The 57,671-nt window shown below is 31.8% G+C and carries 55 protein-coding genes and 3 pseudogenes (2 of these 58 cut by a window edge); 6 read left to right on the top strand and 52 right to left on the bottom strand.

Annotation, left to right across the window (positions count from 1 at the left end; genetic code table 11):
• From KPL44_RS08755 to KPL44_RS08730, 6 genes and pseudogenes are all read right to left on the bottom strand, one after another.
• Positions 1-449, bottom strand: partial view of an iron-containing alcohol dehydrogenase gene (locus KPL44_RS08755; protein WP_216248806.1) — the start only. The gene continues 739 nt to the left of window position 1, outside the view; only the first 449 of its 1,188 coding nucleotides appear in the window; the start codon lies at positions 447-449; its stop codon lies beyond the left edge, outside the window.
• Between the two features lie 51 nt (positions 450-500).
• Positions 501-1,232 (bottom strand): cyclophilin-like fold protein, encoded by a 732-nt coding sequence (locus tag KPL44_RS08750; RefSeq protein WP_216248805.1) that lies wholly within the window; start codon positions 1,230-1,232, stop codon positions 501-503.
• A gap of 309 nt (positions 1,233-1,541) precedes the next feature.
• A complete protein-coding gene (locus tag KPL44_RS08745) occupies positions 1,542-1,961 on the bottom strand; it encodes a MerR family transcriptional regulator (protein WP_216248803.1) in 420 nt (139 codons plus the stop codon).
• Positions 1,962-2,385: 424 nt separating this feature from the next.
• On the bottom strand, positions 2,386-2,769 hold the full coding sequence (locus KPL44_RS08740; RefSeq protein WP_216248801.1) for a cyclophilin-like fold protein: 384 nt from the start codon (positions 2,767-2,769) through the stop codon (positions 2,386-2,388).
• A 113-nt stretch (positions 2,770-2,882) separates the two neighbouring features.
• Positions 2,883-2,984 (bottom strand): annotated as a pseudogene (locus KPL44_RS25235) (sugar O-acetyltransferase); the annotation flags it as partial.
• A 363-nt stretch (positions 2,985-3,347) separates the two neighbouring features.
• On the bottom strand, positions 3,348-3,767 hold the full coding sequence (locus KPL44_RS08730; protein WP_216248798.1) for a MerR family transcriptional regulator: 420 nt from the start codon (positions 3,765-3,767) through the stop codon (positions 3,348-3,350).
• A 333-nt stretch (positions 3,768-4,100) separates the two neighbouring features.
• On the opposite strand from KPL44_RS08730, the gene KPL44_RS08725 reads away from it, so the two are divergent.
• The gene (locus KPL44_RS08725) at positions 4,101-5,141 is read left to right on the top strand and encodes a DUF362 domain-containing protein (protein WP_216248796.1); all 1,041 of its coding nucleotides are present in this window, start codon (positions 4,101-4,103) and stop codon (positions 5,139-5,141) included.
• The gene (locus KPL44_RS08720) at positions 5,134-6,027 is read left to right on the top strand and encodes a permease (protein ID WP_216248794.1); all 894 of its coding nucleotides are present in this window, start codon (positions 5,134-5,136) and stop codon (positions 6,025-6,027) included. The genes KPL44_RS08725 and KPL44_RS08720 overlap by 8 nt, the downstream gene beginning before the upstream one ends.
• Positions 6,028-6,695: 668 nt before the next feature.
• Here KPL44_RS08720 and KPL44_RS08715 read toward each other — a convergent pair.
• From KPL44_RS08715 to KPL44_RS08680, 8 genes and pseudogenes are all read right to left on the bottom strand, one after another.
• A complete protein-coding gene (locus KPL44_RS08715) occupies positions 6,696-7,820 on the bottom strand; it encodes an aldo/keto reductase (RefSeq protein ID WP_216248791.1) in 1,125 nt (374 codons plus the stop codon).
• A gap of 81 nt (positions 7,821-7,901) precedes the next feature.
• On the bottom strand, positions 7,902-8,648 hold the full coding sequence (larB, locus tag KPL44_RS08710) for a nickel pincer cofactor biosynthesis protein LarB (protein WP_216248789.1): 747 nt from the start codon (positions 8,646-8,648) through the stop codon (positions 7,902-7,904).
• A gap of 30 nt (positions 8,649-8,678) precedes the next feature.
• On the bottom strand, positions 8,679-9,503 hold the full coding sequence (gene larE / locus KPL44_RS08705) for an ATP-dependent sacrificial sulfur transferase LarE (RefSeq protein ID WP_216248787.1): 825 nt from the start codon (positions 9,501-9,503) through the stop codon (positions 8,679-8,681).
• A 44-nt stretch (positions 9,504-9,547) separates the two neighbouring features.
• A pseudogene (gene larC, locus KPL44_RS08700) lies at positions 9,548-10,402 on the bottom strand (nickel pincer cofactor biosynthesis protein LarC); the annotation flags it as partial.
• Between the two features lie 58 nt (positions 10,403-10,460).
• Positions 10,461-11,186: an energy-coupling factor ABC transporter ATP-binding protein gene (locus KPL44_RS08695; RefSeq protein ID WP_216248785.1), complete on the bottom strand. Its 726-nt coding sequence runs from the start codon at positions 11,184-11,186 to the stop codon at positions 10,461-10,463.
• 34 nt (positions 11,187-11,220) lie between these two features.
• Complete coding sequence (locus KPL44_RS08690) at positions 11,221-12,009, bottom strand: energy-coupling factor transporter transmembrane component T family protein (protein ID WP_216248784.1); 789 nt, start codon at positions 12,007-12,009, stop codon at positions 11,221-11,223.
• Complete coding sequence (gene cbiM / locus KPL44_RS08685; RefSeq protein WP_216127687.1) at positions 12,010-12,990, bottom strand: cobalt transporter CbiM; 981 nt, start codon at positions 12,988-12,990, stop codon at positions 12,010-12,012. It abuts the gene before it with no gap.
• A 384-nt stretch (positions 12,991-13,374) separates the two neighbouring features.
• Positions 13,375-14,466, bottom strand: coding sequence for an aldo/keto reductase (locus KPL44_RS08680; protein ID WP_216248782.1), 1,092 nt, complete (start codon positions 14,464-14,466; stop codon positions 13,375-13,377).
• A gap of 287 nt (positions 14,467-14,753) precedes the next feature.
• Between KPL44_RS08680 and KPL44_RS08675 the strand changes: the two genes are divergently transcribed.
• Complete coding sequence (locus tag KPL44_RS08675; RefSeq protein WP_216248780.1) at positions 14,754-16,124, top strand: APC family permease; 1,371 nt, start codon at positions 14,754-14,756, stop codon at positions 16,122-16,124.
• A gap of 56 nt (positions 16,125-16,180) precedes the next feature.
• Here KPL44_RS08675 and KPL44_RS08670 read toward each other — a convergent pair whose 3' ends face one another.
• The 9 genes from KPL44_RS08670 to thiS form a co-directional block, all read right to left on the bottom strand.
• Entirely contained in the window at positions 16,181-17,212 is a 1,032-nt protein-coding gene (locus KPL44_RS08670; protein WP_216248778.1) for an AI-2E family transporter, read from the bottom strand.
• 64 nt (positions 17,213-17,276) lie between these two features.
• Positions 17,277-18,692 carry an ATP-binding protein gene (locus KPL44_RS08665; protein ID WP_216248776.1) on the bottom strand — a complete coding sequence of 472 codons (1,416 nt, stop codon included), beginning with the start codon at positions 18,690-18,692 and terminating at the stop codon, positions 17,277-17,279.
• Positions 18,689-19,375 carry a response regulator transcription factor gene (locus KPL44_RS08660; protein WP_216248774.1) on the bottom strand — a complete coding sequence of 229 codons (687 nt, stop codon included), beginning with the start codon at positions 19,373-19,375 and terminating at the stop codon, positions 18,689-18,691. The genes KPL44_RS08665 and KPL44_RS08660 overlap by 4 nt, the downstream gene beginning before the upstream one ends.
• 324 nt (positions 19,376-19,699) lie before the next feature.
• Positions 19,700-20,569: a DUF1002 domain-containing protein gene (locus KPL44_RS08655; RefSeq protein ID WP_216248773.1), complete on the bottom strand. Its 870-nt coding sequence runs from the start codon at positions 20,567-20,569 to the stop codon at positions 19,700-19,702.
• 63 nt (positions 20,570-20,632) lie between these two features.
• Positions 20,633-21,232 (bottom strand): thiamine phosphate synthase, encoded by a 600-nt coding sequence (locus tag KPL44_RS08650; RefSeq protein ID WP_216248772.1) that lies wholly within the window; start codon positions 21,230-21,232, stop codon positions 20,633-20,635.
• Positions 21,225-22,382 carry a 2-iminoacetate synthase ThiH gene (gene thiH / locus KPL44_RS08645; RefSeq protein WP_216248771.1) on the bottom strand — a complete coding sequence of 386 codons (1,158 nt, stop codon included), beginning with the start codon at positions 22,380-22,382 and terminating at the stop codon, positions 21,225-21,227. Before thiH ends, KPL44_RS08650 begins: the two co-directional genes overlap by 8 nt.
• A 13-nt stretch (positions 22,383-22,395) precedes the next feature.
• A complete protein-coding gene (locus KPL44_RS08640) occupies positions 22,396-23,172 on the bottom strand; it encodes a thiazole synthase (protein WP_216248770.1) in 777 nt (258 codons plus the stop codon).
• A 33-nt stretch (positions 23,173-23,205) separates the two neighbouring features.
• Complete coding sequence (thiF, locus tag KPL44_RS08635; RefSeq protein WP_216248769.1) at positions 23,206-24,015, bottom strand: sulfur carrier protein ThiS adenylyltransferase ThiF; 810 nt, start codon at positions 24,013-24,015, stop codon at positions 23,206-23,208.
• 1 nt (position 24,016) lies between these two features.
• On the bottom strand, positions 24,017-24,214 hold the full coding sequence (gene thiS / locus KPL44_RS08630; RefSeq protein ID WP_216102883.1) for a sulfur carrier protein ThiS: 198 nt from the start codon (positions 24,212-24,214) through the stop codon (positions 24,017-24,019).
• A 321-nt stretch (positions 24,215-24,535) separates the two neighbouring features.
• Between thiS and bioB the strand changes: the two genes are divergently transcribed.
• Entirely contained in the window at positions 24,536-25,492 is a 957-nt protein-coding gene (bioB, locus tag KPL44_RS08625; protein ID WP_216248768.1) for a biotin synthase BioB, read from the top strand.
• A 15-nt stretch (positions 25,493-25,507) separates the two neighbouring features.
• Positions 25,508-26,059 carry a biotin transporter BioY gene (locus KPL44_RS08620; RefSeq protein ID WP_216248766.1) on the top strand — a complete coding sequence of 184 codons (552 nt, stop codon included), beginning with the start codon at positions 25,508-25,510 and terminating at the stop codon, positions 26,057-26,059.
• Between the two features lie 18 nt (positions 26,060-26,077).
• On the opposite strand, the gene KPL44_RS08615 is transcribed toward KPL44_RS08620, so the two are convergent.
• From KPL44_RS08615 to KPL44_RS08510, 22 genes and pseudogenes are all read right to left on the bottom strand, one after another.
• Positions 26,078-26,905, bottom strand: coding sequence for a discoidin domain-containing protein (locus KPL44_RS08615; protein WP_216248763.1), 828 nt, complete (start codon positions 26,903-26,905; stop codon positions 26,078-26,080).
• A gap of 11 nt (positions 26,906-26,916) precedes the next feature.
• Complete coding sequence (locus KPL44_RS08610; protein ID WP_253201679.1) at positions 26,917-28,749, bottom strand: DUF2264 domain-containing protein; 1,833 nt, start codon at positions 28,747-28,749, stop codon at positions 26,917-26,919.
• 49 nt (positions 28,750-28,798) lie between these two features.
• A complete protein-coding gene (locus KPL44_RS08605) occupies positions 28,799-29,929 on the bottom strand; it encodes a glycoside hydrolase family 88 protein (protein ID WP_216248761.1) in 1,131 nt (376 codons plus the stop codon).
• 63 nt (positions 29,930-29,992) lie between these two features.
• Entirely contained in the window at positions 29,993-30,664 is a 672-nt protein-coding gene (locus KPL44_RS08600; RefSeq protein WP_216248759.1) for a DUF624 domain-containing protein, read from the bottom strand.
• An 86-nt stretch (positions 30,665-30,750) separates the two neighbouring features.
• Positions 30,751-31,599, bottom strand: coding sequence for a carbohydrate ABC transporter permease (locus KPL44_RS08595; protein WP_216249021.1), 849 nt, complete (start codon positions 31,597-31,599; stop codon positions 30,751-30,753).
• 47 nt (positions 31,600-31,646) lie between these two features.
• Positions 31,647-32,573, bottom strand: coding sequence for a carbohydrate ABC transporter permease (locus tag KPL44_RS08590; protein ID WP_216127266.1), 927 nt, complete (start codon positions 32,571-32,573; stop codon positions 31,647-31,649).
• A gap of 101 nt (positions 32,574-32,674) precedes the next feature.
• A complete protein-coding gene (locus KPL44_RS08585; protein ID WP_216248756.1) occupies positions 32,675-33,961 on the bottom strand; it encodes an ABC transporter substrate-binding protein in 1,287 nt (428 codons plus the stop codon).
• Positions 33,962-34,074: 113 nt separating this feature from the next.
• Entirely contained in the window at positions 34,075-35,778 is a 1,704-nt protein-coding gene (locus KPL44_RS08580) for a heparinase II/III family protein (RefSeq protein ID WP_216248755.1), read from the bottom strand.
• 9 nt (positions 35,779-35,787) lie between these two features.
• The gene (locus tag KPL44_RS08575; RefSeq protein ID WP_216248753.1) at positions 35,788-36,267 is read right to left on the bottom strand and encodes a hypothetical protein; all 480 of its coding nucleotides are present in this window, start codon (positions 36,265-36,267) and stop codon (positions 35,788-35,790) included.
• A gap of 106 nt (positions 36,268-36,373) precedes the next feature.
• The gene (locus KPL44_RS08570) at positions 36,374-37,420 is read right to left on the bottom strand and encodes a LacI family DNA-binding transcriptional regulator (protein WP_216248751.1); all 1,047 of its coding nucleotides are present in this window, start codon (positions 37,418-37,420) and stop codon (positions 36,374-36,376) included.
• Positions 37,421-37,595: 175 nt separating this feature from the next.
• Positions 37,596-37,745: pseudogene (locus tag KPL44_RS26185) on the bottom strand (DapH/DapD/GlmU-related protein); the annotation flags it as partial.
• A 419-nt stretch (positions 37,746-38,164) separates the two neighbouring features.
• Positions 38,165-38,317 carry a hypothetical protein gene (locus tag KPL44_RS08560; RefSeq protein ID WP_216248749.1) on the bottom strand — a complete coding sequence of 51 codons (153 nt, stop codon included), beginning with the start codon at positions 38,315-38,317 and terminating at the stop codon, positions 38,165-38,167.
• A gap of 182 nt (positions 38,318-38,499) precedes the next feature.
• Positions 38,500-38,856 carry a DMT family transporter gene (locus tag KPL44_RS08555; RefSeq protein ID WP_253201678.1) on the bottom strand — a complete coding sequence of 119 codons (357 nt, stop codon included), beginning with the start codon at positions 38,854-38,856 and terminating at the stop codon, positions 38,500-38,502.
• Positions 38,822-39,289 (bottom strand): DMT family transporter, encoded by a 468-nt coding sequence (locus KPL44_RS08550; RefSeq protein WP_216248745.1) that lies wholly within the window; start codon positions 39,287-39,289, stop codon positions 38,822-38,824. The genes KPL44_RS08555 and KPL44_RS08550 overlap by 35 nt, the downstream gene beginning before the upstream one ends.
• Before the next feature lie 117 nt (positions 39,290-39,406).
• Positions 39,407-40,738: a methyl-accepting chemotaxis protein gene (locus KPL44_RS08545; protein ID WP_216248743.1), complete on the bottom strand. Its 1,332-nt coding sequence runs from the start codon at positions 40,736-40,738 to the stop codon at positions 39,407-39,409.
• Positions 40,739-40,833: 95 nt separating this feature from the next.
• Complete coding sequence (locus KPL44_RS08540; protein WP_216248741.1) at positions 40,834-41,418, bottom strand: TetR/AcrR family transcriptional regulator; 585 nt, start codon at positions 41,416-41,418, stop codon at positions 40,834-40,836.
• Between the two features lie 266 nt (positions 41,419-41,684).
• Positions 41,685-43,901, bottom strand: coding sequence for an S-layer homology domain-containing protein (locus tag KPL44_RS08535; RefSeq protein ID WP_216248739.1), 2,217 nt, complete (start codon positions 43,899-43,901; stop codon positions 41,685-41,687).
• Between the two features lie 99 nt (positions 43,902-44,000).
• Complete coding sequence (locus KPL44_RS08530; protein WP_216248737.1) at positions 44,001-45,242, bottom strand: efflux RND transporter periplasmic adaptor subunit; 1,242 nt, start codon at positions 45,240-45,242, stop codon at positions 44,001-44,003.
• Entirely contained in the window at positions 45,239-48,349 is a 3,111-nt protein-coding gene (locus KPL44_RS08525; RefSeq protein WP_216248735.1) for an efflux RND transporter permease subunit, read from the bottom strand. The genes KPL44_RS08530 and KPL44_RS08525 overlap by 4 nt, the downstream gene beginning before the upstream one ends.
• A 258-nt stretch (positions 48,350-48,607) precedes the next feature.
• Complete coding sequence (locus KPL44_RS08520; RefSeq protein WP_331702486.1) at positions 48,608-48,877, bottom strand: transposase; 270 nt, start codon at positions 48,875-48,877, stop codon at positions 48,608-48,610.
• Positions 48,878-48,883: 6 nt separating this feature from the next.
• Positions 48,884-49,105 (bottom strand): hypothetical protein, encoded by a 222-nt coding sequence (locus KPL44_RS08515; protein WP_216248731.1) that lies wholly within the window; start codon positions 49,103-49,105, stop codon positions 48,884-48,886.
• A 128-nt stretch (positions 49,106-49,233) separates the two neighbouring features.
• The gene (locus tag KPL44_RS08510; RefSeq protein WP_216248730.1) at positions 49,234-49,389 is read right to left on the bottom strand and encodes a TetR family transcriptional regulator; all 156 of its coding nucleotides are present in this window, start codon (positions 49,387-49,389) and stop codon (positions 49,234-49,236) included.
• A 342-nt stretch (positions 49,390-49,731) separates the two neighbouring features.
• Here KPL44_RS08510 and trhA point away from each other — a divergent pair, with 342 nt between their 5' ends.
• Entirely contained in the window at positions 49,732-50,379 is a 648-nt protein-coding gene (trhA, locus tag KPL44_RS08505; protein ID WP_253201677.1) for a PAQR family membrane homeostasis protein TrhA, read from the top strand.
• Positions 50,380-50,626: 247 nt separating this feature from the next.
• Here trhA and KPL44_RS08500 read toward each other — a convergent pair whose 3' ends face one another.
• The 7 genes from KPL44_RS08500 to kdpA all read right to left on the bottom strand — a co-directional run.
• Entirely contained in the window at positions 50,627-50,788 is a 162-nt protein-coding gene (locus tag KPL44_RS08500; RefSeq protein WP_216248728.1) for a hypothetical protein, read from the bottom strand.
• A 255-nt stretch (positions 50,789-51,043) separates the two neighbouring features.
• Positions 51,044-51,556 carry a hypothetical protein gene (locus tag KPL44_RS08495; RefSeq protein WP_216248726.1) on the bottom strand — a complete coding sequence of 171 codons (513 nt, stop codon included), beginning with the start codon at positions 51,554-51,556 and terminating at the stop codon, positions 51,044-51,046.
• 83 nt (positions 51,557-51,639) lie between these two features.
• Positions 51,640-53,484 (bottom strand): ATP-binding protein, encoded by a 1,845-nt coding sequence (locus tag KPL44_RS25225; protein WP_216248724.1) that lies wholly within the window; start codon positions 53,482-53,484, stop codon positions 51,640-51,642.
• Positions 53,485-53,505: 21 nt separating this feature from the next.
• Positions 53,506-54,594, bottom strand: a complete 1,089-nt coding sequence (locus KPL44_RS08485; protein WP_216248722.1) for a universal stress protein — start codon at positions 54,592-54,594, stop codon at positions 53,506-53,508.
• A gap of 196 nt (positions 54,595-54,790) precedes the next feature.
• A complete protein-coding gene (gene kdpC, locus KPL44_RS08480) occupies positions 54,791-55,429 on the bottom strand; it encodes a potassium-transporting ATPase subunit KdpC (RefSeq protein ID WP_216248720.1) in 639 nt (212 codons plus the stop codon).
• 29 nt (positions 55,430-55,458) lie between these two features.
• On the bottom strand, positions 55,459-57,513 hold the full coding sequence (gene kdpB / locus KPL44_RS08475) for a potassium-transporting ATPase subunit KdpB (protein WP_216249015.1): 2,055 nt from the start codon (positions 57,511-57,513) through the stop codon (positions 55,459-55,461).
• 16 nt (positions 57,514-57,529) lie between these two features.
• On the bottom strand, positions 57,530-57,671 hold the 3' portion of the coding sequence (gene kdpA / locus KPL44_RS08470) for a potassium-transporting ATPase subunit KdpA (protein ID WP_216248718.1). 1,538 nt of this gene lie beyond the right edge of the window; only the last 142 of its 1,680 coding nucleotides appear in the window; the start codon falls outside the window, past its right edge; the stop codon is at positions 57,530-57,532.

Genomic DNA, 57,671 nt, shown 5'->3' with positions numbered 1-57,671 from the left:
CCTGCGGTTGTAGTAATACAGATTACCCCAAGCGGATCATTTTCAATCGCTTTGCCTTTTCCAGTACCACCGGAAATATAATCCCATATATCTCCATCATTTGTTGCCATTGCCGCTATTACTTTCGAGGCATCGATAACACTGCCACCACCAAGAGCAACAATAAAATCACATCCATTATCTCTTGCTGTTTTTGCTCCTGCTATAACCGTGGACTTCAACGGATTTGTCTGTACTTTATCAAAGACAACACTTTCAACACCTGCTATTGTAAGTTCATCAATAGTTCGTTTAAGGGAACCATTTTCTTTAGTTGATTTTCCGTTTGAAATAACTACCATTGCCTTTTTGCCAGGTAGTTTCTGCTCATGCAATTCGTTAAGCCTTCCACATCCGAAAATAAATCTTGTTGGTACATACATATTAAAGTTAATTTTTAATTCCTCCATTTATTTAAAATATTATTTATATCAAACTCCGATCATTGAGTTCGATATAACTTAGCGTGCTAAATCAATCTGCACATCTATAGAACTTCCTAATCCTTTTATTACAGATAAATCACAATCAACCTTTCCCATGTTTACCTGCTCGCCATAGATTTTAGACTTTTTTTCATCTTCAAAGAGGATCGTAAAATAGTTTACATCCCGTTCAAAGTTAATATCGCCGTTCATCCAGCCGTTATGGACATCCTTTTCATCATATTTCAGAGGATCTTTCATTACACCAGAATAGTCATGGGAGAAGCGGTTTATATGCACCGTATATGGCAGACGGGACAACAGTTCCTTTGAAGATGTGGAATTATTTAAAGTGGCCGGAATTACTATATCTCCAACCGTCATCGTAATAGCTGTACCATTCTTAATCGTACGGGTAGCCATATTAGAACCTTTCGTAAGAACTTGCGCGGAGTCATTCGAATCTTTACTCGATGTATCTTGAACATTTCTACCTTCTATGGTAGAGGAAGCCTTTTCAACCGAGGAACTTCCTGCAGAGCATTTTTCATTCCTGTTAGCTTGATTTCCGCTGCATGCAGTCAAAGAAACCATCATTAATTTACTCGATATATCCTGAACATTGCTACCTTCTATGGTAGAGGAAGCCTTTTCAACCAAGTAACCTCCTGCAGAGCTTTTTTCATTCCTGTTATCTTGATTTCCGATACATGCAGTCAAAGAAATCACCATTAAAATTGTCAGTGCAAGTGTCAATAACTTTTTCATAAAGAAACCTCCGGTAATGTTTTTGATTTGGATATGACCGTATTAATGCAGCCAATAGTGTTAAATGTTATTGGAGAGTTAAAGTCTATGTAAGGCTTGACACTCTGGATCGTTTAGTGTAATCCATTCCGTTTAAAACAATTATTTATTTGTGTTTATATCAGCATATCACTTAAAGTTAACTTTAAGTCAAGTCTTTTTCATAAAAAAACGAAGCAATTTTTGCTTCGTAGAATGTGATTATTGGAATATAGACAAAATTAATGGAGGCATGGTCAATATGACCGCCTCCATTATTAGAACTATCGGTTAAGATGTTACTTCTTCGGTATCCTGCTGATTCGCTTTGGCATGTATCTTTTCTGTACCTGCCTCAAGAGCCGTCTTATAGTACCAACATTTATACTCTATGACTTCAAGTGTTTTCTGCAACGATGCCATCTGTTCATCTATAATTCTTTTTCTATCAATAAACATTTCATATCGTTCACGCAATGTGGCATCTCTCTGTTCGCACCAGTCTATGAATACTTTAATATCTTTAATGGACATTCCCGTATTTTTTAGACATTCAATAATTTCCAGTGATCCTAGATCAATATCTGAAAAAGAGCGTATACTGGATTTTGAACGTTCCAAATTAGGAAACAGACCTTCCCTATCGTAGTATCTTAAAGTTGAAGCTGATAGATTGAATTTTTTTGAAACCTCTCCAATGGAATATTTCATGTTTGGCACACTCCTTTTTACAATAACCTAAAATTAACTTTTATATACTTTATCTTGCCGTACATGACATTTCCGCAACTTCAGATTTTATAATAAAACAATGATGTGCAATTATGGACTTTTAAATTTATCTCAAACAGAAAACCACTAATCAAGAACTTATTCTCCTTAATCGGTGGTCTATCTACTCATTATAATTTATTTCAGTTTATTGTATTCATCATTCGTTACCTATTCACAACATTCATTGCTTATATTATTTGCTATTTCAGCTTTTTTAGAACACATGTTTTCTTGTTTTTTATTCAGGTATTTATTGAAAAACTCCGTGAGTTTATCGAACGGAATGAGATCTTTACGATCATAAAGATCACCATGCCCGGCATTTGGAACAAGATACGTTTGCTACACCAATTTATTCTCCTTACGTTTTTTCATGTTTCACCAAATCAAAAGTAAACTTAATATTACCATCACCAACAACTTGTACAAAGCTGACCGCATCCTCAATATATCCGAGACGGGTATAGTTATAAGAGCTTGAGAAGGTTTCATAGAACACGACTAGATAGCCATCGCCGTAAAGCATGATATCTCCGGCATGAATTTTCCCCAGTTGCTCAGAAGCTGTAGGAAGCGTATTCGATAAATAATAGTATTTTTCATTGCCGTTTAGTTCGCTCATATCAACTGTGAGCGGAAATTGTTTAACTAACGCCTGCGTCGTTTGATTATCATAAAACTTTGCCGAAAATACCTTGTTCCCAACCGTAATAATCAAACATAGCATCGAAATTGCTTTTTTCATGTTCAATATCCTTTCTGTGTAAACTAAAATAATAGCATTTTGCTACGATACACAATACATTGCCACAAATCAATCATCGCCATATAATCTACAATAAGATGAAAACAACAGAATTACTCCTGACTGGTTTCAATTTTCTTAATAATTTTCGCAGGAACACCACCTACAATACCATTTGCAGGTACATCCTTGGTCACAACTGCACCAGCGGCAATGTGACACAGCACCGTCGCCAATTGTAATGCTTCCTGAGAGGCGTCTATCATTACCTGGTGTAATTCCGAACCACCCTAAACCGCTTCACCTCGATTCAAGTGTGCTAATAAATCATTAATATCCATATATTTAAAATATTATTTATATTAAACTTCGATTATTGAGTTCGATATAATTATACAACTTAAAGTTAACTTTAAGTCAATGTTTCTTTTTAAAATTTTTTTTGCAGTATCCTTTATTTGATTATTAATTTCGTCAGATGTGGTAGTTTCAATTTTCATCTTAAAGAGAATCGTAAAATAGTTTGCATGCAATCAAAGAAACCATCATTTGACCGCCTCCATCATTAGAAACATCGGTTAAGATATTACTTCTTCGGTATCTTGCTTGTTTGATTTGGCATGTATCTTTTCTGTACCTGCCTCAAGAGCCGTCTTATAGTACCAGCATTTATAATCTATGACTTCAAGTGTTTTATTCAATGATGCTATCTGTTCATCCATAATTGTTTTTCTCTCAATAAACATCTCATAGCGTTCACGCAGTGTTGCATCTCCCTCTCCACACCAGTCTATGAATACCTTAATATCTTTAATAGGCATTCCCGTATTTTTTAAACATTCAATAATTTTTAGTGATCCGAGATCAATATCTGAAAAAGAGCGGATACCGGATTCTGAACGTTCCAAATTAGGAAACAGACCTTCCTTATCGTAGTATCTCAAAGTTGAAGATGATAAATTGAATTTTTTTGCAACCTTTCCAATAGAATATTCCATGTTTGGCACACTCCTTTTTACGATAACTTAAAGTTAACTTTAAGTTATTTTATTAAAAAATAGCATATTAAAAGTACCATGTCAAGTTAATCTTGGCTCTCAACAAACATTTTTACGTTGAATTCAGATGCTTGCGATGCCTGAAACCTAATACACCTGCTATGCAACAGGCTTATGATATTGGCAAATCTGTTATATAAAATTTTTACGAAAGAATGCGTGTCATGAATAGAATATAGTGCTTGACCTCATGTTGACTTAATGGCTTATAGTTAATACACTGGTAACCATTAAAGTATAACAAGCATGTTTTTTGAAGGGAGACAAATAACAATGAAAAGAAAAAATTTGACTATTTTGCTTAGCATAGCTATGATAGCTGTCGTATTAGTTGGTTGTGGTAAAACAGCAACACCAGTATCAACAACTAAAACACCCACAATCAGTGATGGAGGCAAGGCGACTCATCCTAGTGGTAATGTTGCAGAAAATGGAACTTCTACTAAAAATGCTTCTGCTGTATATATGACAAAAGTTATCAGTACTGCGAGCTTAATGAAAATTTATAAATCACTTGGTTGGAAACCACAAGGTAAGGTAGGTGTAAAACTTTCTACAGGCGAAGCTGGTGGCAATTATTATTTGCATCCGGAATTAATCGGAGATTTGGTACATGCTGTGGATGGCACTATTATTGAGTGTAACACGGCCTATGGCGGTTCTCGTTCTGCGACAGCAGCCCATCGACAAACTATTGAAGATCATGGTTTCAATACAATCGCAAATGTAGATATTATGGATGAAGAAGGCACTAAAGAATTAGCCCCAGTTCCTGGTAGTGTTCATTTGAAAAAAGACACTGTGGGTTCGCATCTGCAAAATTATGATTCTATCTTAGTATTATCTCACTTTAAAGGTCATGCTATGGCTGGATTAGGTGGTGCTTTAAAAAATATCTCTATAGGCATTGCATCTAGAAGTGGTAAAATGTATATTCATTCTGGTGGTGGCACTGATAAGAGTTTCGCGCCTGGTAACCAAAATGATTTCTTAGAATCTATGGCGGAAGCCGCCGGTGCAGTTATACAAGATAAAAAAGGCAGAATGGTGTATATCAGTGTTATGAACAATTTATCTGTAGATTGTGACTGCGATTCTAATCCAGCTAAACCAACAATGGGAGATATCGGTATTTTAGCATCTTATGATCCGGTTGCATTAGATCGTGCTTGCGTAGATTTAGTCTATGCTGATCCGCATGGAAAAGACTTAGTTAAACGTATGGAATCTCGTAATGGTACCTTGATTTTAGACCATGCGGTAGAATTAGGTATGGGTTCTCAAACGTATCAATTGAAAAATATCGATGAATAGTATTATACATCGCGAAGCTGTTTATTTATGGTACTATTTTACCATTCAGTTTGAACAGATTTTTAGATATTGGGTGATTGGTATTGTGTTAGGTTCTATCATTTCAGTATTTGGAAAAGATAAAATTCATACATTGTTTGCATCTATAGCAAATAGAAAACTAGGTATTTTAGGTGTGATTCCAGCTAGTTTATTAGGAATTGCGTCTCCATTGTGTATGTATGGCACCATTCCCATAGCAGCATCTTTCTCACAAAAGGGTATGCGAGATGATTGGCTTGCAGCGTTTATTATGAGCTCTATTCTTTTGAATCCTCAGTTGATTCTTTACACTTTGGCATTGGGTGGAAAGATATTAGTGATTAGGATTGCATCTTGTGTATTGTGTGGAATAATTGCAGGAATATTGGTACACTTTTTTTTAAAAGAAGAAAAATTCTTCAATTTTGATGGATTTGGTTCGCTATCCAACCACGATACTGCCTCCAATATCTTTATACGTATTTTAAGAAATATAGGACGTAACATAAAGGCAACAGGCGGATATTTTCTTTTGGGTATTGTTTTGTCTATATTGTTTGCTCGGTATGTACCGTCAGATACGTTTGCAAATTTGTTTGGAAACCATCACGGCTTCGGTGTACTTATGGCAGCAACTGTTGGGATTCCTTTATATGTATGCGGTGGTGGTACTATACCACTTTTAATGGAATGGTTGGATTCAGGCATGAGTCCTGGTGCAGCAGCAACCTTTATGATTACAGGTCCTGCCACAAAAATTACAAATCTTGGTGCGTTGAAAACAGTTCTTGGTTGTCGACATTTCTTGATTTACATTTTATTCATTATGGTGTTTGCATTTGCAATCGGTGTATTGATTGTTTGATTTACAATACTACTAAGATTGTTGGATAAAAAGTTAATATTTTGAATAGAAGAATCCGATGTGGTCATAGTTATGTGCCTGAATCTGATTTATTTTATTTCAGAAAACTGCTTGACTTATAGTTAACTTTAAGTGATAGGATATATACAACAAATATATACAAGCAAAAAAATAATGCGTCACATCTATGAATAATTTACATTAACATGAATTAATAATAGATATCGCAATAACAATATATTATAAATCTAACATAACTTTGGAAGGGGAAATGCCTATAATGTTGGGATTAATTAATATCATATCGATTATTATAGTAATAGTTCTTGTAATTACCAGTAGAAAATGCCTTGAAATAGTTAGAGTAGGTACTATATCTAAAAATTATATTATAAAGAAATTCATTTGTACATATTAATTTCTTCGCTTTTATTAATTACTGGTGTAATTCTAAGCGGTGTAACCTTTTTTCGAATATTAACAGTATTTAATTGTTCATATTTATCTGGCTATATTGAAATTTTTTTCTAAGTAATAAATCATTTGTGAAATAAATAGTTAGATCGTAAATCATTGATATAAATGATAAAATAAACCCAGTAGATCAGAATTAGCTTCCATCTACTGGGTTTTAAATTTAAAATTGTTTTAAATTACTTTTTGTCATTTTATTCAAACATGCCTTTAACATCTTCTAAGTAATCTGTGATTGGCAGATGCTGTGGACAGATCTTTTCGCATTTTTTACACTTAATGCAGTCAGAAGCTTTTCCATTACGTTCTGTAAGGCTTGTGTAATAAATACTCTGAGATTTAAATCCTCCCTTTGTATCCTGTTTTTCAGCATTATATAATGCAAAATAATCAGGAATTGCAATCTTCTTTGGGCATCCATCTACACAGTAGCGACATGCCGTACAAGGAATGGAAATGGATTCATTAACGATATCAACAACCCGGTTTACAACTTCATGCTCTTTCTCATCCAATGGTTTGAAATCCTGCATATATTCGGTATTATCTAAAAGCTGATCCATGCTTGACATTCCACTTAATACAATCATGACATTGTCAAGGCTCGCTGCAAAACGGATAGCCCAGGAAGAAATGGACATACCTGAATGGTATCCTTTCATAATTTCTGCTGCTGCGTCAGGCACATTTGCTAGAGTCCCACCTTTCACTGGTTCCATTACGATTACAGGCTTACCATGTAACTTTGCTACTTCATAACATTTCTTTGACTGGATACCCTGATTTTCCCAATCGAGGTAATTCAACTGAATCTGAACAAAATCTACTTCCGGATGATTTGTCAATATTCTATCTAAATGTTCTGCAGAATCATGCATAGAAAAACCGATATTTTTAATCTTTCCTTCTTCTTTTTTCTTCTGAATAAATTCAAACGCATGGACTTTTTGTGCAAGATCATAGGACTGTCCTGCAATATTATGTAACAGATAGTAGTCAAAATATTCTACGCCACACTTTGTAAGCTGCTCATTAAATAAACGCTCCAAATCATCTTCTGTTTTTACCATGAACATTGGCATCTTAGTAGCAACTGTGAAGGAATCTCTAGGATATCTCTTAACCAAAACTTCCTGCAATACATTCTCACTGATAAATGAATGATACAGATATGCTGTATCAAAATAGGTAAATCCTCTTTCCATAAAGATATCTACCATCTTTTTTAACTGCTCATAATCAACACTTTTCTGATCTTCCGGGCTTATAAGTGGCAATCTCATAAATCCAAATCCTAATTTTTTTACACTGTTTTCCATTTTTACAACCTCCAAATATTTTTATTATATATTCTTGTCCTCTTCTTCAAATAAGCGAATGCAATATTAGTCATATTTAACTCATAGCTTATTAATTATACTAGCAGTATATGCTGCACCAAATCCATTATCTATATTTACTACACTAACTCCACTGGCGCAACTATTTAACATTGATAGTAAAGCTGCAATACCTCCAAAGCTAGCTCCATATCCAACACTAGTTGGAACTGCTATTACAGGTTTATCTACAAGTCCTCCCACAACGCTAGCTAAAGCTCCTTCCATTCCAGCAATCACTATAACGACTTTAGCTCCGCGAATAACATCTAATCTTGAGAAAAGCCTATGTATACCTGCAACACCTACATCTATTATTTTAATAGTTTTATTGCCTAATATTCTAGCAGTTTCAAACGCTTCTTCTACAACAGGTAAATCAGAAGTACCTGCTGCAACAATCGCTATATAACTCTCTGTAAGGGTTTCTCTTTTTCTATTAATAGTTATTGTTCGTCCAAGTTTATTATATTCGGCGTCGATGCATATTTCTTTTACTGCATTATACATTTCTTCGTTAGCTCTAGTTCCTAATATATTATTATCTTTTGTAAGCATATATTTAACAATATCTCTAACTTGATCTACTGTTTTTCCTTCACAATATATTACTTCCGGATAACCAACTCTAATTTCTCTTTGATTATCTATTTTAGCAAAACCTAAATCTTTAAAAGGTAAATCTTCTAATTTTTCAAGAGCTTCTTCTACATTTATTTTATTATCTTTAACACTTTCCAATAAAACTTTTATTTCTTCTTTATTCACTAGCTTTATCCTCCCAATATTATTTACTTTTTATTTATTTTGCTCATATGAATTTTTAATTATAGTTTCATTAAAGCTCCCTACTCTATATCCTTGCAAGTCTAATGTTACATATTTAAATCCACATTCTTTTATCTTTTGAGAAATAGTGTCTAAAAGTTTTTCGTCAAATAATTTGCTTCTGTCATTTTTACTTACTTCAACTCTTGCTAAATCTCCATGACATCTTACTCTAACCGCTCTAAACCCTATGCTCATCATATATTTTTCTGCATTTTCGATCTTCTCAAAATCTTCTACTTTCAATTCATTTCCATAAGGTATTCGTGTTAAAAGACAAGCGTATGCTGGCTTATCCCAAGTATTAAGCCCTAATTCTTTGGAAAAAGCTCTTATTTCTGCTTTAGTTATTTTACATTCTAAAAGTGGGCTTTTTATTTCTAATTCCTTTAATGCTTTAAGACCTGGTCTATAATCACTTATATCATCAAAGTTAGTTCCATCTATTACACAGTTATAATCTTGCTCCTTCGCAATAGCTAATATCATACCAAACACTGCAGTTTTACAATGGTAACACCTATCTTCTGGATTAAATTTAATTGAATCAATAATTGGAGCTTCAATAATCTCATGCTGAACTCCTAATTTTTTAGCTAATTCCTTTGCTTCTGCTATTTCCCACTTTGGAATATATGGAGACATAATTGTTACTGCTTTTGCATTATCCCCAAGAGCTTCTTTAACTACTCTAAGTAAAAAAGTACTATCTACTCCTCCTGAAAATGCTAAAACTACTTTTCCTAAACCTTTAATATATTTTATTAATTCATTATACTTTTCATTTTTAATCATTTATATTTCCGCCTCTCTCCATAATACATGATTTTATTTTATATCTGCTCTCCTACTTTTTCACAACTTTCTTTCTCACCCAAATATACTCTTAAAACATTTGGAATCTCTAAATCTCTATGACCTATTCCATATGCTATCTTCTTAATTGAAAAATCAACATTTCGAGTAAATTCTTCAACGTTTGCTGCCAGTATTGCCGCCCCAGTTGGAGTTGTAGTTTCAAATTGTACTATTCCAGAATTTACAGGAATATTCTTTAAGATTTCTACTGTTGCAGGAGCTGGTACTGGCATAAGCCCATGAGCACATTTAACAAACCCTCCTCCAACTTGAACTGGAGATGCAATAATTTTATCAACATTTAAATAGTCTAAACAAATAGCTGCTCCTACGATATCTACAATTGAATCAATAGCTCCTACCTCATGAAAATGTACTTCATATAATGGTTTTCCATGGACCTTTGCTTCTGCCTCTGCAACCTTCATAAACATATCTATACTAAGTTTTTTAACCTTATCACTTAAATCATTTGAATTTATTATTTCTTCTATACCTTTCAAGTTTCTATGATTATGTTCATGACTATGGTTATTTTCATCATGATGATGCTCTTCATCGCCATTATGATGATTGTGTTCATGGTTATGCCCATGTAAATCTTTATCTGAAATATGTATCTCATCATCTAATTTACCTTTTAATATGACATCTACCCTAGTTCCTATTATGCCAAGCTTCTCAGATTTTTCAATTTTTATTTCATATTCAGTATTTAAATTTAATTTTAAAAGTTCTTTTATTAAATATTCTTTAGGAACTCCTAAATCTATTAGTGCCGCTAAATTCATATCGCCACTTATTCCACAAAAACAATCGTAATATAAAATTTCCATGTTTATCACCCCTTTTAACTGTTTGAATTTTAGATGTTATCTTATCCAATGTTTAAAATTATATAATGTTATATTTTCTTAAGAAATCTGAATCATTTATAATTTTTTCATATTTATCGTCTCTTATTATTTTGTGATCTTCTGAAAATACTATAGCTCTATCAAAAACGCCTTCTATATATTCAAAATCATGTGTTGCACAAATTATAGTTTTGCCGCATTTATTTAGATCAATTAGTAATTCTTTTAAAAACCTTTTTCCTTTTGGATCTATCCCATTCATTGGTTCATCTAAAGTTATTACGTCTGGATTCATAGCTAAAACACTAGCAATTGCAACCCTCTTCTTTTCTCCTCCGCTTAAATTATACGGATGCTCATCTTTTAACTTATCTATATTAAGTAGATTAAGGCAATCTCTTACTCTTTTATTTACTTCTCCCTCTGGTAGTTCCATTTGCATAAGTCCAAATGCCAGTTCTTCAAAGACAGTAGAACAAAATAGTTGAGCATCAGAATTTTGAAATACAAATCCTAATTTTTTATGAAATAGTTTTAAGACCTTAGTATCCTTTAATGTATGTTCATTTATTTCATTGTTATCAAACATATATTTGCCTTGACTTGAAAAAATAATACCATTTAACAATTTTAAAACGGTTGACTTCCCGCTTCCATTTGGACCTATAATAGCTATAGATTCCCCTTCTTTTATATGGACATTTACATTATCAAGAGCTGTTTTATTCTTGTATGTAAATGAAATATTCTCTAATTTTATCATTAATAATTCTCCTTGATTTTTCAGATATAATTTTTTATAAAAATATAAACAAACTAAGTAAAAGTATATTTATTATAAAATATACATAATCTACTTTCTTTAATTTTAAATTTGCTTTTATAGTATATTCTCCTACGAAACCTCTACATTCCATAGCATGAAACATTTCTTCACTCATTTTATAAGACTTTATGAATAAATTTCCAATAATTCCTGTGAGAGAATTATATTTATTAGGAGTTATACCAATTGATCTAAGTTTTAACGCATGTAATAGGTTAATAGAATGTTCGCCTAGCAGAACAATATATTTTATGGTTAAATCCATAATCCATATAAATATATCTGGTATAAATAGTAATTTTAATGACTTGCTAATTTCACTCCATTTACTAGTATGAGATAATATATTCACAAGCAATATAGTTATAATTATTTTTTGGAAAATTAACAAACTATTGTATATATTTCCATAAACCATAGATGGTATTAATGTTATTAAAGTTATTAAAGGAAAAATAAAACTTTTAAACAATATCCTTTTACTTAATTTCTTTTCTATAAGAAAAAGATTAATTAACACATATATATCTATTATTAATAGGTATATAAAACTTCTTGAAATAGATACACATAGTATTATTAATATTGTACTTGCAACCTTTAGGGATGGATTTATTGAATAAATTAATTTATCCTGATTTTTATTTTGCCTGATTATCGAAATTATTTTAATTAAAGAAAAAATACTTTTTTCAATGTATAAGTTTTTTTCTTTCTTTGGAATGTAATTATCTTTTTCTGAAAGCCACTCTGGAACCATTTAATCTCCTTTTATATTTCTCTTCAAATTTATTTTCTCTAAAACCTTAAAAATAATTAAGATTATTATTACCCCAGCTAATGCTGATAAAATATATCCAAAATAACTACTTAAAAATCCAAAACTATAATCTGGAATTGGTGAATTAAATTTAAATCCTTGCTCCATTCCCTTAGGCACAAATCCTATAAAATGCTTAATCTCTTCTAATCCCCATTCTCCCCAGGCAGTTCCATTTGCTAAAAGTCCTAAAGGAGTAGCTAAAATGATAATTCCTATTATAGTGTATAAAAGATTTATTTTACTTGCTTTTCCTTTATATATTACATCTGGTGATGCCTTTTTTATATAGCTATAAGCTCCAACTGTTATTATTCCTTCCAAAATTCCAATTACTAATAAATGAGGTATTAACATAGCTGGAATGGATACAGCTAGTCCATAGGGACTATATAGTGGTAGTCCTGAAAAATCCTTAAATAGTAATGGCTGAACACCCAACTCCACTGCGGCAAATAAAGCTGCTGCATTAACTGAAATATAACCACCTAGGAAAGCTCCAATATATTCTCCCTTTCGGTTTTTAAATATTTTTTTTGTAAGTTTGAATAAATAAAATGCTGTAAATGGCATTATAAAAGCCATATTAAAACAATTTACGGCCAGTGCTAAAATCCCTCCATCTCCGAAAAACAATGCTTGAATTACAAGTGCTATAGTAACCGCTAAAACAGCAGAATAAGGTCCAAGCAAAATTGCAACAAGTGCACCCCCAATAGCATGGGCTGTAGTTCCTCCTGGAATAGGTATATTAAACATCATAATTAAAAATGAAAAGGCCGCTGCTACTCCAAGAAGAGGCATTTTCTGCCTTGTTATTTCATTTTTTACCTTTAAACTCGCCCTTCTCCATATAGGCAGCATAACCACTCCAAAAACAGCACAAGTTGAAGGACTTAAATAATTATCAGGTATATGCATAAAGTTATTACCCCTCCATTCATCTTTTTAGATTACCTCTTTGATTCAACAGTAATTATTTTCTAGTAGGAATAATACTGTTCTTTTCAAACTTTTCTACAACATCGTTCAAATATTTGGTAATTGTTTTCAATATAAAGTGTATCACCTTGAGTGAACTCCAAGTCAAGTGTTTTTCTGAATTTTTTGATGTTATATATATCCTACCACTTGGAGTGAACTCCAAGTCAAGCCCTTTTACTTATGAACTTTATTTATTAAAACTAATAAGTAATACGTTACTGCAATATATATACCGTCAAAGGTACTCACTAAACGCTTTAATAAATTCTTTAATAAGCAAAAATGCACCCATTTCCAGGTGCACTCTGATATATAACTAAATTATTGAAAAAACTCTACAGCTTCCTTCATCTTTTTTCTTACTTCCACATGAAATGGACAGTTTTTTTCACAAACACCACATTCTATACAATCTGATGCATGATGTTTCAAGTTCTGATAATGGTCTCTTGCTAGTTCATCCCCTGCCTTTGCCAAATCAAGATATTTATTGACTGACCCGATATTAATTTCTTGTGGACAAGGTTGGCAATGATTGCAATAAATACAACTCCCCTGTATATCCTGTCGTTGCATAGTGCCTATAAATGAATAGTCCTTTTCATTTCGCGCTAAATCATAATACTTAAGAACATCTTTTAAATCTTGTAGATTACGCACTCCTGGCAAACAAGATAAAACCGCTGGACGATCAAGTGCATATTGTATACATTGATATATTGACATTTTCCTTCCAAGTGGAGAAGTACGATCATTCAATAATTGCCCTCCGCCATAAGGTTTCATGACTGTTATTCCAACACCACGCTTAGAACATTCCTGATAAAGTTTCATTCTTGTATCTGATAACGTTAATTTTTCACCAACTGGCTCAAAATCATAGGCAGCGTTAAGACTGAGCATAAATAAATCAATCTTTCCTGTTTCTAAAAGTTTCAAACATGCTTTCGGAGAATGGGAAGAAACTGCCAAATAACGAATTATACCATTTTGTTTCAATTTCACAGCATAATCCAAAATGCCACCATGTATAATATTTTCTAAATCCTCCATTTCATCCACACAATGAATCATACCTATATCCGCATAATCAGTGTGATAACTTTTAAGTTCCTGTTCAAAACCTTTCTGCAACTGCTTTAGGTCTCGTGTACGCACATACTGTCCATGAGGATAATAGGCGCCAAGGTGAATCTGCATTACCATCTTATCCCTATGTCCTTCTAGTGCAGCTGCAATAGCAGGCTGTGCACTAGAATCATACATAACTGTATCCATAAGATTGATTCCCTTCTGCATACCATACTCTATTATTTTACGGACCTGCTGTGGAGACGCTTCGCTTAAGCTACCCGCACCTATTCCTATTGTACTTACTTTTCCTCCACCATGAGGTAATTCTCTATATTCCATTTAAATCTTTCCTTTCAGAAGTCGATGCTTCATTCATTATTTATTACTTGGTATTTACAACAAGCATACCACTTAAAGTTGACTTTAAGTCAAGAGGTTCTTTTTTATAAGAAAATTAAACATATTATATTTAATATTTTTTCTAGGTCACAGTTGCCCTAGCGTCATGCGAAGCAAACCACTTACTATTGATTTTATCCTTGTAAAGCTATAAAGTGTAATGATATAATGAGTTTATTGAAAATTATAAATTATGAATTATGAATTATGAAAGGATTTGTTTAATCATGGAAACAAAGTTAGAAAAAAAGTACGGTCTCATTACTGCTATAGCCATGGTTGTCGGTATCGTTATAGGTAGTGGCGTTTTTTTCAAGGCAGAAAAAGTATTAACTGCAACCGGGGGTAATCTTACACTAGGTATTTTGGCTTGGGTTATTGGCGGTGTTATTATGATTTCTTGTGCCTATACCTTCGCTGTAATGGCAACTAAATACGAAAAAGTAAACGGTATAGTAGATTATGCAGAAGCTGCTATGGGTGAGAAATATGGGTATTATGTTGGCTGGTTTATGGCACTAATTTACTATCCAACATTGACATCAGTTTTAGCATGGGTTTCAGCTAGGTATACCTGTGTATTATTGGGATTTTCAATTGCAGGTGGTGAGTGTATGACTATTGCCTGTCTATATTTGATAGGCAGCTTTGCTTTAAATGCATTATCGCCAGTTTTATCTGGTAAATTTCTAGTTAGCACAACTGTTATAAAACTAATCCCACTGATTTTAATGGCTATAATTGGGACAATCGTAGGTATTCATAGTGGTATGACTATGATTAATTTTACAACAGTAGTGAAAAAAGTAAGTACTGCAAATGCATTATTTACAGCAGTTGTTGCAACAGCCTTTGCATATGAGGGTTGGATTATTGCTACAAGTATCAATGCTGAACTAAAAGATGCAAAGAAAAACCTTCCACTTGCTCTTGTTGGAGGTACTTTTATAATTATGGTTGTTTATATTCTTTACTATATGGGCTTAGCTGGAGCTGTAACAAATCAAGTTATGATGAATGGCGGAGAAGCTGGAGCTAAACTGGCATTTCAAAAAATATTTTCCTCTGCAGGTGGTACTCTAATATTTGTATTTGTTATTATTTCTTGTCTCGGAACTTTAAATGGATTAATGCTTGGATGTACTCGTGGTATTTACTCATTAGCAGCAAGGGGCTTTGGACCAAAACCAAAAATATTCAAACAAATAGATAGTGAGACTAATATGCCAACAAATTCATCTATACTAGGCCTACTTCTTTGTGCCATATGGTTAGTATACTTTTATGGTGCTAACTTAACAGACCCTTCAAAACGTTGGTTTGGATTCTTTTGTTTTGATTCATCAGAATTACCTATAGTTACTATTTATGCATTATACATTCCTATTTTTATTATGATGATGAAAAAAGAGAAGGATTTGAACTCGTTTAAAAGATTCGTAATGCCTATTATTTCATTAGCAGGATGTTTATTCATGATAATTGCTGCTTGTTTTTCTCATAAAATATCAGTTGTTGCATATCTAATTATATTTGCAATTATAATGGCTATCGGTGCTTTGTTTTCAAAAAAACAAATCCTAACTTTAAAAAATTAAATAACTAAAACATAAGAAAACCCACAACCAATTAATTAGTTGTGGGTTTTACTGGTTTAATTTAATTTTGAGCCTTTTTTACTTAAATCTACTCCACTTAAATCTAACAGAAACATAAATATCGGTATTCCAAGGAGTAGACCCCAAATTCCCATAAAATGCTCTGATACTAATAATATAGCAAAGGTAAAAAACATTGGTAAATTAGTTGTATGAGACATAAACTTGGGGTTTAAAATGTAACTCTCAATGGCATGAATTATAAAAATCATACTAATTACAAAAATAACTTTAATTAATCCACCTATTTTGAAAGCAATTAAACATAAAGGAACTAACGAAATAAACACACCTGCCACAGGTATAAGACTTAAAATAAATATCATAAATGCAATGGCAAATAATGCTGGAAACCCCATTATAGTAAGTCCTATAACTGATAAAATTGTATTTGAAATGGCTATCATTATTTGAGCCTGTATTACTTTACCAAAAGAATTTAGAAAGTTATTACCCAAATAGCTTAAATAGTTATAGACTACAGATACCTTACTATGTTTAAACTTATAAATAAAACTTAATATACTCTCCTTCTCTAATACAAATACAAAACTTAATAGAATTGCCATAAAAAAATTCAAACTCCCTGTCCCAAGATCAGTTATAAAAGTCATAATACTTTGAATACTCGCTTTAGCATAACTTGCTATGTTAATTTGATCAACTATTGGTGCTAAATACTGCATAACTCCTTTTGAATTTTTCGGAAAATTAATATATTCAATTTTATTTAAAATATGTAAACTTTGAGAAATAGCTAATGGTATATATTTCACTGCTAGTAGACCTATCGTTATTATCATAAACATATATATAATTATAACTATAATATTTGAATTTACCTTTATAACTTTATTGATTTTCCCGCTTAATGAAATTTGTAGACTATTCACTAAATAAGTAATCATAAAAGTTAATAAAACTAAATTTAATATAGATCTTATTAAATAAACAAATAACACTAAACCAGCTAGTAATAATATTTTTATTACTGATTCTTTCTGAAACAATTGCTTTATCGTTTGCATTTAAGTTACTCCTCATCTTCTATTATTATTTGCTCGTCATAGATATGAAAATATAGATAGTCTGCTAATCTAACTCTAGATCAAAACTAAAACAGGTTTCATTTTTGCCGCCACTTTTCACATGAATGTTTCCATTGATTCTCATGACTACTTCCTTTGCTATAGATAACCCCAGTCCAGCCCCTTCTTCTTTATGTGCTTTATCCACTTTATAAAAGCGATCAAATATAAAAGGTAAGTCTTCATTTTTAATTAAAGATCCTGTATTATGTACGGATACTATAGCTCTTCCGTTCTCATTTTTTGAAGATAGTGTAATAGTACTGCTCACCTTAGCAAATTTAAAAGCATTATCTATTAAAATGGTCAAGACTTGACCAATACGATCGATATTTCCTTTTGCGTATATTGGATCCTTACTGTTTTTTACAATTAATTTAATATTTTTTTCTTCCGCTAACATTTCAAATTTATCTTGCTGGTCATAGAGTATATTGGTAACATCAACCACTTGCATATCAAAAGGTTCATTTCTCGACTGCAGTCTTGATAATTCAAATAAATCATTTACTAATCTGTTTAATCTTTCAACTTCATTATAAATAACTTCATAAAAATGATTTCTCTTGTCTTCATCTTTAACCATTCCCTCTTTAAGTGGGATAATTAGTCCTTTAACAGCTGTAAGTGGTGAACGTAGCTCATGAGACACATTTGCTACATAATCCCTTCTAGTTTGCTCAAGCCTTATAGCTTCAGTAACATCACGAAAAAGCAGTACAGTCCCTATAATACTGTTATCTTCAGAGCGTATTGGGGAACATGAAATCAAAATGCTCTTTTCTTTAAACGAACATGTAGCTATTTCTGTTTTTTGATTTTCAATTGCTGACAAAGACACCTTATATATTACTTCCTGTACATCATTTTGTAATTCTTCTAAGTTAGTTTTCACCTCAAACATCTCTTCAAAAGTAAAATTTTTCAGATTAACTTTTTGATTTAAATCAAATCCCAGCAACCCATCGCTCATTGAGTTAAGTATTTGCTTGAGCAAGTCACCCTCAATTGTAAGCGAATTAATCGTATTAGAAAGCTCCGCTGCTAACTTATTTAGAGTAACCGCAAGCTGCCCAATTTCTCCACTATAATTTTCTTTTGCACGAATTGAAAAGTCTCCCTCTGACATAGCAATTGCAACTTTTTTCATTTCCACTAGTGGACTAGCCATTTTCTTGGATGCAAATAAAACAGCTGGTCCGACAACCACTAAAGTAACAAGCATAGAACAAAGAACCCCTGTATTCACTCCAAATATTATTTGATTTGCAATTTTTATTTTTTCTTTAATATACTCTCCATATAGACTATTCAATGTAATTGTTAGACCTATTGAAATTAGTATAAATATTAACATTACAATAAAAATAATTTTAACATACGAGCTTTTTATATTTAAATACTGTTCTTTTTCTTTCATATTCCTGCCTCAAACTTATATCCTACGCCATAAATAGATTGAATTCGCTGTGCATAATCTCTAGGTAAATGTGAACGAATTCTATTAATATGAGTATCAATAGTTCTCCTATCAACATATGTATAGTCTGCACCCCATATCTTATCTAGTATTTCATCTCTTGAAAGTACTACTCCCGGATTCGATAGTAACATAAATAATATTTCAATTTCCTTCGGAGTTGCACTAATAGAATCATTATTTAAAAGTAGTTTATAACTTGAAACATTTACTTCAAGATCACGAAATTTAATAACAGATGCCATCTTTCTTAGATTTATATCTTCCAACCTTCTAAGTACAGCTTTAACCCTTGCAATCACTTCTCTTGGGTTAAATGGTTTTACAATATAATCATCAGCTCCTAATTCAAGTCCAAGAAGAATATCGATTTCTTCTCCTTTTGCAGTTAATATAATAATTGGTACTTTAGATACCTTACGTATTTCTTTACATACCTCAATTCCTGATAAGTATGGCATCATAATATCCAAAATAATGAGGTCAAAATTATCATCTAATGCTTTTTGCAACGACTCTTTTCCATCATATACACTTGTATACAAAAAATCATCTGCTTCTAAATATATACCAAGAGAGCTGTGAACTGCCAAATCATCATCACATATCAGAATATGCGCCATTTTAATTCTCCTATCTATTTTCAATATTTATTTTCCGTAAATACTAATTACTATGATTTTATTGTAACTATCTTTAATTATATTGTATATTTAAAGTAAATTCTACAAACTTAACATTTGTCCACAATTGTTCATATACATATATCATCACCTCTTTCCCACAATCAGCTTTTACAATGCGTTAAGACATAAAAAACCCACAACTAATTTATTAATTAGTTGTAGGTTTTCCTGATGCAGACGTAACATTATGGGTGAATTTCACTATATAAAGGGAATATCATTTCGCCCATTAAATTACATCTCCCATCCTCATCTCATTTATTATTTTAAACTATTTGCTATCCCTTTAAAGAAATTTCCAATAGAAGCACAAACACCTGCGAACCAACTTTTAGTTTTATCACTCTGTAATGTATTTTTCATTGTACTAGCTACACCCTCAAGTTGTCCTTTTACTTTATTGTAATCCAAGTTTAATTTATTTACATTTGTCATTAACCCAACAATATTATTTACATCATCCTTAGACAGCTTGTAATTGTAATTATCCGTTACATTATTTACTATTTTCGTTATACCTTCCTCATCCTTAGGTTTATCTTTTATAACTTCACTCTTTACTTCATTTATTAATCCTGAAGCTTTATCTTGTCCAATCTTTTCACCTAGTTTACCTGTAACTGCAACCTCTTCATTAGCTGTTTTTTTTGTATTTTCATCTAATTTCTTACCGTCTTTACTATTTTCAAATCCCTTTAGTATGCCTGTCATAGCTGCCGTACCTGATACAGTAAATGGTGCAGAAACTTTAACATTAGCATTCTCAATTCCTGCTGTAATTAGAGCATTCTTTATCATACTAGCATTTACCCAAGTTACATTATGTGTATTCACTACTAAACCACCAGTAGTTGTTGGCTCAATATATGAACATGATATCGACTTATTACCTAATTGACCTTTAGATACGGTATCTCCTAGATATTTCTTTTCCTCAGTAGACGTAACTTCAACAACACTTGCACTATTACTATCTACATTAAAATACTTTAGCATGTTTTGTTTCTGTTGATTCGTCAAATCAGCCCCTATAGTAACACTTTTATATGAATCAGCGTACACATTATTTATAGGTGTTGCAAACAAACTTGCTGCTGTTAAAATTACACCTAAGACTAATTTTTTATTCATTTAAAAAGACCTCCATATTTCACATTATTTTATTGTTATGACTTAGATATATTATAACCCAAATTATACTAATTGGGTAAATGGATTTTCGGAGGTCATTAACCCTGACATAATACAAATACCATCTGCACCTGCATTAATAGCTTTTTGAGCATTTGCAGGCAAAATGCCACCAATAGCATAAACAGGAATATTTATGGAGCTACAGACTGATGATAAAAAGCTTAAACCTCTTGGTGGAACGTCTTTTTTACAGTTAGTCGCAAATATATGCCCTGCTATAATATAAGTTGCACCTAAATTAACAGCTTCCATTGCTTCACTTACTGAGTGGATAGACACTCCAACTTCATCAAATCCTTCGCATATATCAGGCTTAGATTTTAAAACATGTAAAGGCAAATGAATCTTTTTACAATTAAGTTCTCTTGCTACTTTATAATAAGTGTGTAATATACATTCTGTATTATTTTTTTTACATATTTCTAATACATTAGTTGCTAAATCCTTATAATCATTTTCAGATAAATCTTTTTCTCTAAGTACTATACTCACAGACTTAATCATTGTGTTTTTTTCATTCAATAAACATATGGTTTGTATCTGCTGTAAAAAGTCATTATTACAAAGATGACGATTAGTAATTGCAAACAGTTTATACATATATATAATCACTCATAACTGATTGAAGACCATGATCCTTAATTACATCAGATATTTCTGCTACTGTACGTGGGTCCGAAATCTCAAATTGTTCATCACCTTTAGCCTCATCTTTAGCACTATGACCCCCTATTCCAACTGAAACTCCAGCCGAAATTTTAGTTGCTGCAAGTCCAATTACATTATCACGAAAACCAGCACGTTCACGAGTTGATATAGTAATGTTTGCAAAAGGCAAAAATATTCTATATGCAGTAATTATCTGTAGCAACTGCTTTTCATGTACATCTTTTGGATTAATTTTGTCATTATTAATTATTGGACATAATCTTGGACATGAAAGCGCAATTTCAGCATGTGGATACTTACGTTGAAGAAGGTATGCATGAAGTCCTGTTGCTAAAGCATCCTTTCGAAAATCATCTAGTCCGAGAAGCGCAGCAAATCCAACACCGCGCATCCCACCTTTTAATGCTCTTTCTTGTGCGTTAAAACGATAAGGGAAAACACGTTTGTGTCCCTCTAAATGTAATGTTTCATATTTATCTGAATTATAAGTTTCCTGGAATACAGTAACAAAATCTGCACCACATTTATGTACGTATGCATATTCATCCGAGTTCATTGGATATACTTCAAGACCAACCACCTTAAAATATTTTCTAGCTATTTTACAAGCTTCACCAATATACGAAACATCAGACATACTACGGCTTTCACCAGTAAGAATTAATATTTCTTGCAATCCAGTACTCGCAATACTTTGCATTTCTTTTTCTATTTCACCTGCATTAAGTCTCGCACGCTTAATTTTATTGTAGCAGTTAAAACCACAATAAATACAATAGTTTTCACAATAATTAGAAATATAAATTGGAGTAAACATATAAACTGAATTACCAAAATGCTTATGTGTTTCTACTTTAGCACGCTTAGCCATGTCCTCAAGAAAAGGTAATGCCACAGGCGATAATAAAGCTGCAAAATCTTCAATATCTAATACATCTTTCTTAAGAGCCATAATTACATTATGAGCTGTATATTTTTCAGAATCGTATGATTGCATTTTCGAGATAACCTGATCCATAACATTAGATTCAATCACCTCCATACCTTCCATATATTTCATATGATCAATACGTTGTTCCATTTAAATCCCCTCCTTAATCTTCAACAAATCCAGTTAATGGTGATGAAGCGCAGGCACCATTATAAATTACACTACCAAGCCCTGAAAGATATGCGCTTCTTCCTGCTTCTATTGCCTTCTTGAAAGCATTTGCCATAGCTGGAATATTACCGGCCGAGGCAATTGCAGTATTAACCATAATAGCGCTAGCTCCCATTTCCATAGCCTCACAAGCCTGAGAAGGTCGTCCAATTCCTGCATCTACAATAATTGGAAGTTCAATTTCATCAACCAAAATTTTAATAAAATCACGTGTACACAATCCTTTGTTTGATCCAATAGGTGCAGCAAGTGGCATAATAGCTGCAGCTCCTGCATTTACCATATCTCTTGCAACATTTAAATCTGGATACATATAAGGCATTACTATAAATCCTTCTTTTGCAAGAATTTCAGTAGCTTTTAATGTTTCATAATTATCTGGCAGCAAATATTTTGAATCACGAATAACTTCAACTTTAATAAAATCTCCGCATCCAATCTCGCGAGCTAGATGCGCAATACGAACTGCTTCCTGCGCATTACGAGCCCCTGATGTATTTGGAAGTAATGTAACATTTTTAGGTATATAATCTAAAATATTAGCGCTACCACCCAAATTAGCACGACGTAATGCTAAAGTAATAATCTGTGCACCAGCATTTTCAACCGCTGCATTTATTAGATCTAGTGAATATTTTCCAGATCCTAATATAAATCGTGAACTAAATTCATGTCCACCTATAATAAGTTTATCAGTATTATTTTCCATGTTTTCTTCTCCTTTATTTTCTTACTGTTAAATTTATATTTCTTCTATTCCGAGTATTAATCTTAAAACCATATTTGACTGATGACCTGCGCAAATAGTTACACGTGGAGCCATTAGCCCTCGCCCTACCATAGCCCCATTTTTTCCATCACCGCACAAATAAAAATTATTTGCTATTTTTTTTGTTATTATTGTATTACTGCTTTCATACCCTGCCATTCCTGAGGCTGCTACAATTTTCTTTAACGGATAACATTCAAGAATAGTATTTACAAGTAGGGCCTTAGCTTTTGGATTATCAAAAGCTTCACAAATAATGTCATCATTTTCAAATAATGTTTGAACATTTTCTCGTGTAACTAAAACAGTATCAACAGTTACTTTAATAAATGGATTTATTTCGTAAATTTCATTTTTTAATGATTCTGTTTTATATAGTCCAAGATGTTTAATTTTATATTGCTGACGATTTAAGTTGCTAGGTTCTACAATATCAAAATCAATTAAATGTAAATGACCTACTCCTGTTCTTGCTAAACTTACTGCTATATTAGATCCAAGACCTCCAAGACCAGCAATTGCAACCTTTGCAGCTTTGACTTTTTCAAATACATGTGGAGTATGTCTTGCGCACATCAAGCTTTCGAATTCATCTTTTGATGGCATTTTGCCTTTTTCAATAAAGCTTACTTCATCATTTTCACTAAGTTTATAATCATCAAAAGTTTGAAATCCATTCAAAATAGTTATTATATTTTTTTCATAATCATAATGCTCTAAACGCAAATCATGAAGAGTTAAACAATTAGTTGTTACTGGTTTACCATTAATTTTTATATTCAAATCAGCCGCCTCCTACAAAACTTACAACTTCAATAACATCACAATCAGTTAATATTTTTTCTTCATATTGAGTTTTTGGCACAATAAAGCCGTTGCATTCAACTGCAACACAAGAAATTTTATATCCTTCTCGTACTAGATAATCAGATAACCTCAAATTATTTGCATTGCTTATTTCATTGCCATTTATGTATATCATAATTCCACCCCCCGAAATTTATATACAACAAAAAAGGTCACACAAAGAACTACACCCGTGGTGGTGTACCCCTTCGTGTGACCTTAGTCATCACTCTTTAACATATTGTAACAACATAATTATATAATGTCAATATAGTTTTTTGCTTGTTTTGCAATACTTAAAAAATAGTTAAGTCACTTATAACTTCTGAAATGTCGTTAAGTATCTTTATATCCCCAAAGCAATTGTAAACCCGTTTTAAAATATAGGTTGACATTTCACAGAATAAATTTTATACTAAATTTAAATTTATTTTTAAAATTATGGGGGTAAACTTGTATGGAAAAGCTAGCTAAAGAAATTATTACTGGAAAGCGTTTAAAAAGAAATGATAATTTGGAATTTTTATTAACAACAGATTTAAAAGAACTTTGCTCAGGAGCTAATATCATTCGTGAAAAATTATGTGGAAAAAAAGTAGATCTTTGTACAATTATTAATGGACGTAGCGGAAAATGTAGTGAAAACTGTAAATTCTGTGCTCAGTCTGCTCATCATAATACAAGCATTAAAGAATATGATTTTTTAAACCCAGATGTAATATTAGAAGATTGTAAAAAAAATGAGGCAAATGGCGTACATCGCTACTCTATTGTTACAGCCGGAAGGTCCTTGACTGGACCCGATTTTGATAAAGCAATAGAAGCCTATAAAAAGATGCATGAAGAATGTAAAATTAACTTGTGTGCATCCCATGGTTTTTTGACAGGAGAAGAATTTATACGCTTAAAAGAAGCTGGCGTTACAATGTATCATGAAAATATTGAAACTTCTAAAAAAAACTTTCATAATATCTGCACTACTCATTCATATGAAGACAAAATCAAAGAAATTAAACTTGCTCAGAAATCAGGACTTAAAGTTTGTTCAGGTGGAATTATAGGAATGGGCGAAACATGGGAAGATAGAATTGATATGGCTATTAGTTTATCAGAACTTGGAATTATATCAATTCCAATCAATGTATTAATGCCAATAAAAGGTACTCCATTTGGCAATTTAGAAAGGATTTCTGAGGTCGACATTTTAAGGACAATAGCAATTTTTCGTTACTTAAATCCAACTTCTTATATTCGTATGGCAGCCGGCAGAACTTATTTTGCAGATGGAGGCTCAAAACTCTTCCTATCTGGTGCCAATGCAACACTTACTGGTGATATGTTAACTACTGTAGGAAATAATACTGATCAAGATAAAATTATGCTTACAGCGCTTGGTTTTGATATTCAAAAATAGAAGGAGACTGAAGTTATGGAAAATGCAAAGAAAATTAATATTCATCACTTAACATTGATTGGGGTTATGGCGGCGGTTATTTGTATATTAGGACCTCTATCACTGCCTATTGGAATAGTGCCAATTTCATTAACTAATCTTGCAATTTATTTTTCAGTATATGTACTAGGTCAAAAAAGAGGAACCCTTAGTTATATAGTTTATCTTTTCATAGGCCTTGTAGGACTACCCGTCTTTTCAGGATTTTCTGGAGGATTTACTAAATTATTTGGACCAACAGGTGGATATCTAATCGGATTTATTTTTATGGCATTTATTAGTGGATTTTTCATTGACAAATTTTCAACTAAAATTTATATGTGTTTCCTAGGAATGATCCTTGGTACAATTGTTACATATATATTTGGAACAGCATGGCTAGCCTATCAGTTGAATATGACATTTAATGCATCCTTAGCAGTTGGAGTTCTTCCATTTATTCCTGGAGACATAGTAAAAATGGTAATTGCATTATTGATTGGACCTCAAATTAAAAAGAGACTTATAAGTGCTGGATTAACAGAATAAATAAAACCAAGACAGAGATTATAATCTTCTCTGTCTTTTTTGAATATCATTACCATATACACAAACTTCCGTTAATGCTGCAAAGTCAGTTAGTTCATCAGACTTTCTAAAATTCAGTAATTTAATCCATCTTATAGTCTTTTTATTAAACCTTATATACTGAGCATCACTAGTTTTTATTGTTTCTACTATTTCGCTTGTACCATCTGAAAATTCTATTTTCAAAGACTTCCAATAAGTATCATGTGGAAAATCAGATCTTAAGTACAAAGCTATTTTATCCACCTCTACTTCTCTCCCAAAGTTAACCATGATTTGCGCATCTTCTCTTTGCCAAGTTCCCCAAGACTCATAAGGCCAGATACCATGTCCCTTATTAGATATTTGTCCATCAATTACATTCCTGGCTGCGAATACTGCTTCATTTCTTGTCTCTACATTGGCTGTTGAATGAGGGTAATATGTTGTATCCCCACGCTGATCAATTACATTTTTCGCTATGTCCCTATATGAGTATATCTCCTCATTTTTAGCTATACGTGCACTAATATTATGTTCTATACCATTAAAGGTATTCTCAGAATATGCCTTAGCATCCTCACCAAATGGTATCTGAAATTCCAATGTATTTGAAGTTAAATATATTAAAGCCTCATCTAATTCATCGTCTATTTTAATAATCAGATATTTATTTTCAGATGAGTTCGCAAAACAAATTTTATCACCTACTTTATAATTTTGTGCATAAACAATTGAAACTGCCTCATTTCCAGTTATTTCACTTATGGTATCATTGAATTTATCTCTTATCTCTATTTTTAACTCATTTATATTTGTTCCATCCATAATTATTCTCCTTATAACACTATTTCTTTTCCATTAAACAAGATAGTAATGCAATTTTCTTTAATCTTTACAATAGGATTTTCATCACATTTAAAATCATTTTTAGCATTTACATCACCAATAATAGCAGAAACTAAAATATGTTTTCCTCTACTAATTCTACTTGTTAATGTTGGTATAACTGTACGCGGATATAGGAGGTTTGTGTTTGGTTCAGGTGTAATTATTTCGACCTTTCGATTTCCATTATAATCAACAATACCAGTAACTTTGTTACCGAACTTATAAAATATCTTATCCTTAAAACAATATGACGTGCCAACCCCTGCCGGCGCAGAAAAAGCACCCTCTGCAGTATCTAATATACGATTAGTATTAATAACATGTATTCTAATATGCCATGGGGTTAAAGGAACAATAAAAGTTTTTATTTCAACATCATTCCAAGGTTTCCAAACTGATTCAATGTAATCTTGATTTATTTTATAACTTTCACAGCCAAAACGTGATCTATAATGTCCATCACACTCAGCTAAGGCTAAGCAACTATCAAAGGCCCCTTGCTTTAATGATAATCCACCTTTAGGTACACTAAAACCGAATGTTGTTGAGTATACAAATTTTTCATACTTAGCATCTCCATGAGCATGCTCACTTGAATGCTGACCAGAAGTAAATGCTTGGACTTCACTACCAGATTTATCGTGACAAACTATCATTCTTGGACTAGGTTGCACACTCTTTTGTGTAAAAACTAAATCTTCCTCCTCAGATGTCCAAAATGCATGACCACCCGGAATTGCTAAAACTAAAAATGTTTTTAACGCCCAATAAGGTGAACCTGGTGCATTATAACCTTCTGCCATGTTTAAATTCTGATACCCATAACCTATAGTCAAAAGACCATCTAAAGAGAAGATATCACTTCTAAACCAGTACCTTAAATTTCTCATAACAATCCCTTTTATAACTCCCCAGTTCAAGGCTTCTACATCTGCATAAGCTAAAGCAGACCAGAAAGCTGATTGGGCAAACCTATAAGTTAAACTTCTCCCAAACGGTATAGATGGTCCAGCTGCTGAAAACCATTCTTTATACTCCTGTGCAAAAACACTTGCACGTTCTTTATATAAAAGTGATCTTTTGGGATCTTCAGTCTCCATCGTTTTAGCATAAATCAAGCCATAAAAATGCATAGCAAAAGGAATATAATAATCAATTTGAGTCTCATATCCATCAAAATACCAACCATCATCTAAATAATAAGAATCTATACTATCAAGGTCATCTGAAACTGATTGTTTCGACCACTCTCTCCCACATTTTTTCATTGCAATATTTACAAGCACTCTAAAGAATAACCAATTTGTCTTAGGAATTACGTGATCATTAATTTGGATCAACCAATTATATAAATTATCTTGTTGATCTTTATTTAAAACATCCCAAAAGGTGTCCTTAGCCAAAATTAAAGATAAAGAAACTGAGGCCATTTCAACTAATAACTGATCATAGTCATGAACTTTTCCAAAGTAAGATTTGCTTTTAGGATCAGTTCCTTCTATTAAACCTTTTACAAAATATTTTGATAACTTTGTACCCTCTTCAGACTTAGTTGTAACAAGAGGTCCTATTCCCCATAAAGGTCTTAAAAAAGCCTCGACTTCTCTTGCATTTTCATCATAAACCGATCCACTAGTACCCAAACATAAATGTCCAGGTTTTTGCTCCTTTAGTAATGGTATAAGAGGATTACATATATCATATAACGCTTTTCTAAGATCCTCTTTAGTTTTAAGTGGATTATGTTTAATATTTTCATTATACATATTTATTTTACTCATGCATTCAACCCCTTGATTAAGAAATATTTTTTATTATTAATTTTAGTTATTACCAAAATAACATTTTTTCTCCATTTAGCATGGCTATACCTTCCGTAAAAAAGTAATCTCCATAAATTATTGGTACATCTAAGTTTTTCTGTTCTGGAAAATGTCCAGTAGCATGCTTAATTAAACCTTCCTCCTCTATATCATCATTTGTTGCGCATTCATAATATAGATTCTTCAGCATCTTTTCCCCAGCCTCCATGTATAATGAAGATTCAAACTCGCAAACATATTTTGATAAAAGAAGTAAGCCACATGCTGCTATTGCACCTGCTGAAGAATCAGGATATTTGTATTTTATCTCGCCATCCTTTGGCAATCTAAAATCCCAAACAGGATATTTATCGTCTTTCATGTTAGCAATAAAATAATGTGCTGTTTTTTTTGCTGCCTCCAAAAATTCATTATTTTTAGTATATTTATAGGAAAGTGTTAGGCCATAAATTGCCCATGCACAACCTCTTGCCCATGCGCTATTTGCATCAAATCCTTGTCCTCCAGCCTTTTCAATTACTTCTCCTGTTTCCGAATCAAAAATAACCATATGCTGCACTGAACCATCTGCTCTTATGAAATTTTCTAGTACCATTTCACCATTCTTCTCTGCAACATGTTTAAACCTTGGATCTCCTGTTTCTTCTGATGCCCAATAAAGCAATGGTAAATTCATCATACAATCAATAATTACCACACCAGTATTGTCTTTATTTCCCTTCCAAGCATTCCAGGCACGAATATAGTTACCTTTTATATTAAATCTTCCCATCAAAAGATTAGCTGCAAGTAATGCTCTTCGCCTAGACTCTTTATTTCCTGTTATTTTATAATTAGCTAAGCTTGTTAGTATCCACATAAAACCTAAATCATGATCTATAATCTCCGTATCACAAAGTAAATGTTTCATTTTCATTTCACATTTTTCTGCAGTAATCTTTAATTTTTCATTCTTGTTTTTAAGATATACCTGCCATAAAATTCCTGGCCAAAAACCCGCTGTCCACCATTGTTCGTTTTCTAATTTATAGTGTTTGTTTTCACTTACATGAGGAAAATTCACACCAATTCTATCATTATTTAATATAGTTTTCTCTTCAATAAAATTCCACGCCTCTTTTTTCCAATTAATCTCCATAATAAATTACCCCGCCCTATCCTATTGTTTTTATTTTTTGCTTCTTTTAATCATCTGCTAAAATTATTTCTCTTTTATTGGTGTTTTATATAAATTATTGTTGTTTATATAAATTAAATATACAAATATACTTACTAAAAAGATCACCGATAATAACGGTTTAAGTATTGTTATAAACAATATACTTAAAACAACAATGTTGTTTACAAAACCAATATAGAATTTTTTAAAGGTAAAGAAAAATGAAATTCTTAATATATCTTTAATGCTAGAGTGTCTATTTTTCACAAGAAAAGTGAAATAATTAATAGTAGTACTTAAAACTATATTAAATATTATAAAGAGAATAGGAGTGAATATACTAACATATTTAGTCTTCATTAGAAAAAAGTAATCTAAGATAACAATAGTTAATATAATTAATGAAAATAACCAAACAGTAATTGTCTTTTTAAAAGATTGAATATAATATGAAAAATAATCTTTTGTTACATTCAAATCCTTTTCTTTATGATATTTATTTAAACAAGATATTAATGCAACAAGAGCTGGACCCGTTGGAATAAGTGAAAGAGCATAAATCAAAATATGATTACTATTAAAAGAAACAAATCCAACAACTATTAAAAATAATACATTGGTAACTGCAAAATAAATATTCATCATGAGGAAATAGTAAACAGCCTCAAATATTCTTGAATAGACACTATAATTCATAAAATTTTCTTTCTTCAAAAGTTATTCACTCCTTTCTAATTAAAATTAACCATGTTTCTCTCGCCTCATAATTTACCTAGGTTATATGAAGACGAGAGCTTATTTTATCCCTTCATTCCTGATGTTGCAATTCCTTGAATAAAGTATTTTTGTAGTGTCAAAAACACTATAGCAATTGGTAAAATGGATACAACCGATGCTGCCATTATTAATGAATACTGTGCATCATACAAAGAAACAAACATTTTAAGTCCTAACTGAATAGTCTTGTTTTCTGTTGATGACAAGTAAATAAATGGCCCCATATAATCATTCCATGTATTTACAAAAGTTAAAATAGTTAAACTGGCTAATGCAGGTTTACTTAAAGGCAACATTATTCTAAAAAATATTCCATATTCACTTAGACCATCAATTCTAGCAGCCTCACATAATTCGTCAGGAATAGTCATATAAAACTGTCTTAAGAGGAATACACCGAAGGCACTAAATGCCTGTAGCAATACTAAAGATACTAACTTATCTGTTAGCCCCATACTTCTCATCATAATAAATTGTGGTATCATATATGCCTGCCAAGGAACTGCAATAGTACCTATATATGCAAGAAATAATGCATCTCTACCTGGAAAACGAAGTTTAGAAAATCCATAGGCAGCAAAACTACTTGTAAGAAGTTGAAGTATAGTAATAGTTACACTTAAAATTACCGTATTTTTATAAAAAGTTGCAAATGGTATAACCGTCCATATTTTACTGTAGTTAATCCACTGAATTTTATTAGGTAACCATTGTATAGGAACTGTGAATACTTCATTATCAATTTTTAAAGATGATGAAATCATCCAGAAAAATGGCACTAATATTAACAAAGATAGTATTAACAAAAAGGCGAATATAAAACCTTTTGTAAGTAGCTCCTTATTTCCTTTCTTATTTCTTTTTAGATTCATAAGCAATTGAGATCACTCCTTAAACTTAAATATGTTTATTTTATACTTTAATTGTTGTTATCATCTAATTTAAACTGAATAATTGTGATACCTAATACAATTACAAATAAAACAAGTGAAATTGCAGAAGCATACCCAAAGTTGAATTTTACAAATGCTTCATTATAAATTTCATATACCAATACGTTTGTAGACCTTCCCGGTCCACCATTAGTCATAACCTGAATTAAATCAAAAACTTTAAAACTAGATATTGTAAGCATTATGGTAACGAAAAAGGTAGTCGGACGTAATATAGGAATTGTAACATTCCAAAATTGTTTCCACTTATTCGCCCCATCAATAGACGCTGCTTCATATAATTCTTGAGGTATACCTTGAAGTCCAGCAAGATATAAAATCATATAATAGCCCATACCTCTCCATACACTTGTAATTATGATAGCTGGCATAGCCCAACTAACACTAGAAGTCCATCCTGGAGGATTTAAAATTCCAATAGCTCTTAAAAACTGATTAATCGGTCCAAGTGTTGGGTGAAAAAGCATATTCCAAACAACTGCAACTGCAACCAATGATGTAACATAAGGAAAAAATATTGCTGTTCTAAAGACTTTTACACCACGGATTTTTTTATTGAGTAATATTGCAAGCCCCAGCGAAAATATTAAACTTAATGGAACAACAAACACTGCGTAATAAAATGTATTAAACAGAGAAATTCTAAAAGTATCATCTGAGAACATCTTTGTAAAGTTTGATAGGCCAACAAATTTAGGTGGATTAAATGAATCCCATTTCATAAATGCTAAAATGAATGATGCTATAATAGGAATTAATGTAAATATGAAAAACCCAGCAAAATTAGGTATTATAAATGACCAAGCTGTCAAAAGATTTTTTCTGCTTTGTTTATTTCCTTTGCTCGGAAAATTTTTATTATTTATTGGTATAACTTCAACATTATTATCCATATACATTCTGCTTAGATTATAAAAACCCTCACAGACCTCCTCTCTATTCTAATAGAAGTGGTAGTGTATAATTTAATAAACTATACACTACCTATAAAACACTACTCTTTTATTTCTTGGAGTACTCTTTTAGACATACTTGCTATTGCCTTATCTATAGTTGAACCTCCCACCATAATCAAATCATGTTCTTCAGTAAGTATTTGGTCTATTGCTGCCGAATGTTTATTTACTGGCATTTCAAGGGCAATTTTATCAGGTGAAAATGCTTTTTTAGAAATTGCATCTGTAGGCATTCCCTTTAAATCAAAATAACTCTTATTTATAACATCTGTTCTATAAGCTGGTACAACACCAACACTTGCGAGTACTGTAGCTCCCTTTTCGCCACTTGCAAAATCTAGGAACTTTTGAGCTGCTTCTTTTTGTTTAGAATTTTTATTGATAGCAAATGCTGTTGGAGAACCGAATGTTGTAACTTTACCATTAGATTCATTTTGTGGCATTGCAGTTATTCCCCAATTAACATCAGTAGCTCCCTTTTTCTTCGAATTTAGGACACCTGCCATATACCATGTACCCATTGGAAGCATAGCAGCTTTTCCTGTCTCAAACTGTGAAGCATATGTGCTGCTAGTTGATTTTGCAGTACCATACTCCATTGAAGAACCATTTTTCTGCATTTTCAAAAATGTTTCATAATATGGTTTCATAAAATCATATTTTCCACTTACTAAATCTGAATTAGTCTGGGCACTAGATGTCGCTTGAACAATCGAACGCCAAGTATGATTATATGCGCCATATTGTTTAGTAGATCCAGTACCTACTGTTAACTTTTGTGCAAGTGTTGCATATTGATCCCATGTTAAATTCTCTGGGTAAGCAATTTTTGCTTTATCAAACATAGTTTTGTTATAATATAAAACAAAGAAATCAGTTCTATAAGGCTGCGCATAATATTTGCCATCTATTTTAAGATAATCATATGCTCCCTTATAATTAGCATTTGCAACATCTGGTTTTACATGAGTGGTTAAATCCTCTAATTGTCCACGGAATGCATAACCTGAATAAGAAGTAGTATTTTTCATTGTTAATACATCTGTTGAATCTCCTCCTGCAAGCATTGTAGTTACCTTATTGTCATACTGAGATGCATCGATATCTATAGGCTTAATTGTTATATTAGGGTTAGCTTTGTGAAAAGCTTCAAATAGAGCCTTAAATTCTGGTGTGGTGTCATAATTCCATGTGGTTACACTTAATTGTATTTTATCACTGCTACTTTTCTGAGTACTACTAGTCTTACTTGAACATCCTGCAAGTGTTGTCCCAATAATTGCGGTAGTTAATACCAATGTCATTAATTTTTTACTGATTTTCATCATTATTCCCCCATTTATTTTAAATTTATATATAAAATCTTGCACAGTAATGTTTAGTACAAGTTTCTATTTTAGCTTTTACCTAGTTAATCATCATCTGCGATGCCATATTATTAAGTATCTATATAAAAAGTTAACTTACTACTATATGTTTTTGAAATAAAGCTTTTTCTAATTAATGTCCTGTATATTGTTTCATAAGTTCCATAATGATTAGTAATTTTTTCTTGTAGTACTACTACATCGTCTAAATCACTGATATTGTCTAATGTTAAAGCTCCACAACTCCCAATCCACTTTATAGTATTACTGTTAATTATAGGTTTAATCTTACTTACAAAATTTTGATAAACTTTGTTACCGTCTTCATCAAATAACATATTATCTTTTATATCTATAAATTTTTTATTAGGATATATATCAAACTCTCTATTAAAACTAATCAGCTTAGTAATAAGCGGATATACGTTTTCTAAATTCATTGAAAAAGTTACTTTTTCTTTGGATCTATTTATAATTACATTAGAGGCCTTATAGTTCCCAAAAATCTCCTCGCTATCATTAATTATTGGAACACAGTGACCCATTGAGCGATTAACTAACATATTATATCTTTTTTCATCATCGAAGTAATCTTTGGTATATTGCCCAGCGCCAAAATCAATTAAGAACAATTCATCTTTAAACCCTAAAACGAAATTACCTACATCATTATGATTATGAGAATCATTATTTTTTCCAGCTTTAGCTGCAAACAAAAATCCATTTTCTTCATTTATTATTAACCATTGCTCATCTTCAAAATATTTTGTTTTAAACGTTGTATCCCTCGAATTTAAATTACTATTTGTCCATATTAGATTTCTTGAAAGCTCTGCCCATCTATAACATTCATTACCTTCAAGTACACTTACATTTTTAGTATATGGAAGCGATACTGAAAATTGTTTTTTGCAATAACATAGAAGTCCTGTTGGTAACTCAGCAATTGTTGAATCTGCGAATTGTACAAATTTACCCCTTCCAATTTCCATACCCACTGGAAAATTAGCAATACTCTTTAACAATGGGTTTTCTAAGTATTTATTGTTTTTAAAAGCCAATTTATATTTTTCTGCAAAGTAGCAATAGTATCCAAATCCGTATGCCCAGTAGCCAACTCCTTCTACGCAAGCCCCATCATTTTTAAAACCTTTTAAATAACTTTCTAAACATCTATCAACCTTTTGAAAAATCTGCTTTTGCCTTAATGGGTTGTCTCCTAATATACTTATAGCTGCCATTCCTAGTGAACTTCCAATAACTGCACTCCAATTATTTTCTTTGTCTTCAAAGTCCCATTTTTTATCTAGTAGTGGTGTAAACACTCTATTATTAATTTCATATATAATTCTGTCTTTAATTTCAGTAGAAAAAAATTCTTTATATAACTCGTAAAATTCTGCTAATGTCTGTGCTGTTTCAGCTGAAAATAAGTCTATACAGTATCTAGCATTTTTCTCATAAGTATTATCCTTAATTGTTAGATGAGCTGGTAGAGCCCAAGTATATTCTGAGCATACCTGCCAGATAATGTTTTCTAAACATTCAATATCCCTTTTGTTTTTTTCAATTAACATGGATAATCCCATTACACTTAATAGCCTTCTTCTCTCAAAATACTGAGTTTCAAAAACGCTACGATTACCTTCCTTTAAATATATCTGATATCCTTTTAAATCGATGCTAGGAATAGTTTTCATCTTTAAAATATCATCTTTTGCGGCTAATATCTCCTCCACCAGTGATTTATTAATTGTATTTTCAATAAATTTCATAATTACTCCTTAATTCATAATTACATCAATTTCGTCTACTTGCACTAAACCATAATACGTTCCATAAACATTAACTTTATCTCCTACTTTAACCGTTATTTTTTCTCCACAAATCATTTGATATTTCGTTCCATTATTATCTAAAATAAAACGATCACTTTTAGTTACTATTTGTTTGTTTTTATTGTCAGTCTGAATAATTTTCCCTTCCATTTTGATATATGTTTGCAATGGAACCTTTCCATTCTGATATTCTTCATTTTTATAAACTTTAGCTTTCTCCTTTAACTCCTGGTTAAGTGAAGTAGTTGTAACATTACTACTAGATGATTTTGAGACTTTACTACACCCATATGAAGTAGCTGTTAGCATCATTATTAAACAAATAATTAATAATTTTTTTATTGTGGAAGTGTTTATATTAATAAAAGTATTTATATTAATCGAAGTAACAATTTTCTTTTTTTTATTTAAGTTAATATAAATCAATAATTATAATACACCTCCTTACAATTGTTTATATTTTGTTATTAAAAATATCCTCTATACATTAGGAAACCGGTTTCATAAAAATATTTTTTAAGCCCTAATTCTCTTAGGGTTTTGTACTACAAGATTTTCTTATTATAAGTTTTGTTTTAATAATTTTATTTTTAGGTGTTTCCTTATTTTTAATTACATCAATTATGGTATTTACAGCTTCTCTGCCAATATCCTCATAACTTTGGTACACCGTTGTAAGTTGTGGACTAACAAGTTCTGAGATATATGTTCCATCAAAGCCTGTCACTGAAATATTCTTTGGTACCTCGATGCCAGCTGATTTTATAGCCCTAATTGCTCCTATCGCTACTAAATCATTTATACCAATAACTGCTGTAGGAACCTTTTTACCTTTAAGAAGCTTCTCCATTGCTGTGATACCACTTTCAATAGAAAACCCGTCGTTAACTATAAAAGTTTTGTCCACTTTTATCCCATACTTTTTTAAGGCTTTTGCATATGCCATGTGCTTTATTGAAGTTGAAGTTGAATTTGTTATGCCTCCTAAAATAGCGATATCCTTATGTCCAAGCCCCACTAAATAATCAACTATCTTAATTATGCCATCTTCTTCATCAGTAATAATCTTGTAACTATCTACTCCCGTCATCTTCCCATTTATAATCACAAACGGTATTTTACTCGCAAGTCTTTGTAAATCTAATACATAGTTTATGTTTGTTTTTACTGCATTCACTCTGTGACCCATAAAAATTACCCCATCAACTTGCTTTTCTGATAATGATTTTATGTGTATCGCTTCAACTTTCGAGCTATCCATAGAATTGCATAAAATCATTGAATAACCAAATTCTAAAGCAGCTTTCTCAGCTTCTAAAAATACTGTTGAAAAGAAAGGATTGGTTATATCAGGTAAAATAACCCCTATCATCATTGATCTTTTTTTAAACAAACTTCTTGCTACTGCATTAGGTTGAAAGTTATGTAATTTTATTATTTCTAACACTCTTTCTTTTTTATCTTCCTTTACTTTAGCACTACCTGTCAAAACCCTTGACACTGTTGCGGGAGAAACATTAGCTTCTTTTGCTATATCATAAATTGTTGTATCCTTTTTTATAATTTCATCATTTTTCATTTATTTGTTCCCTTCTTATCTTCTGAAATAAGTTATGAAACCCGTTTCAGTCCTTAATAAGATAATACATTCTCTCTATAGTTTTGTCAATAGTTTTTTAAGAACAAAATACTATTATCGCCATATAATCTGCAATAAGATGAAACCAACAGAATTACTCCTGACTGGTTTCGATTTTCTTGATAATTTTCGCAGGAACACCACCTACAATAACATTTGCAGGTACATCCTTAGTCACAACTGCACCAGCGGCAATGACAGCACCATCACCTATGTTCACGCCGGGAACAACAGTGGCATTTGCTCCAATCCAGACATTTTTACCAATCACAATGGGCGCTGGATGCATAGTGCTGCGTTTTCTCGGATCAATGTCATGATTGAGTGTAGCAAGCATTACATTGTGCCCAATGAGCACACCATCGCCAATTACAATGCCGCCCTGATCCTGAAAACGACAACCTGAATTGATAAAGACATTCTTACCCAAACAGATGTTTTTCCCACAATCCGTATAAAAAGGAGGAACATGGCAAATGTTGCATCCACACGGTTGCCAATCAACAAAGAAAACAGTTCCCGTACCTCTTCTGGAGTATGATACCGACCGTTCAGGTCGGCAGTCAACTTTAATGCTCCCTAAGATACGTCTATCATTACCCGATGTAATTCCGGAACCACCCTCAACCGCTTCACCTAGATTCAAGTGTGCCAATAAGTCATTAATGTCCATTTGTATCCTCCTTATCGATAAGAATTTCTTAATACATCTACAACATCCTTATTCGTCATTTCACATGGATTTGCTCTTTTGCCAGAAAGTTTCTGCTCATGCAATTCGCTAAGCCTTCCACATCCGAAAATAAACATTATTGGTACATACATATTAAAACTCATTCTTAATTCTCCATTGATTTAAAATATTGTTTATGTTAAAAACCGATTATTAAGTTCAATATAATTCTACAACTTAAAGTTAACTTTAAGTCAATGTTTTTTAAAAAATTTTAAAATTAATATATACATTCGGTGAAATGGCAAAGCAGCAATAATTTTTAACTAGTATATATCATTGTATATTAATTTGTAACAAACTTTAGCCCAACAACACTGATAATTATGCACGAAATAAAAACAATACGCTTCAAATCTCGTGATTCCTTAAAAAAGAGCATTCCTACAATTACACTTCCTGCAGAACCGATTCCGGTCCATATAGCATACGCTACACCTAGCGGTAAGCTAACTATAGCGAGAGATAATAAGTAAAAACTTACTGCTCCGAAAATTGCTAACCCAATAATGGGTTTCCAACGGGTAAAATTTTCACTTAAGTTCATAAAAGTTACCATGCCCACCTCACAAAACCCAGCGGTAATTAGAAATATCCATTCCATTTTATCACCTCTCCACCTTTTTAATTGTTGCTTTTTCATCTTTTATATTATTGGATTGACCTATCACCGTTTTCTCATTTTTAGTTTCTTTACTAATTCCACCCTTGCTTTCTATGGATACACTTTTTAATCCCATAATTGATCCAACAAGCAATCCAATAAATAAAATTTTCATAATGCTTACATCATCACCAAAAAACATCATACCAACGGTTACAGTTCCTACTGAACCAATACCCGTATAAACCGCATATGCTGTTCCTACTGGAATAACTTTCATTGCACTTGTTAAGAAATAAAAACTTAATAACATTGTAATTATAACAACAATGCTTGGAAATATTCTCGTAAATCCACATGAATATTTTAATCCAAAAGTAAAACAAATTTCTAACAAACCACCTACAACGAGATATAGCCATGCTAGCTTTGAATTTTGTTTGCTTACATTTTTTGAAACTACATTTATCATTTACATCACCTCATTTCCCATCGAAAGTTCTACATCATAAACCTTATAAAACATAACAGTGTGTCCATCGGTTTTAACACCTATATATTGATCTTAACCTCTCTTTAACCATATAAATTATAAAGTAAATTTCTTTACAGATTGCCCCAATTTGTTAGCTAAATTAACTTGATTTTCCATTGATTGATTTGCTTCATTCATAATTGAATTTATTTCAGATAAACTAACATTAATTTCATCTGTAGAGTTAGAATTTTCCTCAGATATTTCAACAACTTTATCAATTACTTTACTAATTTCTTCAATAGATATATTCATCAATTTAGCAGAAGAAGTTACTTCTGTAGATATTTTATTTATAAGCTTTGCATCATTTTGATATTGAGTACCTGTTTGTAGTAATAATTCATAATCAGCTTTTACATTATTATCTATGTACTCTAGAATATCTTGAGAACCCATTGAAAGGTTATTAAAAACTTCTCTTACTTGGGTAACTAGGCCTTCTACATTTGAAGTAGCCTCTGTGGATTGTTCAGCTAGTTTTTTTACCTCCCCAGCAACAACCGCAAATCCTTTACCTTGTTCACCTGCTCTTGAAGCTTCAATAGTTGCGTTTAATGCAAGAAGATTTGTCTGAGCGGAAATACTTTTTATTGTATCAGACATTATTTTAATTTCTTCTACTATTTTACCGGCCTCAATAGCTCTAAGAATTTTTCCTTGCTTTTCGCTATAAATTATATTTGCCTTTTCAAGAGAATGAGAGACTTTTAGTTTCATTTCTGATGCCCTTGTTTCCATTTCAATTGATGAAGTTAAACCAGCTTTTACTTTTGATAAAAGTAAATCAGTTGTTTTTAATATCTCATTGGCGGATAAATTTATTTCTTTGGTAGTATCTATTAAATTAATAGCATCCTTAGAAAGTATAGATGAGGTTGAATTAATAGAATTTATACTTAAATAAGAATCTTTTGTAGATGCTAATAATTCATAGCTTGAAGTATTAATAGTTTTGGAAATATCGATTATATCCGATACAAGTAATTTAATATTTGATGTGGCTTTATCTAAACATTTTCCCAATCTGCTTATGTCATCATTGCCTTTAAAGTTAAGTTCCTCAGATAAATCTCCATCACCTAGTTTTTCTGTGAAAGCTAATACTTTTTTTAGTCTTTTTAAGACTAGCCTATCATAAAAATAAACTATAATAAAAACTGATATTATTATGCTTATGCTAGTAGATAAGACCATACCAATAGTACCATCAAAAAGATAGGTATTTACACCCATGTCTTGTAGTGTGTGTCTGCCACGTGCCATAGCTAAATTAACACCATGACCAATATAAGAGCTAAAACATTGTACAATTACAACAGCAATTACTAATTTAAATTTAATAGAATACAAAGTAGCATTTAAAAGTTTTTCTTTTATATTCATGAATCTTCCTCCTTGCAATGTAATAGTCTCTTGGAAATCATCATTACTAAATTGTTTAACCCATTTATTATAATAATTTTGTCTTTATGCATAATTTAATTATCCTCTCTTTTAATTAAGCCATATAAAATAATATTGTTCATTGCTTTGAGTGCAGAATCAAAGCTGACCTGACTCTTGTCAAGAAATTCATAGTCTAAGAGCTTTTTTAGGGTTTCGTTTAGCATTAACTTGAGTATAACGGTATCTATTTCTTCAAGCTCCCCATTTTTTATACCTTGCTCTATCAATTGAATAACTGCATCCCATATAGTATTCAGGTGATTATTTACTTTCTCCCACAAATAGGGATAATATTGTTGAAGATCATCCATATGTGTAATAATAGATCCGAGATTGTATGCATCAGGTATATTATTAAAATAAAGTTTGATTTTTTCTTGAAGCGTAAGTTCATTATTTTCAAGTATTTCAGTATCTGACGTAATGATTTCACTAAAAACGAATTCTATCGTTTTTTCTATAATTTCATCTTTGCTAGAAAAATAAGAATAAATCGTACGTTTACTCGTACCGAGTTCTCTTGCCAAATCTTCGGTCGTGAATCGAGATCCTTTGCTTGCAAAAAGTTTTAAAGTTTTTAGATATATATCTTTCTCCATATACTTACATTCCTCCATTTAATATCTTTGGTACTGTACTTTCGTTTACAGTACCATTGTAATTACTAAAAGTTCTTTTGTCAATACATAAAATTATTAGAGTTTCCACGTATGATCGAATTGTGATAATGTCTTATTATACTGAATTTGATTATGTCACAAAAATACTTGAGAAACTTGAACTTAACAGTAGAACTGAACTTGCAGTATTTATTAGCAAGTGTCAAATTTAACATATAGACAAAGAAGGAAACTCTTCTTTAAAAGGTTTCCTTCTTAAGATTTTAATAAATATCAACTATAGTACCATCAATACCCAAAACTAATGTTTTAAATTCATCTACTTTAACCTCGGTTAAAAAGCCGTCTATACTACCATCATAATTGTTAAGTCTCGCTTTATTGAAATACTTACTAAATATATAGTTTACGCTATCAATAGTTACTCCTGTCGGATTAAGAATATCTGGCGTAACAGCTTTAATCGTCCCAATCTTAACTTTATCATATACATAAACGAAGGTATTTTTATTCCATATATCTGATACAAAATAAACTACATCATAAGCATTCAAATCAGTTTCTTGTATATTTGCATTTCTATAAATATAATTATACTTTATATTCTTAAACTGATTTATAAGTTTAATGTTATCAGCTTTATATACCTGAGGTTCGCCGAAATTTGCATCAACTATAACAGCATAATCATATCCTACATTATCGCTTTTCTTTGTTAAAATAATTGAAGAATAAGCTCTCACAGCTTTGGCTGCAACTTCATAATCCACAGACACTCCATGATAATAATATAAAGAAGCTTTTGGAAGTGTCATAGTTTTAGCTTTGCCCGCATCATCCGTGTAAGCTATTAACGGGCTTGCTACACTAGTTACAGAATATTTTTCTGTGGAATTTTCTTTTCTATCAATTTTAGTAATCATAATATCACTAACATATAATTGATATTTAACACCAATTTCTAGAGGAGTTACTCCATCCTTTACGGTTAAAGTCCCTTTATCCGTAATAACTTGATTATCAGCTAACTTGTCTGAAGTCTTAAGATTTCCGAGTATCACATATTCTCCAATACTACCAATTTTCTGTTCTATGCTTTTTATGCCAACTACCTTGCCATCATGTCCTAGCATTACAGATACCAAATCTCCTGTTTTAAAAGAAGAAAGATTACTAATATCCATGTTTTTACTATAAGTGTAGCTCTTTTTATCTACTTCAATAGCATTTGTTGCATCATTACTCGCAATGAACTCTGTAATATTTCCCTCTACATAATTTGAAGTAACAAGTATATATCTATTGTTACCATTTATATCGGTGACGCTGTATACTACATCCCTATCCCCAATTTCTTCTTTTGTTATAAACTTACCATTCTTCATAATCTTAGTATCAGGATCAAAAGTTATATCTCCTAGTGTATCTGACTTCGTATTAAAATCTTTAGCAAGCTCTGGTTTACTGTATATAGGGTCTGTTATAACAGCGTAGTTATTTAAAACCTTATCACTATTGTCAATTATTATAGACATATTAGGTACTAATATACTATTAAGTTTAGCATAATCTTGCTTTTGGCCATGATAATAATAACTAATACCAGATGGTAGCGTCATGCTCGTCTGTGTGCCATCTTTATCATAATAAACAACATTACCGAGTATTGTGTTCACAGTAACACTTACCGTTGCTCTAAGTTCACCATAAACCTTTGTAATTTGTCCATCCTCTATTTTTATCCTAAATGTTGGTCCAACCTTAATCTTTTTCTTATTACTATCTGAAATAGTCATAATCCCTTTATCTGTTAGTATTTCATTATCTGCTAGATTATCATAAGAATCCGAATCATCTTGTATAATACAATCTGTATATAAATTACTCGCCTGTGAAAAATTTTCTTTAGTAGTACCCTCCACCTGCGTGCTAAGTAACCTATCAAACATTACAGCTGCAGCGTTAATAGAAATGGTATCAGTAGTTCTTAAATTAAGTTTATCTGTTAGCTCTAAATCAGATGCTTTTTTTATATAATTAATAGGGAAACTTCCTGTTAAATCCGATTTTGAATAACCCAAAATACGTACCATATTAACACAAATGTCTTGATAAGTTGCACTACTTGATGGATGGAAATAACCATCATTTGTACCATATAAAAGTCCCTCTCCAACAATAGCATTAACGTACCCACTAAGGACACTACCACTAGCTACATCTGGAAATATTGTTTTACCGCGAAGACTCGCTGCTCTATCCCCTAACCCATCAGCTATAGCCATCGCCTTTATTAATTCACCATTCGTCATTTTCTTGTTAACATTAGTAACTGTACTGTCTATAATTCCAAGCTGTTTCATCTTTATAACAGAAGTTTTATAATCTAAAGTAGTTGCAAAAGTTAAAGCAGGAACCATAACGTTTATTAACATTGATAAACTCAAAACAATACCCAAAAGCGATTTTTTTATTTTCATTTTTCTACCATCCTTTTTATTTATTACTTTTTAGTCCCTTTAAATAAAATCAGTTTGGAATCTCTCAGCAAATCGAATTGCAGTTGTAGTAATATACATTTATTTTACAATTTTTACTTTCTGGCCTTCATTTAAGAAGCTTTGACCCTCAGTTATTACTTGATCACCAAGTTTTATACCACTGACAATCTCAGTTTGCAGCGTATTTGATATTCCCACAACTACTTGTTTCTTTTTTAGTTTATTAGCCTCAACTATATATACATATTGCACACTATTTTCTGTAAATATTGCTCCATTTGGCACAACATTTATATCTGTTTTTACCACATCTGGAAACTCAACTCTTACTATCATTCCTGGTTTTAACAAATTATCACTATTCTCTATCTTAACCTTTACTGTATACAATTGTGTTTTAGCATCTGCTGAAGGACTTATGGTGTCTACTATGCCTTGTACAATTTTATTATTCATAGATGATATTTGCACAGGTATTTTCTGATTTACTTTTACCTTTATAACATCTTTGTCTGTCATAGCTACTTCAGAGCGCAGGCTACTTGTATCAATTATGGTAAATGCATTAACAGAACTCGCCACCAGTTCGCCGACTTCGACATTTCGCTCAGATATAACTCCATTTATAGGTGACGTAATAGAAGCATTATCCATTTGTATTTGTGCTAAATCAAGTGATGCCTTGGCCTGCTGAACTTGACCTCCAGCCTCAGCATCACTTTGTGGTCCTATTTTTGATTTTAATAGTGCTAAAGCATCACTTGAGGAACTAACCTGAAGTCCTGCACTAACCATCCTCGATTTTGCAGCATCAAGTTCGCTCTTGGCAGAATCTCCTATATTATATTGCTGCTGAATTGTATTATAATTATTTTTCGCATCATTATATGTGGTTTTTGCGGTATCTAATGTTGAATTTGCAGGTATCAATTGCTGCTGGTAACCTGAATCACTGGTTTTAACAAGAGTTGCATTGGCTGTGTTGAGTGTTGCTTTCGCTCCATTATATTGCGCCGTAAGCTCCAATTTATCCAAGGTGAATAAAATATCACCTTTTTTTACGCTCTGACCAACATCTGCATTTACACTATTAACCTTGCCCGCTATTTTAGTGGTAACCACAGTTTCAATAGAAGCTGTTAATTTGCTTCCATATCTTGTAGTTGTTGTTATTGAAGACATGCTAACGGGAGTTGCCTTAACACTCTTTGACGTTGCATTTGTCGTTACACTTTCACTTCCACAACCCGTTCCTATTAAAGTTATACTCCCGATTAGACTTATTAATAAAATCCATTTAACCCCTTTAAGCTTCATCATAATGTAACCCCTTCATCTTTTTTATTAGCTTTGCTTTTCTTTATATTAAAGAACCTCATCATATCATCCAATAATGTATATACCACTGGAATTATTATTGGTGAAAGAATTGTGGATGTAATCATTCCTCCGATTAGTGCAACTGACATTCCAACTCTAAACTCACTACCTTCAGCAGTAGCAAGGGCTGATGGTAACATTCCAACTATCATAGTTGAGGTAGTCATTAGTATGGGCCTTAACCTTGTAATACACGCTTCTACTAATGCTTCTCTTAGAGGTATACCTGCTTTCGTAAGAGTAAGAGTATAATCTATTAATAATGTTCCATTTTTAGCAGCTAGTCCATCAAGCATTATTAATCCAATCATTGAAATAATATTTAAACTATTTCCTGTAATTGCCAATGCTATTAATGCTCCAATTAATCCACAAGGTAGCGATAACATTCTTAGAAAAGGCGTTAAAAAGGATTCATATAACACAACTAAGATCATATATACAAGTAAAATTGATATAACTAAAGCTTGAATAAGCGAAGTAAATGACTCACTCATGCTCTCTTGATCGCCACCGTAAGTTAATTCATAACCATCTGGAAGTGTAATTTTACTTATTGCTTTTTCAATATCCCCAGTAACACTTCCAAGAGTTCTCCCCTGCGCATTAGAATATATGGTAACCATTTCGTTTCTATTTTTTCTTAATATTTGCTGGGGACTGTCTGACATATAAACCTTTGCTAGCTGATCAATGGAATATTGCTGCCCACTTGAATTAGCTACTTTTATTGTGGATATATCCGATTTTGTAACAATTTGACCCTTATCAAGTTTTACAATAACATCATACTCGTCATTATTTTCCCTAAATACTCCGCCAGATACCCCTTGCTCTGAAGTGGCTTTAAGAGCACTTGATATGTCACTTGGTTTAATTCCATATTGCTCAGTAGCAATTTTGTCGATTTTGACAGCAATTTGACTTTCATTTGATTGAATAGTATTACTTATATCTGCTGTTCCTGAGACTGCTTGTACTGAACTCTGAACTTTACTACCCAATTGCTTTAATACCTCTAAATTAGGACCAGTTATGCTTATTGCGATAGGCTTACTACTATTGCCACCTCCAGAACTCAGAACACCAGGTTCATTTATAGATATATCAACTCCGGTAAGCGTTTTGCTCCACTCACGCATCTCAGATGTAATTTGAGCTTGGTCTTTTTCTCTTTGTTTTTTAGGGTATAAAACAACATTAATTTCCGCTGAAGCTTCATCACCGTTAATGCCAACAATAGTAAAATAAGTATTAACTTCTTTTAGGCTCTTTAAATGAGCTTCTACCTCTTTAACTTTTATATCTGTAAGTTTAACGTCACTACTTGGTGATAATGACAAATTAACTGTAAATTTACTCTGATCTGTTTTAGGTGTAAGTTCAGTAGTAATTAATTTAAGTGGGATTAATGCTGTGCTAAGTATTATTAATAAAGTTACCATAGCTACCATCTTCCATCTATTATCCAGAGCAAATAAAAGAAATTTTTTATAAAAAGTATCGAATTTATTAGTTAATTTTTCAAATATTCCTTTTTTCTTAGATTTGTTAACATTATTTTCGTCCCCATTACCTATTTCCTTTAATACTTTTGAAGCAAGCATTGGAGTAACTGTAAATGAAACAATTAAGGAAAATAAAGCAGCAAAAACTACTGTAAGCCCAAACTGTCTAAAAAACTCCCCAACCATACCTGACATAAAAGCTATTGGTCCAAACACAACTATGTCGCATAGAGTTATAGATATGGCAGCCATTGCTATTTCTCCTCGTCCGTCTAATACTGAGCTTATAAGAGATTTTCCCATTGCCAAATGTCTTTGAATATTTTCAAGCACAACTATGGAGTCATCTACAAGAATACCTATGGATAAGGATAAAGCAAGTAGTGACAGCATATTAAGGGTAAATTTAAAAACATACATCATAAAAAATGTTGCAATAAGAGCGGTTGGTATTGCAACAATTATTATTGCAGATGCTCTTATGCTTCTAAGGAAAAGAAACATCACTATAATTGTTGTAATAATACCCTCCATAAGACCGATTTTAACTTGTTTAAGTGAAGAGTTTATAAAGGTTGATGAATCGGATGTTACCGCTACATTTATTCCAGTTGGAAAAGCTTTTTTCAAAACATCCAGCTGTTTTTGTACAGCTTTAGCTGTTACAACTATATTAGCATCACTTTGTTTTTGAACAAATATACCTATAGAATTTTTCCCATTAAAGCGAACGAGTTCAGTTGCTTGTGGATAATCTAATTTTACATCTGCAATTTCACTAAGTTTTATAGATCCACCATTTGCCATTGGAATTTGTAATTTTTGTGCATCTTTTATGTTTTCGAATTGACCAATAATTTTTATACTATCATTAGAATTCTCTTGTTTAAATTGACCGGCTGGTATATTTAAATTTTCACTTTGAAGTTTATCTACAATAGTGTTAACAGCTATCCCATACTGATCTAAAAGCGTTTTATTCACCTTAACAATTAGTTGCTTTTTAACTGCACCCTCTAATGATACATTACCAACCCCATCAATTTTTTGTAGTGATTTTTGAATTTTATCTGCACTGTCATACAATTTACTGTAAGGCAGTGAACTTGAAACCGAAATCATCATAATAGGGGTAGCATTTGTATCTAATTTTTTTATTATCGGTTTTTTTGCATCTGTAGGAAGTTTACTTGATATATCCCCCAGGGCTTGTTGAACATCTAAAAATGCGGTATTCATATCATTTCCCATTTTAAAGATAATGGTGGTATAACCATATCCTTCAGCGGATCCTGAGCTTATAGTATCAATACCGCTTATACCTGAAATTGCATCCTCAACTGGTTTAACCACATCCGTTTCTATTTCTGCTGTACCAGCACCCGGGTATGTAGTTGTTATTGTTATCACAGGCACATTAATTGCTGGAAATAAATCTGCGCCAAGACTTGAATAACCCAATACTCCTAGTCCTACTGTGAGCAATACTACCATAAGAACAGCTAGGGGCTTTTTAACGCAAAGCTCTGTAATTTTCATTCATAAATCCTCCTCAAAACTAATAATTAAATATTGCAATTCCAGAAATACTTGCAAAATCAATTTCCATTATTTCTTTCTACTTTTTCACCAGTTTCATATACTTTTTCAGATAGTACTACAAAAGTATTTTGCCTTTCCAAGTCATACTTGTTATTTATTTTGAAGTGCCTAAGATGCTTCCAGATATAATTCTTATGGATGTTAGAATACGATAATAGTCGAGTGTTAAAGCGATGCTCCACAAATAGTGTGGCATCACCTCTTAATTATCATATCTGAATCACATTTTAAACACTTTCTCGGATCTTTGGAAAAATTGATAATCATTAATAATCTACCTATAAATACTTGTGCTGTAACTGTTTCTTCTACTCTCTCATTATTTTCATGGCTCTTATACCAAAACGGTACATTTTCCCCATCATAACTATGTATTCTACATTTTGCTATTGCAGACCTTGCTAAATATCTACCGATATGTCTTACTGAACCTCTTGCTCTTTCCATTCTTAATTTGACATTTATATAAAATCAACTAGGATAATCTTTGAACAATTTTAAGTACTTTGCTCTTTTCTCTGAGTTTTTACTAATCATATAATTTATTAATTTGTACTGCCATACCTTCCCAAAATACTCATAGTCGAAGAAGCTCATATCTTTAACTTCGTTACCCCTTGTTTTTATTTTTAGAACCAATGCATGCACATTGTTGTTAAACCCATTTATTATAATAATTTTGTCTTTATGCATAATTTAATTATCCTCTCTTTTAATTAAGCCATGTAAAATAATATTATTCATTGCTTTGAGTGCAGAATCAAAGCTGACCTACCTCTTGGCAAGAAATTCATAGTCTAAAAGCTTTTTTAGGGTTTCGTTCAGCATTTATTGGTAGAAAAATAAGAATAAATCTTACGTTTACTCGTACCGAGTTCTCTTTCCAAATCTTCAGTCGTAAATCGAGATCCTTTGCTTGCAAAAAGTTTTAAAGTTTTTAGATATATATCTTTCTCCATATGATTACATTCCTCCATTTAGTATCTTTGGTACTGTATTCGCGTTTACAGTACCATTGTATTTACTAGAAGTTCTTTTGTCAATACATAAAATTATAAAAAGATAAAATTTAGCTTTTTTATTTTCTTATGTTGTCTTGCCTCAGCTGACGTTTCATGTATTGACAAAAACAATTATAGTAATTATACTGGTACCATAACCATAAATTTGGTACCGGCAGTTACATAGTAAAGGATTAATTTAACGGAGAACCAAACAATAAAACGAAAGGATGAATCTGAGAATTTCATAATTAAAAGTAATTTAACATATACATATATCACAAATTAATGAGAAAAAGCTAAAAAGGAGTTGATTAAATGATTTCCAAAACTAGAGTAAGTGGAATAATACATATTGTGGGCGGGGTACTCGCTATAGCTGCACTTGTATTATTAGTTGTATTTTCGTCTCTAAAAGCTACGGCTTGGCATATAGTTTCATTTTCAATTTTTGGAGCAACATTAGTATTACTTTATACAATGAGTTCCTTATATCATATGTTACCAGTAGGTTCTAAAGTTCAGAAAGTATTTAGATATTTTGACCATATGGCAATATATCTTTTAATTGCGGGTACATATACTCCGATTGCATTAATACCTTTAAGAGGCGGGTGGGGATGGAGTATGTTTGGAGTTATATGGGGTTTGGCTATAATAGGTATTATATGGAAATCTATATCGACGGGAAAATCAAGAACTGTATCGACTATACTATATGTATTAATGGGTTGGGTGATTATAATTGCATTTCATCCAATGATTAAAACTATACCTATAGGTGGTCTTTTCTGGCTCGTTTTAGGAGGAATTTTTTATAGCATTGGCGGTATCATTTATGGATTAAAAAAGCCTAATTTCAATATACCTTGGTTCGGTTTCCATGAAATATTCCATGTATTTATAATTTTAGGTAGTTTTTGTCACTTTTGGATGATGTTCAATTATCTTATGTATATACGTTAAATATTTAGATTATTTGGCGTATATCATTGTAAACACTAGGTTTAATTGTAGCTTGAAGTGGCTAGATGAAAATATAACTGGATATATAAATATGATAAATAGGATGGAAATGGAGCTGAGTATACAAAGGAACCGTTGTCAAACAAAGTGTCATATTTAATATTTCAAATTGTTTGTTTTATATTTTTTATTGAGTTTTTATTGGTTTTGCAAAATATTCAAGGCTATTCCATTTATTTGCTCACCGCTAACTTCCTATCTTTTCTGATACAAGAAAACCTTCCTCAATATATTGTATCTTGGTGTAAAATCCATAAAATAAATAAGTTATATCAAAACCGTGTTCTTCAAATATTAATCTTAGAAGCTTTCCTTTTTCATTTTCTGACATAAAAATTTTAATACTCATTTATTCACCTCTAAGTTTATTTATTTTATTATACATAAAAACAACCCTATATGGTAGGCTTTTCTTAGCTGTCTACTCTATAGGGTACATCATAATTAGTCGAGGGTTTTACTGATGGAGGCGAGGTGTGTAGAACTATGTCCCTGTCCGTTGAAAGAACTGACTTATATAAGTAATCTCCAATCTAAAATTCAGTCTATCTTTGCTTAATTTATTAACTATCATTTTATTAGATTGTTTATATATTCCTTTTGTTTAGGATGCCGCTGGCAATAATTTTTGTTTTCCAAGATCATTTAGATAAAATTCGCATCCGTTTTTGTCTATCCAGCAGTATTCTAATATATATTTCTTAAGCAGAAGCTCTTTTACTACTTTTGATATTTGGTTTTCAGATAATTCTGTATATAATATTAAATCATTAATATTCACTGGTTTTACAAAATCATAGCCATTTAGTTTATAAAACTTACGAATTTCATTTAATACTTTCTCCATAAAAATCACATTAACACTTTCTTTAATCTCTTTTACATCTTCGGAGACATTCGTTACAGCTTCTATTAATTCCGTCCTTTCATAAATTATCGAATTCTCATTCTGAGTTACCATGTCATATTGATCTTTATGTGAAGTTTGTCCATCTACAGTTGTATTTACATTTTTCAATATAGTCTCAAGCTCTATAGATCCCTTTTTTAATTCTATCTTTATTTCAGTTATATCATGTTCGAGTTTGGTCTGTGTTTCTAATAATTTTACTAGCATAGCTTTAATTTCATTATCCAATGCTCTCACCCCATTAATTTTATTTTATTTAGATTTAACTTTAAGTAATGTGTTTCATTAATTTACTTCTCCACAGGCAAAGTAAATATAAAGGTACTTCCCTTATTAACTTCACTTTCACAATAGATTATTCCACCATGTGCCTCTACAATTCCTTTTGCAATAGAAAGACCTATCCCTGAGCTTAGAAACTCTATATCGTAGGCATTTATTTTAACAAACCTTTCAAATATTCTCTCATGATATTCTCTAGGAATCCCAGTGCCGTTATCTTTAACAAAAACTTTCATTTTATCTCCAAATATAAAAGCATCTATAACAATTTTCCCACCTGAGTTTGTATATTTTAATGCATTAGATACCAAATTATTCAATACCCATGTTATCTTTTCTTTATCAACAATGACATTTGGCAATTCTTCTCGTATACTACTTTCTAAAACAATTCCATTGCTTTTAGCCTGTATTAAATAATTTTCAACACATTCACCTATAATCTTATTTATAGAATGCGGCTTTATATTGTATGCTGCTTTATCTGATTGTATTTTAGATAGTCTTAACAAATCACTAACTAAATCTGTAAGCTTTTCAGTCTCTTCTTTTATAGTAACCAAAAGTTCTTCTTGTTTTTCATTTATAGTTCCTACATTCTTTTCAAGTATTAATCCTACTCCCATCGTAATAGATGTAAGTGGGGTTTTAAACTCATGAGAAATAGTAGCTATAAAATCTGTTCGCACCTTTTCTAGTTGCCTATATTCAGTTATATTTTTTAAAAGTACTACTATAGCATTAGTTTCATTATCTTTATTATTAACTACCGTAACTATTAAATTAAAAAAATATGTTTTATCATTTACTTTAAAACTTATTACCTTTTCAGCATTATCATTATCATTTTTATTGTTTACCACACAAAAGATATAATCATATATCTCCATATTTCCAATGGTCTCCAAAAAATGACTATTGATTATATTTTGTTCTAATACACCAAAAATGCTCTCACCTGAATCATTTAATAACTGAATTTTATAGCTAGCATCCAGAACTATCAATGGATCTAAAATACTTTTCACAATAGCAATGGATTTATTTCTCTCTGAAAGCAACTTCCCAGTCGTACTTTGCTCAAATTCATAAAGCCTACATGTCATATTGTTAAATTCTTGAGCTAACATTCCAATTTCATCATCATTTATTATAGGCGCTTGTTTATTAACTTCTCCTTCTTTAACTGATTTTATGGTTTCCATCAATAACAATATAGGCTTAAGGAACCTGTTTGTGTATATAAGAGATATTATTAGTCCCATAATTGCAGCTATAGTTGAAATTGACAATATAAGATACAAAGCATTTAATGCATTACTTTTAGCGTTATTTCTCCCGTTAAACATAGCCTTCTCATTTATATTAGACAAAACCACTAAATCATCTTTAGTTTTAACTGCCAAAGGCGAAACTCGTGAATTATAAAACCTTATATTTTCATTGCTTGAGTGTACCTCTTGGTATTCTTGAAGCTTTGAGAAAGACTTAATAAACAGAAGATAGTCATCCCCTATCTTATTAGTTACATTCTCTTCTCCTACTTCAGTAATATTGTTTCTCTCCACATTGAGCCATTTATAAAGCTCATCATTACTATTATAAATAGTATCAATTGAACTCTTATTTTGAAACGCTATGTACTGAAGAATTGCTTTATCCTGTGTTTCAATAATTTCAATCATTTTATTTGAGGCATCAATACTTTTATAGTTATTTGTTATTAACCCATCTATTTCTTTACTTAATCTATATACATTAAAACTTGATATAAGCCCAATCATTACTATAACTAAAACCAGGAATACATTAATAGTTGCTATTTTGTTTTTTAATGTTTTAATAGATAACACCACCTTAAATCGGCATACAATTTATCTTAAAGGATCTGCAACCACAACAACATCAATATATTTTGTATCTCTCATTATCCGTCGTACAATGGAACCTCTTAAAATTTCATGTAATCTAGTTCTCGCAGAGGGGCCCATTATTATCTGAGTTATATTTTTATCTGTTGCATACTCAATAATAGTCTTTACAGGATCTTTACATATATCAACCTTAAGGTGTACATCAAGCATCTCACATAGCTTTTTTAATTCTTCTATTTTCCTTGGTTCCTCTTTCCCATGGGCATAGGATATATTTGCATGTAGCACATAAAATTCTGCTTTTAGCATCTTTGCCGTTCTATAACCCCGTCTAATTAAATATTCTGCATTAAACTTAAGATTAACACATACTAAAACTTTTTCCTGTGCTCCTATTAATCCCGCTACTTTCTTTTTATTCTTGTATATTACAAGTTTTTCATCCACTTCATTTGCAACTTCTCTTAAAGTAAGCTCTCTTAATGCATTTAAATTGCCTATTCTAAAAAAATGATGTAAGGCGTCGTCAATTTTATCCTTTGAATAAACCTTTCCATCAACTATTCGCTCTCTAAGTGAATCAGGTGATACATCTATAACTTTAATTTCATCAGCAATGTCAATAATTTTATCTGGTACCGTTTCTTTAACCTTAATTCCGGTCATTCTACTAACTATATCGTTTAAGCTTTCTAAGTGTTGAATATTAACTGCTGTGATAACATTTATACCATTATCTAATATTTCTAAAACATCTTCAAACCGCTTTTTATTTTTAGAAGTAGGTACATTAGTATGCGCTAATTCATCTATTACAACAAATTCTGGTTTTCGTGCTATAACGCCCTCTAAATCTAGTTCCTTTAATTTAACTCCTTTATAATCTATTTCTTTTAAAGGAAGAATCTCTAAGTTTCCTATTTGTTCTTCTGTTCCTTTTCTTCTATAGGTTTCTATAAGTCCTATAATAATATCTCTGTTGCTTTTTTTCATTTCATTAGCATCATGGAGCATTTGATAACTTTTACCTACACCTGGAGCTGCTCCAATATATATTTTTAACTTTCCTTTTGTTTCATAAGCTGCCATGTACTATCACATCCTAAATATATTTTTAAATAATTAAATTTTCATACTTTCCATTAATCTTTAGGTACTATAATTGCATAAATATATGTTTTATGTGCTAAATACTATAATAATTAAAGCCAGACTGTTTAACCCTGCAGCCTGGCTTTTAAAGTAACATAATACCAGCATAATAGCCTATAACAAAATTATTTTATTATATCTTACCTTTGCTCTTTAATATATTTGCTATCTCTAAATTAGCTTTTAATACATTCACCCTTGGTTCTCCAAATATCCCTAGGGTTCTTCCTTCTGTATTTTTCGTTATAATATTATTTAAATCAGTTGTACTAATATTAGTAGCCTTGGCAACAGCTGCTACCTGTATCTTAGCAGACTCTGGACTAATATTAGGATCAAGTCCTGAAGCAGAACTTGTTAGTAAATCAGTAGGTACATCTCCTGCTTTTAAACCAGGATGACTTTTCAAAAAATCATCCATATCTTTTTTTACTCTATCCATTAAAACAGGATTTGATGGGCCAAGATTAGAAGACCCAGAAGTTACACCTGTATACGCAATATTACCTTTACTATCAGGCTTCAAATCTGCTTTTGTATAGATATTATAATTAGAATTTGAAACTCTAGAGCGAAAAAATCTTTCATCAGTAAAACTTTGCCCTATAAGCCCTGAGCCAACCTCTTTCCCATTAAGGCTAACCATACTTCCATTAGCCTTGTTGTTGAATAACACTTGACTTATTCCAGTCATAGCTAGAGGATATATTAAACCACATAAAGCAAAGAGTACCACACTTAATAATACTGATTTCTTTAACATATCTTTCATTTCTATCTCTCCTCATATAAAACCTAAGATTAACCTAGGTTTAGAATTCTAAGCAATGGTGTAACTGCTAAATCCAATATTTTAATTCCTACAAAAGGAGCAATAAGTCCACCTAATCCATAAATCAAAAGATTTCTACGAAGCAGAGCTTCTGATTTCATTGGTGTATATTTAACACCTTTCATTGCTATAGGAATTAAAGCTGGAATTATTATAGCATTGAATATTAAAGCTGAGAGTATGGCACTATGAGGCGTTGATAATCCCATAATATTTAGTACATTCATTCTTGGTATACCTGCTGCAAACATAGCTGGAATAATTGCAAAGTATTTTGCTACATCATTTGCTATACTAAAAGTAGTTAATGCACCTCTTGTTATAAGTAGTTGTTTACCAATTTCTACAACCTCTAATATTTTTGTAGGATCTGAATCAAGATCAACCATATTTGCAGCTTCTTTTGCTGCTGTAGTTCCACTATTCATTGCAATTCCTACATCTGCCATGGCTAGCGCTGGGGCATCATTTGTTCCGTCTCCAGTCATGGCTACAAGCTTACCTAAATCCTGTTCTTTTTTAATTACGGCGATTTTATCTTCGGGCTTACATTCTGCTACAAAATCATCTACGCCAGCTTCCCTAGCTATAGTTGCTGCAGTAAGAGGATTGTCCCCAGTACACATGATAGTTTTAATTCCCATTTCGCGAAGTCTTGCAAACCTTTCTGTAAGTCCCGGTTTTACGGTATCTTTTAAGTAAATAACACCGAATATCTCATTTCCTACACAAACAGTAAGTGGTGTACCACCAGCACTAGCAACTCTTATTACAGCAGCTTCTAAATCTGTAGGAGCTTTTCCATTGATTTTCTCCACATATTTAATTATAGAATCCGATGCACCTTTTCGAATTTGAACTCCATTTGATAGGTTCATACCGCTCATTCTTGTCTGCGCCGTAAACTCTACAAATTCAGCATCTTTATAATCCTCTTCATTAATTGAAACTCCTTGTTTTTTTGCAAGCTGAATTACTGATTTCCCTTCTGGAGTTGTATCTTTTATTGATGATATTAAAGATTGCACTCTAAGATCTTCTAAAGTATGTCTTCCCACAGGTATAAATTCAGCTGCGAGTCTGTTACCATACGTTATTGTTCCAGTTTTATCAAGAATCATTGTATCTACATCACCGCAAGCCTCGACTGCTTTACCAGACATTGCAATTACATTAAATCTTGTTACTCTATCCATTCCTGCTATTCCAATTGCTGAGAGAAGTCCTCCAATAGTTGTAGGAATCAAACACACAAGCAATGCAATAAGCGTAGATACTTGCAACGTAACTTTAGAGTAACTAGCCATTGGATATAAGGTTACTATAACAATTAGAAATATTAGGGTTAAAGCTACAAGTAGCGTACTTAATGCAATTTCATTTGGTGTCTTTTTCCTCGAAGCACCTTCAACAAGTTTAATCATCTTATCTAAGAATGATTCTCCAGGAGTTACTGTTATTTCAACTTTAAGCCAATCACTAACAACCTTTGTTCCTCCTGTTACAGAACCAAAATCACCACCGGCTTCCTTAAGTACAGGTGCCGATTCTCCAGTAATTGCAGATTCATCAACTGATGCAAGCCCCTCAATTACTTCTCCATCATTAGGAATAAAGTCACCAGTCTCAACTAGAACCATATCTCCTTTTTTTAATTCTACAGAACTTATCAATTTGAAATTTCCTTTTGAATCTAATAATTTTGCCGTTGAATCCGTTCGAGCTTTCTTTAAACTTTCAGCTTGAGCTTTTCCTCTTCCTTCAGCCACTGCTTCAGCAAAATTTGCAAACAGAACTGTAATAAGTAATATAAAGGATACAAGTCCATTATAAGCTCTAATATTTTGTCCTTTATCACCAAATACATATGGGAAAAAGGTTAGAAATAAAGTTATCACAAACCCAATTTCAACTACAAACATAACAGGATTTTTCATCATGTATTTGGGGTTTAGCTTTATAAAAGCGCCTTTAGTAGCCTCTTTAAGTATATCTCCAGTTATAATTTTTTTCTTACTCATAATATATCTACACCCCTTCCTAATGACCCAGCATTAAATGTTCTGCTATAGGTCCAAGCGCAAGTGCTGGCAAGAATGTCAAAGCACCTATTATTATTACAACACTAATTAAAATCACTACAAATATGCTATTATCTGTTCTAAATGTAGCCATAGTTTCA

It is taken from the genome of Clostridium sp. DSM 17811, from assembly GCF_018861905.1.
GTDB lineage: Bacteria > Bacillota > Clostridia > Clostridiales > Clostridiaceae > Clostridium_AD > Clostridium_AD frigoriphilum.
This window is presented reverse-complemented; position numbering and strand designations above follow the sequence as displayed.

Excerpts from the sequence above, each read along its gene's own strand:
- KPL44_RS08750 (WP_216248805.1), bottom strand. The coding sequence starts at position 1,232 with ATGAAAAAGTTATTGACACTTGCACTGACAATTTTAATGGTGATTTCT.
- KPL44_RS08745 (WP_216248803.1), bottom strand. The coding sequence starts at position 1,961 with ATGAAATATTCCATTGGAGAGGTTTCAAAAAAATTCAATCTATCAGCT.
- KPL44_RS08740 (WP_216248801.1), bottom strand. The coding sequence starts at position 2,769 with ATGAAAAAAGCAATTTCGATGCTATGTTTGATTATTACGGTTGGGAAC.
- KPL44_RS08730 (WP_216248798.1), bottom strand. The coding sequence starts at position 3,767 with ATGGAATATTCTATTGGAAAGGTTGCAAAAAAATTCAATTTATCATCT.
- KPL44_RS08725 (WP_216248796.1), top strand. The coding sequence starts at position 4,101 with ATGAAAAGAAAAAATTTGACTATTTTGCTTAGCATAGCTATGATAGCT.
- KPL44_RS08720 (WP_216248794.1), top strand. The coding sequence starts at position 5,134 with ATGAATAGTATTATACATCGCGAAGCTGTTTATTTATGGTACTATTTT.
- KPL44_RS08715 (WP_216248791.1), bottom strand. The coding sequence starts at position 7,820 with ATGGAAAACAGTGTAAAAAAATTAGGATTTGGATTTATGAGATTGCCA.
- larE (WP_216248787.1), bottom strand. The coding sequence starts at position 9,503 with ATGATTAAAAATGAAAAGTATAATGAATTAATAAAATATATTAAAGGT.
- KPL44_RS08695 (WP_216248785.1), bottom strand. The coding sequence starts at position 11,186 with ATGATAAAATTAGAGAATATTTCATTTACATACAAGAATAAAACAGCT.
- KPL44_RS08690 (WP_216248784.1), bottom strand. The coding sequence starts at position 12,009 with ATGGTTCCAGAGTGGCTTTCAGAAAAAGATAATTACATTCCAAAGAAA.
- cbiM (WP_216127687.1), bottom strand. The coding sequence starts at position 12,990 with ATGCATATACCTGATAATTATTTAAGTCCTTCAACTTGTGCTGTTTTT.
- KPL44_RS08680 (WP_216248782.1), bottom strand. The coding sequence starts at position 14,466 with ATGGAATATAGAGAATTACCTCATGGTGGAGGAAAAGTAAGTACAATA.
- KPL44_RS08675 (WP_216248780.1), top strand. The coding sequence starts at position 14,754 with ATGGAAACAAAGTTAGAAAAAAAGTACGGTCTCATTACTGCTATAGCC.
- KPL44_RS08670 (WP_216248778.1), bottom strand. The coding sequence starts at position 17,212 with ATGCAAACGATAAAGCAATTGTTTCAGAAAGAATCAGTAATAAAAATA.
- KPL44_RS08665 (WP_216248776.1), bottom strand. The coding sequence starts at position 18,692 with ATGAAAGAAAAAGAACAGTATTTAAATATAAAAAGCTCGTATGTTAAA.
- KPL44_RS08660 (WP_216248774.1), bottom strand. The coding sequence starts at position 19,375 with ATGGCGCATATTCTGATATGTGATGATGATTTGGCAGTTCACAGCTCT.
- KPL44_RS08655 (WP_216248773.1), bottom strand. The coding sequence starts at position 20,569 with ATGAATAAAAAATTAGTCTTAGGTGTAATTTTAACAGCAGCAAGTTTG.
- KPL44_RS08650 (WP_216248772.1), bottom strand. The coding sequence starts at position 21,232 with ATGTATAAACTGTTTGCAATTACTAATCGTCATCTTTGTAATAATGAC.
- thiH (WP_216248771.1), bottom strand. The coding sequence starts at position 22,382 with ATGGAACAACGTATTGATCATATGAAATATATGGAAGGTATGGAGGTG.
- KPL44_RS08640 (WP_216248770.1), bottom strand. The coding sequence starts at position 23,172 with ATGGAAAATAATACTGATAAACTTATTATAGGTGGACATGAATTTAGT.
- thiS (WP_216102883.1), bottom strand. The coding sequence starts at position 24,214 with ATGATATACATAAATGGCAATGAAATAAGCAATGCAAATAATTTGAGG.
- bioB (WP_216248768.1), top strand. The coding sequence starts at position 24,536 with ATGGAAAAGCTAGCTAAAGAAATTATTACTGGAAAGCGTTTAAAAAGA.
- KPL44_RS08620 (WP_216248766.1), top strand. The coding sequence starts at position 25,508 with ATGGAAAATGCAAAGAAAATTAATATTCATCACTTAACATTGATTGGG.
- KPL44_RS08615 (WP_216248763.1), bottom strand. The coding sequence starts at position 26,905 with ATGGATGGAACAAATATAAATGAGTTAAAAATAGAGATAAGAGATAAA.
- KPL44_RS08610 (WP_253201679.1), bottom strand. The coding sequence starts at position 28,749 with ATGAGTAAAATAAATATGTATAATGAAAATATTAAACATAATCCACTT.
- KPL44_RS08605 (WP_216248761.1), bottom strand. The coding sequence starts at position 29,929 with ATGGAGATTAATTGGAAAAAAGAGGCGTGGAATTTTATTGAAGAGAAA.
- KPL44_RS08595 (WP_216249021.1), bottom strand. The coding sequence starts at position 31,599 with ATGAATCTAAAAAGAAATAAGAAAGGAAATAAGGAGCTACTTACAAAA.
- KPL44_RS08590 (WP_216127266.1), bottom strand. The coding sequence starts at position 32,573 with ATGGATAATAATGTTGAAGTTATACCAATAAATAATAAAAATTTTCCG.
- KPL44_RS08585 (WP_216248756.1), bottom strand. The coding sequence starts at position 33,961 with ATGAAAATCAGTAAAAAATTAATGACATTGGTATTAACTACCGCAATT.
- KPL44_RS08580 (WP_216248755.1), bottom strand. The coding sequence starts at position 35,778 with ATGAAATTTATTGAAAATACAATTAATAAATCACTGGTGGAGGAGATA.
- KPL44_RS08570 (WP_216248751.1), bottom strand. The coding sequence starts at position 37,420 with ATGAAAAATGATGAAATTATAAAAAAGGATACAACAATTTATGATATA.
- KPL44_RS08560 (WP_216248749.1), bottom strand. The coding sequence starts at position 38,317 with ATGAGTTTTAATATGTATGTACCAATAATGTTTATTTTCGGATGTGGA.
- KPL44_RS08555 (WP_253201678.1), bottom strand. The coding sequence starts at position 38,856 with ATGAAAAAGCAACAATTAAAAAGGTGGAGAGGTGATAAAATGGAATGG.
- KPL44_RS08550 (WP_216248745.1), bottom strand. The coding sequence starts at position 39,289 with ATGATAAATGTAGTTTCAAAAAATGTAAGCAAACAAAATTCAAAGCTA.
- KPL44_RS08545 (WP_216248743.1), bottom strand. The coding sequence starts at position 40,738 with ATGAATATAAAAGAAAAACTTTTAAATGCTACTTTGTATTCTATTAAA.
- KPL44_RS08540 (WP_216248741.1), bottom strand. The coding sequence starts at position 41,418 with ATGGAGGAATGTAAGTATATGGAGAAAGATATATATCTAAAAACTTTA.
- KPL44_RS08535 (WP_216248739.1), bottom strand. The coding sequence starts at position 43,901 with ATGAAAATAAAAAAATCGCTTTTGGGTATTGTTTTGAGTTTATCAATG.
- KPL44_RS08530 (WP_216248737.1), bottom strand. The coding sequence starts at position 45,242 with ATGATGAAGCTTAAAGGGGTTAAATGGATTTTATTAATAAGTCTAATC.
- KPL44_RS08525 (WP_216248735.1), bottom strand. The coding sequence starts at position 48,349 with ATGAAAATTACAGAGCTTTGCGTTAAAAAGCCCCTAGCTGTTCTTATG.
- KPL44_RS08515 (WP_216248731.1), bottom strand. The coding sequence starts at position 49,105 with ATGCATAAAGACAAAATTATTATAATAAATGGGTTTAACAACAATGTG.
- KPL44_RS08510 (WP_216248730.1), bottom strand. The coding sequence starts at position 49,389 with ATGGAGGAATGTAATCATATGGAGAAAGATATATATCTAAAAACTTTA.
- trhA (WP_253201677.1), top strand. The coding sequence starts at position 49,732 with ATGATTTCCAAAACTAGAGTAAGTGGAATAATACATATTGTGGGCGGG.
- KPL44_RS08500 (WP_216248728.1), bottom strand. The coding sequence starts at position 50,788 with ATGAGTATTAAAATTTTTATGTCAGAAAATGAAAAAGGAAAGCTTCTA.
- KPL44_RS08495 (WP_216248726.1), bottom strand. The coding sequence starts at position 51,556 with ATGCTAGTAAAATTATTAGAAACACAGACCAAACTCGAACATGATATA.
- KPL44_RS08485 (WP_216248722.1), bottom strand. The coding sequence starts at position 54,594 with ATGGCAGCTTATGAAACAAAAGGAAAGTTAAAAATATATATTGGAGCA.
- kdpC (WP_216248720.1), bottom strand. The coding sequence starts at position 55,429 with ATGAAAGATATGTTAAAGAAATCAGTATTATTAAGTGTGGTACTCTTT.